Raw genomic sequence first — 57671 nt, 5'->3', positions numbered from 1 at the left:
TGCGTTTGACTAAAACGTGACTAAATCAAGAGAATATCCCGCCTCAAAACCCTTGCTTTTAAGTCGTCTTGTTTATTTTAATTCCCAGTTTCTCCGGTTCTTGAGCGACCATCCCCCGAAACCTCCGCAGTTCATCCCAAGCCCTGGTGCTGATGTCGAGTGTCTTGCTGTGCTGATTGGCGTGGTAGTGAGTATTTTTGTAGCCAATATATCGGGCGATCGCGCTTAATATAACCTCTCGCTCATCGGCTGAGTTGCCGTGTAACAAGCTATCTCCAGCGTCTAAGCGCCGAGCGTAATCCATGATTTGTGCTTCAAGTGCGATCGGGATTCTGACGGTTTTAGTTTTGCCGTGCTTCCAACTGCTACTTATCTCCCAAGTGGTTGTTCTGCGTCCGCCGTGTTCAGACATAAAAACCCTACATTGCCGTGTAACAAGCATATTGTAGGGTATTCATGAGTGCTTTATCGCTAAACTTCTGACTAGAGTGAATCCCCAGAGAGTTACTCACTGCGATCGCGTTCTTGCTCTTCTCCAGGAACAATATTTGTTAACTGGTTCCCGTTGACTCTAAAATCCCAGGTTTCGCCGTTAACACCTTGAGGATGAATGTAGAACAACCAACCGCCATCTCGATGTTCTGCCCTCAGTGAAAAATCAATAGCTTTACCTTGGTGAAGGTTAAAATACTGCTCTAATGTGTGTTGAGTCATATATGTTAGAGAAAATTCAGGAATTTTTAAAATACTGGGAGTCTTTACCCTCAACGTTTATAACCTATTACGATGACTTGTATGGTTATCCTTGGGGACGACTACAGTTAGCAGGGATGTTGTGTTTAGGCTTTGCGTTTTACTTTGGTCTGATTAACCTAATTTTTCAGTTACCCTGAATCCCCAGAGGGTATCACTGGTCATTGCGGATTCTAAAATTCTGGTGCTTTTGCAAGAATCCCTGAAGATCCTTAATTTCAAATTTCAACTCTTTAAAGTAGTCCTCAGCCCTCTCGGCTTTATGGTCGATTCTTTCTTTGTTACCGTTAATAGCCAAAAGGGTCGCATCCTTGTAGTTGACATAATCCTGTAAGTGGATTTCAAACCTTTTCTCAATCGTGAAAATTTTCTCACTTAAAAGTTTGGTTTGATCCAACGCCTGAGAGTGAGAGTTTAAATCTTCTCTCAAATCTCGAACCTGATTAGTAATCGAATTAAATTTAGAAACGACTTTAACGGCTGTGCCTACCAACATCACAACGCTTACAGTTATCCCTAGAAAAATACTAGTTGATTCTAAAGTGACGTTCATGCCCTGCGGCTGAGGTGCGGCAGGATTAACTGCTATTACTAGTTTCATCGGGATTATTTATTAGTGGAATCTCTGGCGAGTTTATTTGAGCGTAAATAGCCTCAGCAATAGTTGAGAAGTTTAATAATAATTCTGAAGTAGTGGTGAATTTAATCATTCCTCCCGACTCATTATTAATAGTTGTGCCTTCTAGTGTCACCCAATCAATTCGCCAAAATATTTCTAAAACAAGTGTGTTTAAATCGCCTTCTGTAATGTCGCCTTGAATGCGCCAGATTCGGGGGATTTTTTGTATTTCTATGGTTTGAATTGTCATGGCTTTTTATAGAGCGAAAACCAACTACCAGAATCAATCGTAAAAGTAGCCCCATTATTTGTAGCTGTTGTAGTACGAATATCTATTGTGTCGTTGGCTGCAAGATTAAATAGAGTTACGGAGCCATGAACGGCTAAAGTAAAAGCGCCAGAGGTGGGCTGTATTGTGGTTCTGGCTATATCTTTAAAAAAAAGAGCCGTTCTTATAAACAGAAAGTCTTAGCCTAGTTGTAGCCGTCCCATCTGTTGTGAAAGTTCCAGAAATGTAAGTTTCTAAACAGTAATCACCAGCGTATTCAGAAGGGATAACAGAATTACCAGTAGATATATTATGAATGTTTTGATTGTCTACTTCTTCTGAATTGAAAACAATTTTATTTACAGCACTAGTGCTAAGGCTTGAGGTGCTACTGGTTCTAATCGCTGATGCTTTTGGTAAATTATCAGCTACTAAATTACCGCCGACATGGAGATTTTTAGCAATACCAACGCCACCATCAAATCGAGTGCCTGTTGTTGTGTTTGTCGCTTGGGTGGTATCAGTAAATCTTTTTAATCCTCCAATCGATTCATCACCTGATAAATGTGCCATTAAATCATAAAGTTGAACAATGGCATTTTGTACAGTATTTGCGGTAATGTTAGTAGTTGGATTAAAAGTTATTTGGCTGGCATAGGTGCTAGGCGGAATAGTTAAAGGCATTTTTTAGGTCAATTCTCTTACTAGAGCATTCCCATTTGCAGCACTCCAAATACCACTAATTACACCAGTGTAATTAAATGGCATTTCAAAATATCCGCCAGCAGCAATTGGAACTGCCGCTTCTGAGGTAGTAGCAGCCGAATCAAAGTCAATATACAAAGTGGCTGTTGAGTTATTCCAAATAGTTAACCCTTTTCTATTGGAATTGGCGGCGGCGATGGTTTGACTATTTGTAGAAGCGGCAACGGTTGAAGGAGTAGAAGTGCTACTAGTTGATTCAACTACAGTAACGCTTGCTGGATTGTATAAAGCCATTATTCAACACACTCCACAAAAGAAAGCTTGCAATTATTAGCAGATATAGCTGAAACCTTGCCGACATAGAGATTGGTTTGATTAATTTCGTAGCTACCACCACGGGGTTTTAAAATGATGCCTTTACCAACAGTCCCTTTAGATTTATCACCTAATATCAAGGTGATATCGTAAAGTGAATTATTAACAAAGACCGCATATTGACGATTGCTATTCTCGTTTAAAACCTCATCTCCGACATTTTTGGTAAATGTTTTTTCCCCGTGGGTACAATTATTAAATCGGATAACCTCAACCGTATTGCTAGAGTTGTTGAGCATAATTAGTCAGTTGGATCATCAAGATTATCAATAAACAAAGCTGTATCCACCTTCACCCGCACAGTAAATTCATATTCTGGTGATTCAGGTGTGCCAGTAAGTTGCATAGAGGCGAACTGAATTGGTGCCAGGTTATCGTTGACTCTTTCTTCATTTACTTGGTCGGTCAACTCTGATAACGCTTGCATTAACTTGACAATACCCTTAACACAAGAGGTATCTAATGTTAGAGTCGAGCCTGATTCTGTAGCTAGACTCAAATTGAGTTTTACTTGATTATTCCCAACAAATTCAATTGCACCATTGGGCAATTTTTCAGCCAATGCTGAATAGCTTAATGAAGTCATAGATTATCGATTTTGAATTCAATTGTTTCTAATTTGGCTCTCACAGCCTGAATTAATTCTTCTGTAGAGTCGGTTTCTGTTCCTACGTACTCCCAAACGCCAAGGGTGAGTTCTTCAATCCAGGGTAGTGCCTCAAATCGTAGGCGGAATGTATCTGAAATTTTGGGGAATTGAACAAGCTCAATGGCGTTGAGCTTGATCATCCTGCGGCTGTAGTCTACCTCAGTGCTGGGAACTGCCCCTAATCCATCAAAGATGATCGCGTCGTTGATTTGGATGCCGTCAATTTGCTGGTAAAAGTATCCTGCTCTCACCCAGCTTGGTTTGGCTTTGCTGGAGGTTGCTCCAACCAGGAATAGATGTTTATCCGTCAGGTAGGGCAGTTCAATCGGGTCAATAATTGGCGCTTTGATTCGGCGGTTATTTAAATTGCCCGTGTGCTTTTGGTAATAAGTGAGTTCCCAAGCTCCGACGGCTTTTAAATCAACTTGTAATACCATCCCCTAGACCCCAATCGTCGGCTAGGTCGAACACGTCATAGCCTTGTTCATTCAGAAAATCTAGGAAGGTATCAGCTTGAATTTCACCTTTTAAAAACGAACTTAGTCCACTTAGTACGAACCAGCATCAGGTCAATTTCCTCTTGTAAATCAACCTCTGTCTGTCCTGGATACCAAAGAACTGGAGTAGACAAGTTAGGCATTATACTCCACTAGCTGCGTAGGGATAATCTTCTGGTTCAAACCAGATCCGACCATATCCACCACCAACAGATCCTTTTTTGGCGGCAATTATGCTAGTTACCTTGGTTTTCAAGTTTGTAGGAGTATCCGCCGTGATTGGTGCGGTGAAATTGTATTGAGTACCACCACCTCTAGTACCTGCACCGTAACGAACATAAGGACGATTACTGCCTTGAGCGCGAATGACTGCGGGAGAAGAGTCAGCGATCATTGCATGAATCGTGGCTGGCTTAAATCCTCTCGGCGCTGAGGGGTCTGTATCGGATTCGGCTAGACCTAATGCTGCGAGGTCTCCGAAGAAATTAAGCCCCTTTTGTGATGCTTGAATTGTAAATGCTGCATCAGCTTCAGCTAATGGTGAAAGAACAGCATACTTAACAGCTACCTTGGGTTGTCTGCGCGTAGCTGCACCATCTTCTCTCAAAGGTGGATTATATGCTTCACGCGCCTTGGCGTATTGCAATTTGTTTCTCTAGTTCTTTGGCGCTTTTACGTCTGCCCATATCAGTGTTTGGTTATGACTTGTATTTATCTACACTCCAGTCATAGCAGGGTTTGCGGGTCATGATTTCCAGGCGGATAACATTTGGTTGTCTGTTAAATTTTTGGCACAATTTCCAAAATCTACACTTACGTCCGTTCAATAACGCTTCTCAGGCGAGTGCCGGAAACAGAAACTAAATTTACAGGGTTTTGTTGTCCCCAAATTAGTAATTGTGCAAAGCGAAATTTTACGTCTGCTGTTCGCCTGCGAACAAATTTTTTGACAGTACGCCCATAAACTCGATGTGTACCGGGAGTTGATGAATAACTCGGTCGTTGTCAATGTATTGCAGATAATCACGGTCAAACGGGTGATTTTGAATAGAAAGTACAGCTTTGATGATTCGTTCCCCTTCAGCTTTACTTGTTACTAATAATTTCAATTCGTAACCGCGTTCTTTATCTGTGTAGGTACATTTGAATTTGCCTTTATTCCAAGTAAAAGGCGGAGTAGCAAAAACAGTTTTGATTTCTCTAGCTAATCTTTCGGCATCACTTCTAGTAATGGTTTCGCTAGATTCGTTCATCAATCTAAAAGTAATTTCGCCTTCTGATTGTGGCGTACCATCCCATGTGTAGAGAAATTATAAGGTTCTAAAAAATAAAGTTTTATTTGCGGTTTAAAAGTACGGTCAAATTGAAATTCTTGCCAAGGAATACCATAGACCGGGCGCTGTAATGATTGAGCATGACCGCAAGTAATTTCAAACAACCACATTCGCATTAAAGTCATTGTTGCGGTGTCGTCGTCCTTCATGATGCAGGTATGTTTTAATCTACGTTTTGGTGTAGAAACATCCTCGTCTGGTTGATTTTTGAAGTAGGCTCGAACAGATTTATTGTGTTCAAGCCTGACTAAATCTTGCAAGTTCTCCCATTCGCTAAAACCTTCGGGTAAGGGCATTATTCGTCTGCCTCCTTGTCCTCATCTGTTATTGCTAATCCTGTAGCACTGACTAGTTTAGAAATATCAAATGCAGCCTTAACCTGTGTCGCTTCTGGTGACTCAGTTCCTTGCTTACTGCCGCTTTCCTCTCCTAAAGCTTTTGTGAATTGTTCTTTTTGTTCGCCAATTTGGTTAATGTTTTCTTGAACGCTTAACACTTCACTGGCGACTGTATCAACTTGACTGACCACATTTTCAACATTCTCTAAGGTAGTAAAGAATTTATTTTGAAAGTTGGGAGTAGGGTTCATCCATCGATAAGCACGTTCTCCAACTTCCCCCCATTTTCTGAGAGCATTCCCTATAGATGCTACCCAACTACCAACTACTTCTAATGCGCTTAATATTGAATAACCAATTGATTGAACGGCATTTAAAATATTAGCAGCAGCTTGATAAATCCTATTCCACTTCTTCCACTCAGCTTTCATGCCTTGCCAAGTTTCAACGCCTATGAGTGCTTTGGCTAATTCATCAATAGCACCACCAAATACTGCATTAACGTCTATTGGATTGCCTTCTGCATCTTTTATTCCTATTGCTGCTAATACATTGGAGATTGCACTGAATAAAGTCTGTGCCAAGTTATTAGACAACATATAGGCATTATGTAGAGTCTGCCACCAAATCAAAATGTTTAAGATTCTGTCAAGTTTCAACCAATCGGCAACTTTATTAAGTTTGTCCCAGACTCTTGATAATAATCCGCCAAGTCCGCCATTGGGTAACTGTGGGCCAAGTTTGGCATTCATGACATCTAGCTTGGAATTTAAAGCAGCGATACCAGCTAAATCCAACCCGTTTAATAAAGCATTAAGTTGGTCTAATTTATTGTTATTTTGGTCAAGCTTGTTGTTGTTCTGATTTGCTTTATCTTCAATTCGATTTAATGGTTTCCCTAAACAAGATGTTGGCTGTGTTAATTCACAAACTGCGGCTTGTGTTTCTTCTTTACTCAATCCACCAGTACTAGGCGTAGTTGGTGTTTTGGGCTTGGTGGGGTCTTGGTTTTTTGGTGCAGGGCTATTTTTATCTGGTGTTGGGTTGGCTTTACCAATTGCTGGAATGAAAGGTATTGAAAAGGATGCAGTGCCTGTACTCCCCAGAGGCACCGGCTGTACATTGCCCTGCCCTTGTCCGGTTGGTGCTGATTGCCAGCCGGGGATACTGTTTGGTGAAGAACCTGGGGCATTGTTGGGAGTTGTTGCCGGAAGTTCGCCGCCTAAGTTTCCTGGTGATTGGGTGGGGTTGGGGTTCTGCCCTGGTGCTAGTCCGCCATGTGGCATCCAGCCAACTGCGTCACCTCTTGGTGTGCCACCTGGTGCTGTGCCTGGTGCGGCATAGTTTGATGGGCCGGGATTTGTGCCAGCACCAGGGTAAGCGCGGGGTGGGGCGTAGTCGCCATCGTTGGGAATTGTATAAGGTCTGTTTTCCGGTGGCGGTGCTGGTGTGAATGAGGGGATATTTCCGCCGATGTCTGGTTGCCCGTCTAGTCTTTCTACGTAGACGTTTGCTTAAGGTTAGGATTTCGCTGCTTCCCAACGGCCCATCAAAAACGTAGTAAATACCAGGGGTTGGAGTTTCAAATTCGGTTGTGCCGTGACAGCCAATTTGGACGTAAGGTAAGCCATTCATCCTGACTAATTCAACCGATTCTACTGGCCCTAATACACTAGAAGTTCTGTTTTGGGTGTAAATATCACCTGGTATTGCACTGTAATGAACAATGTAAGGAACTGCTGATTGACCACCTGTAAATGGCGGCGGTGCTTGGAATGGCTGCGGGGCTACTGTCGCTGGAGGTGGGAAGGCGTGATTCCAAATTTGATCTGCGATCGCGCCACCAACGTAACCACCAATCATCCCACCAACAAACATTCCGACTGGCCCGAAGGCTGCACCAATAGCAGTCCCAGCAGCTGCACCTGCGAAGTTACCCACGGCACCAAAGGCAGCTTGACCAGCTGGCTGTCCACTAGCTAATCTCATTCCCAAATCTATTCCCGCACCAATGGCAGGGCCGGCAAACCGTCCGCTTCCGGCTGGCGTTGGATTACCTGGGGGTTTACTTCTGGGCGGTGCTATTGGTGGTACAGGTTCTGCAAAGGTTACTGGTGCTGGTGTAATTGTGGGTTCAAATGCAGACGAACCGCGTGTGCCAGCACTTGAATTTGGTGTCGGTGGTGGTTTGGCGCTGGATGGTCTCGGTGTTTGGGTTGGCGATTTTGTTGTGGGTGTGGGCTGTTCCCATGCTGGGTTACGATTTGTAATTCTGGGTTCAGAGGGTTCGGCGGTTGGGGGACGTTGCCTCAATAAGTCTCGTTGAGCTTGTTCCCGCTTGAATATCTCGGCTTCTCTGGCTTCCTGTGCGGCTTTTTTGCTGGCGAAAGTATTCGCGCATTGCCGCTTGTTCTTCCAGAATTAAATTTTTTCTCGCCAATGGTGTAAGCAGGTGTTGAACCCTCTGGTTTTGGCTTGAGTTGTAAAGGGATGTCTAGGGGAACTGAAGATTTTTGGACGGGCGCTGATGCCGTCGTACAAGTCAGCATTCGCCCAGTCAAGAGAGCGATAAGGGACGGCAACATCACTCATGAATTAGTTACCAGTAAAAATTGTAGGAATTGCTGTGTTACTTAGTTCTTGTGCGTAAGTCCAAAGCTTTGAACCTCCAGCGAGATAATCTGGAGACATCTGAATAGAATGTCTGATTAATGCTCTGTATTTGTTGTCAGCTTGTACGTAAAAAATTCCGGCTTGGCTTACTCGTTCTGTATACCCTACACCCTCAATTGCGGTTAAAGAGGGGTTGACATTGGCGAGAGCTAAACCACACCAAACAGCTAATTTTTCTAAAGTGTCGATTTGGCTAGGAATTTGAGTGGCAATGTTAATAACTGACATAAAACTATCTCACCAATTTTGAGAGTTAATAAATCAGTTTTATTCAGTAACTAAAACTGTGTAAATCTTCCAGTTTTATGTAAAACACGCATATCTTCACGCAGGCTAAACCTTGCTGTACCTACGTTTCAGAACAAGTACAGCAATGGACACGATAATTTATACCGGATTAACCCTCCAGAGGTGTAAAACCGGAAGTTGCAACCATAAACAGAGTGACAATCACCCGTATCTGCACTGATTGTTAAGATTGTGTGAATTTTTAGTATTAGCCATTATCTTGATAGCGCGATCGCCCATTGAAGTTGTATCCAGTAGGGCGATCGCATTCTCTACAACTCTGGCTTCTTAAGTTGTTTGGACTTGGCATACATGAACAGCCCCGAACTAGACTCAAGTTGCCAGCCCTTCTGTTGGTCACGCCCAACAATTACACAAATCTCACCAGCGTAATCAACCAGATGTCCAATATTTAATGTCCAGTTTTCATCAGGCAGTAGGTAAAGTTCGGTGTACTTGGCGGGTGCAGTTCGCCCAGTTTTCAAGCTTTTAACTGTGGCTTTGCGTGATCTGTTGTTGATTTCAGCTATCTCAACTTTCTGATTGAACGGTAGCCACCACCAAACCTGACCAACTCCAATATTTTTTCTTAGCTGGCGGGGGAGTTTCAACCGCGCGATCGCCAGTTGACTCATTAGCTGGTTGTGTCGGTTTGATATTGTGATCAAAAAAATCTTGAGTTTTTGTCAAAATCGCACTTTGACATGGATCACATGGATCAGCTAGGTGGGGAGAGGGTTCTAGCTGATCCATGTCTGATTTTGGACATGGATCAAGATGGATCTCCGGGATCAACATTTGCTCTGTATTATTTGGAACTTGTGGAAAACTTGATCCCTTAGATCCATGTCGATCCATGTCATGACAAAGACATGGATCAACTTGAGTGTCTTGTATAGACTGGCTTTCAGAGGTTGATCCATGTGATCCATCAAAAATCGCGTTTTGAGAAAAATCACAATTTTTATTTTCAGATTGTTCAATAGCCCAACCACGTCGCCAAACGCCATCAATCTTGGCTCGACTATGACCCCAACCCAGACGGCGCATAATATTAGAGATTCGTCTTGATTCGGCTCCGGTGCGATGAGCCACTTCAATATCCAGTAGACGGTAAAGACTTTCGGTTGATACGAATTTTAAATTGTTAGCAGTGATATGCGTTTCGATAACTTCCGACCACGGGTCAATATTGTGATAATCGCGGTTGAGTATCTCCCGCCGGGATTCTTCTTCATCAGTTAGCTTCCACTCAAAACCAGATTTGTACAGTGCATTGGCCGCAGCCCAGATTTTATCCTTGTCCCGCATTACTCGAACCACGTCGATTCGTTTCTTCACTGGCACAACCCAAAACCGTCTGTCACCTGTTGGGTCATTGAGAATCTCTTGCTCATTTGTAGTGCCAACAAATATGCAGGAACGCGGATAAGTTATGGGTACTCTGTCATAAGGCGCTCGAAAAACATCTTCTAATGCAGTAATGAAATTTTTGAGGGTTGCTACGTCCTTTTTCTTGTAAACGGTTTCAAATTCTGCCCACTCCAAACACCAGTAAAGGTGCATTTTCTGTCTTTCATCCTTGTCGCTGGCATCACCTAACTGGTCGCTGTACCAATCATCCCCAAACAGAACTCTGAAGAAGGTTGACTTATATAATCCCTGCTTTTGAGATGCCAACATAAAAACAGAGTCAACCTTCTCCCCTGGCTTCCTGGCACGGGCGACAGCTGCAACCAAAAACTTGATGAAATAAGTTGTGTGCATGGGGTCGGTAGTGCCAAAGTATTCCCCAGCCAGATTGTTTAAAAATGATGGGTTGATGTCTGGAAATTTTGCTTCTACTTCATCCAGGTAATCAACAACGGGAGAATAAGCGTTGGCTTTCGATATGGTGCGAACAATTGAGAGAACATCTGAAGTAGACATATCAACATCGAATTCGAGAGCCGCCGCTAATCGCACATCATCAGCAGGGAGTTCTGAGCCGTGTAGCTCAACTCTTTTCTTTAAGGTGTTGTAGCGCAGATTTTCACCCCATCGGTCATTAATTATCTGAAAGTTTCGGGCTACTTTGGATTTCCGCTTGTAAGGCTCATCCTCTGATTCCAGAGAATCAATGTGTTCCTTCCATTCCTCAAAGGTAAGCGCATCTTTAATCAACTGTTTGAAAGCTTCTTCACCATGCAAGGCGATGTAATCATCCATACCTTTAGCTTCACCTTCAGGCAACATGATCACCATGACCTTGCTACCTTTGGCGGCTAATTCTTTAGCCATACCCAATAGTGAATTCTGTACTTGTTTCTTTTTAAGTACGTTCGTTATCAAAGGCTAAATAGAATGTTCTTCCTAGTACAGCCAAAAAGTTCTAAAAGTGGATGTAATCTTCCTTTTTTTCGGCAAGTTGATACACCAGGAATACTGATGGTAGGAATACCAATTGATAACCCTGATGCTGCTTTTTTAGCACCCTCTGTAATGAGTACGTATTTAAGAATGTCATCAATTATTGATTTCCAATACCCAGCTAAACCATTGTTTAAAAACAGTGGTGCTGTATCAAAATCTTTTGCACCAAAATACTTTTGTGGTTTACCGTCTTTACCTAAAGGTGGGTTATCTGGTTTAACTTGAACGCCTTGTAGTGTCGGTTCATCTGTCAGGGGGTCTACACCAGCTACACACCATGCTGGTACTAAATCTTCTGAATGCTTCCAGCGTCTTTTATTGTTTCTATTTAGTATTTTGTCGATTTCGCTAGAATCTTCAATTGTGCGAAAGTTGAGATTTATTATTTCATCGGAAATAGCACTTGATTTCCATTCATCCCAGTGTCGCGATGCACATGAGTTGACACTCTGAAGAGTAGATGCAATCATTGTTCTACCCTCCGATTGATGCTATAATTGTTAGTAATTCAGAGCAATTAATTACTCTGAAAGAGAAACTAAACAAGTTTCTATTCATATTTAGATTCCTTTTTTTGTTGATTCTCCAGTCGCCAAACTGGAGTTTTTTTTTTGGACAAGGAAATTAACTAAAACAACACGCTATCAACGTCTAAATAGCTGATAGTTTCTCCTCTGGAATTAACCTCCTCAATGAATGATTTGATGATGGGATAGGGGAATCTCAGCATTAGGCGGGGATAGCAGAAGGACAAGCAAATTACGAATGCGGCGGTGGGGCATCCCCATGAGGCTGTTGATATTTTGATTGGCGGGTCAATTAGGCGAAGTTCACAGGCGTAGAACAGTTTTGAGTGCATGGCGGCGTATTGCCAGAGGCGCAGGAATAGCAGTAGTTTTTCATAACGGTTTAATTCTTTGCGGACATCGCAGTTAATTGGTTCGTTCATGGTTGGTTGGGTCTTTGGGATTGTTCCATCCAGGTGGCGATCGCACTCAAGACTCTGATTTTGTCAATTTCGGTGAGGTCGCTGATATTGTCGTAGTCTCTCAATTGAAGGCGGGTTTTACCTTCCAGCTTTTCGACTGTTTCGTAAAGTGGCTCATTGGGGAATTTGAGAGACTCGATTATTGCCGTGGATAAATCCAGGAGGAAGGGGCGGCACAGTTCTAGTAGGTGGTCTTTGTTTTGTGTCATGGTCATGTTCAAAAAAAAAATGGCGGCTGACTTTGGATGTGTCAGCCGCCGCTAAACTTCTTCGAGTTAGGGTCAACGCCGATCACGCTCCAAGTCGTAAATTACTTTTTCGAGATACCAGTGATATGTTTTACCAGGATGTATCTGTTGCTGCTGGCTCACTAGATTTGAAGCAGCAGTACTGTCTCCCTGCAACATCGCCAAAAGTCTTGAATAAGTTTCGTAATCTCTGAGTTCATCTATGCCGTGTTCCACGTTGTAAATAACTTTCGCCAGATACCAGTTGTCATGCCTGCCTGGGAAGAATTGGCGTTGTTGCCACAATAATTGTTTGGCTGTTGAGACATCGCCTTGTAGCAGTTGTAAAAGTTGAGCTTGTAGTTGGCGATTTCTCGGATTGGTGAGATAGGTATGAGAATATCTGGCTTGTTTCTCAGTAGAGGGCTTAGGTTTTTGGTGCTTATATTTTGTGAGTAATCAATACATATAAATACCAGTAACATAACAATTGTTTTGATAAACCAGTAAGCTAGAATTTCCATAAAATGAGTTGGTGATGCAACTCTTTCCAGCATCTACGGGTATCCCCATTGCGAGCATCAGGGGATATCCGTATTTGTTTTTAAAGCTACTTGAGTGATTCATAAGCACACCTAGAATAATTTGATTACTTTGCTCGCGCCTCTACAAGTGATTGCCTTTCATGGAGTGGGAATTATTAGGGAAGGCGGATCTAAGCTGCGAACTTGATCCGCCGTGTAGCTAACAAACGAGGAAAATTTAATGAGTAAAAAATATCGACTTGGCTACCCTGAAGACAGGGCAGGCTTGAGCGATGACGATGTTGTGTCTGCTCCTGGGGGTTTATGTTTTGGCATGTCAGACATGGTTAAGATGAACTCGCTGATGACGGCTATCATTAGTTGGACTACGGCTGGCAGATTTCCTCCCCCTGAACACAAATGGTTTACGGAAGAAGGTTTTAGGTGCGAAGTCTTGAGAGCGAGTGGCGGAGGGTGGATGAAAGGCAGATTCAGATTTCGGTTAGAGTTTATCCCTGACGAACCAGCACTACCCCCGCAGAAAGACCCAAACTCACCCACTTGATGATTTACGGACAAATTTAGACATATAACCATGCTCATAATTTGATTACTTGGCGATCGCACCAACGCAACCGCCACAAATAAAGCCGTCTACCCGCGAAATCGGTTAGACGGCTTTATTCTTCCTCTGAAAAAGATTCACTTACTTCTGATAGAACCGCTTGCAGATTTTGCATTTCTTCTGCAAGTTTTTTGCTCTCTTGTAGGCTGAACTCTAGTTGTCTCTGCTGAGATTCGATAAGGATTAAACAAGCTTTATGTAGTTCATTCAGCCTACGCCGGATTCCCCCAGGAGTTGTTTGTCCTCCAGGAGTAGTCCATGTTCTAGTTTTATCTGTCCCCTCGCTATTTGAATAAAAAAATTGTGTTCGGGTCAGTCCCAGTTGAGAGGCTTTCTCTCTCAGCAACTCCCAATCGTCCGCCGACATCCTCAGAGTGGCATTTACTGTTTTGTTGACCGTTGACTGGTTGTGGTTTTCTCCCATTTGGTATCGCCATATAGTTGACCCCTTAATTATTGCACGTGTAACAGAACGGTAGATGCACGTGCGTTACAAGAAAGCTGCTTGACTCTTGTCTTTGCACGTGCAATAAATAATAGCATAGTCCATCACGTTCAGAGGATTGCAACACTCAAAACAAACCAGTAGAGATAGCAGCCTACCGCCAATGAGGCACAGAAAGACCTGCCCGCGCTGAGTGAAACCTTTTTTTTGTACCCGATACCCAAACCCCAAACCATCGCAGAGATAGCGGCCTGCAAGCACTGAGCCAACGAAAGACCTGCTAGGGGTGAACAGTCAACAGTCAACTAGCACTAGCAAATGGAAGACAGACAAATTTACGAACTTGTTAACACCGAAACAGAAGAGGTTGAAGCAGAGCAGTGGATGAGTATTTCTGATGCAAAGAGTCGCAATGACGAGCTAAGGGGGAAAACAACGAACCTTACCGATGGGTAAGGCAAGAACCGAGCGAATAGCAAAGACCTGCTAGGGGTAAACAGTGAACAGTCAACAGTCAACAGTTAACAGCATGAGCAAACCAACTCTCGTCCACATTCAAGAATCTGAATTTGAAATCGTTCTCAACGTAGACAGCATCAACTATGTCGGAAAAATGGGGACAAACGTATTCATTCACTTCAACGGCGAATGCGACAAATTAGCGTTACGGGGAAGTGCAGGAGAAGCAGTTTGGAAGCTGATACGCGGCTCCAGCGTAACCATTTACCAAGCACCACAAGACAACAAAAACGCCGAAACCCTTACAGCAAAGGATTCCGGCGGACAACCTAACAACCTTTTTGGACTTGATAAGTAAATCTCAACCACTAGTATTCCCAAACAATTAACCAACAATGAGCGAACAAGACACCATTAACAAACCTTCAACAAACGGTAAAACCTCCCACATTGCACCGAGAAAAGGTAAACAAAGGCAGTGGAAGGATTTAACAGTTGACCCACTATCAGAGGGGTTTGATAGTCATATCGCCGAATATGTCGTTGGTAAAGCTCCAGTGACATGGGTAACTTTAGAAGCGGGACAATTATTCAGCCGTACCAAATCGGGTAAGAATCTTTACGTCAAGCTTAATGATGGTCGTGCTGTCAGCTTAGATACCCGTCAGCCAATCGAATTTAAACCGTCCATTCGCCAAACTACCCAGGTTTGTTGGTAACAAGCTTTAACTCAATCACAGCATCAAAAGGAGATTTTTAAGGGGCAACCGCATCTACCCTAAAGTGCGATCGCCCCAACTTCAGATGTCAAAACAAACATCCACCTGGAGAAATTATGGACTACTTACACAACGAAATCAACCGCGTCGGCTTCCCAGAAGGACAATTGTTAGGCAATGGTGCATCAGCCGAAGAATGCGCCGAAATTTCAGCAGCCTATCACCAAGGCAAACCAATGCCAGCGAGTGATAACCCCGTTATCAACCGGATAACAGAACGCTTAGTGAAAACCAGTGGTTACGGGCAGAACCAAGGAAGTGAACAGCATGGAAGCCAGCAGTCTGTCTCCTGAGTTCTACGAGATGCAAGCCGCACTTGCCGCCAACGAACTCGACTTTGAACTTCACCTCTCAGCCTGTGAAGCCGAAGCCAAAAGTGTAATCAACGGGAGTTTGAGCCAATGCCACAAGCAGAAACTCAACCACAGCAATCAACCAACTCAGTTATAACCTCAACGAAATTCTCGACGCATTCAGCTAACACCCAGCCCCTACTTTGGGGCTTTCCTCCATGAACAGTGAAAAACCAAGGTCTTATTTAAATGAAGCAATGCTGGCGCTGATGATCATGTTTTTGATGATTCCCTTTGCTGCACTAACCTTAAAAGCTGCTGTTGAAATAGTTAGGAGTGACCAATGTCCGATGACCAACAAAAAATAGTAGTTGAAATTCCCTCAGAGCGTGGTTACTCCCCAGTCCCCATTCCCCACTCTCAACCCAACAAACTGGAGGAATTTAAGCGGGGGTGGATAAACGCTGTTGCACTGCCCGACAACTTGAGTGATTTAATTTTTGATATCACCACATCAATTACCATCCCCGCCTTAATTAGCAGCTGCTGGTCAGTACTGCCACTACCAGGATTTATCAGAGTTGGTGGATTACTAGCTTTAGCAGTATCAGCTCTGGTGCTATGGCAGATGCTGTCCTTTGCAGAGATTCGGGGAATTTTGGTATTTCGGCTGATACTAGTCGCTGTTGGGGTAGTAGTGGGATTATGAGCGAACTGCACCCATCACAAGTACATTCGTACCTACAGCTTTACCAGCGTTCCAATTGGACATCATGGTGTGGTTTAATAACATCGATGCTAATTCTGTGTGCAGCGATCGACGCACAAAGACAGTCAAAGCCCTGGCTGATTGGTTGTGCGTCAGCTGCTTTAACTGTGGGCAGAAACCAACGCCAAACAGCCAAACAGTTGCAGCAGGCACTAGGAGATTTTGACCAAGCATCACGAGCTAATTTTCTGGGTTGGGTACGGACTAAAACTCAACCCACTGCACAGTTAGCGGTGACAATTGCCAATGATGCCGACTGGACACCTGCCAACCTGATTACAGATCCAGTGGAATACATCCAGAAAAAACAAAAACACGTTGCCTTAGTCGGGGGTACTGGTGATGGCAAGTCAACTTTCACCCAGTACCTGTCCTCCAAAATCGGTGGCAGGGTCGTAGTTTATGATTCTGATGCCAAACCGGATGATTGGAGTTGGCTAGATCAAAAAGATGTCATTGGGCGGAAGGGGAATTTTAAAGCCATTGATACCGCAATGGGCAACGACTTAACCACCTTAGAAGAATTAGTAGAGTTGCGTGGTGATGGGGGAGATAACGCGATTATTGGGCGCGATCGCTTTCTCATTGCTGAGGAATTTCCGCTGTTAGTAGATGAATGCGACAATGCAGCCCGATGGTTTAAGAAACACCTCAAGCGGGGACGGCGTTATAAGCAGTTCGTTTTGGCGATCGCCCAGAATGACACCGCCGAAAACTATGGCTTGCAAGGGGACAAGGAAACCTTGTACAGCTGCTGCTGTCTGGTGCGTTTGGGACAGTTCGCCCGTGACTATGCCCGAACAGTTCTCAAAAATCCACAACTTGAGCAGTGGTTGAAAGCTGGTGGTAAAAAGCGGTTCATGGTCGATGATGTCCCTTGCGAACTGGATTTGGAGCAACTGGAGTATGGGCAGTGGTGCAGTGGCGCAAATCTCCGGCGGGAGTGTTGATGAGGTGCAATCACTAATGTCTTCCCTCAATGAATATGAGCAAATTATTGTGAATTGGGGACAAACCAATCCAGGAGTAGTTTTAAAAGCGCGAATACTTCAGCAAGCCAGCCCCCCTTTTAAAAAGATGCCGCCAGATGACATCAGAATTTTGTTTGCATCCCTAGCAGATCGGCTCATCGGTGAAGTGGTTGGTGATGGTGACAGGTTGGGCTGGAGGTGGTCACAGTAATGTCTACACCTTGTCTACAGTTCGTCAACACTTTATCTACACCGCATTTCAACCAATTTACTGTGCAATTCACCAATACTGCGACTATGCCAGTACCCAGCCCAACAGTTCATTAGGTGTAGGTCAAAAATTCGTCTACAGCCTCTACAATTTTTCAGCCCCGAAAAATCGGCTGTAGACGCTGAAATCCCCACCAGAAAAGCACTGTAGCGATTGTAGACAAAATTTCGGGGATGCCAAAAAGTGCGAAATGATCGCGTTTTTGATGCTACAGAATCGCGATCGCACTGGTGAAAGTTTTACGCCCACAGTTTAGCCCAAACAAATTAAGTAGAGATGAGTGAATGCCCAATTGGTTTAATTTGTGAAAACTTCGAGGAGGGCTGTCGCTACTACTGCGAATCATTAGCCCGTCCGTGGCCGCTGCCATTTTTTTGATTGGTATTTCATCAATCCCAAATGGAGAAAAGAATGCGGTTTTGTAGTGCAATTGCCCGGCTATCAAGAAGCAGAGAATGAATGGGAGGAGACATTTGTAGACCGCCACAACGATTGGGTTAACAGCATCAGAGACGAGCTTTTGGCTTGCGGGGTGGTGGAGAGCTATCGCTCTGCCTTACAAAGCACACCCTGATGGGGGACTAGAAGTAACTCAAGAATTGCTGCTTGACAATACAGTGACATTTTCTACCCCTTGGATTTCTAAAGGGGTTATTTACGCACCTCCACACTGGGAAGCATTCATTCCACCCGTGCCAGTAGATGGCTGGCCTCATGATAGTTGTTGGACTGAGTACATCGAAGCTGATGGATTTTACACAGATTGGGTCATCTATTGGCCTAGTGATTTTGAGGTTACCAGGGACTACGACTATGAATAATAGCAACGATGAGTTTCCTGACATAACTTTTTGGTATCGAAGCTGTTTATGTTCCACGCGAAAAAATTTTATTTGGAACTTTTAAAGACCCTCGTATTCAGCATTTTAAATAAATCCACCTTGTTTCCACCCGAAATGATGTGAAGAAAAATCGACAGTTTACAAGGTTACTATGATTGGTTCGATTTATTAATTGGTGATTTCAATAGATGCGAGTGCGAGGAGTGTTTGAAATCAAGTAATGAGCGCCTGGAAGCAATCAACGAATTAATTGCAGACTTTGATGAAGATAGAATTCCGTATTGGATTTTGCCATAATCATGGACATTGATAAACGAATCAGGGAAGCTAACGGACGGCTGAGAGCCAACAATTATGGTATTACCATTGAACAGCTAGGGGGACAGATTCATCTACGGGCAACACTTCCACCCAAACCAAACTCTGGTAAAACTGGCTGGCATCAACAAAGAATAAGCATTGCCCCTGCCAATGCAGATGGAGTTAAAATCGCCGAAAAAGAAGCCAAAATACTAAGAGTTCGACTAGCTACTAGAACATTTGATTGGGCTGATCACACAGCCTTTTCCGTTGGTGCAAATCAAAACATTGGTCAATTAATTGAAGACTTTAAAAAAGATTATTTTCAACGCCGTTCCGAAAATTTCAAATCACAATCAACATGGAAGATTGAATATGCCTCAGTTTTCAAAATACTAGATTCCAGCAGTCAGCTAACGGCTGAAATGTTGAAACAGGTCATCTTATCAACTCAACCGGACACAAGAACCCGTAAAAGATTCTGTCAAACCCTGGGGGCATTAGCTAAATTTGCCGGAATCGATTTTGACCCCAGCCCGTACGCAGGTAATTACAGCCCCAAAAGCAGACAACCGAGAGATTTACCAAATGACGAATTAATAGTTGAGTGGTATTACAAAATTCAGGACGTTAGGTGGCAATGGGTTTATGGCATTTTGGCGACTTATGGGTTGAGGAATCATGAGGTGTTCTTCCTTGACCTAAAGGCGTTGAGAGCCGGAAATCAGGTGTTAAGTGTACTTCAAGGTAAAACTGGTTATCGAAACATTTGGCCTTTTCACCCAGAATGGTTTGACCAGTTCGGATTGCAGAATGTCAAAATTCCTAACATCAACTGCGATCGCGCCAACTCAGACATCGGCGCAACCGTCAGCCAGAGACTGAGACGAAACGACGGCATTCCCTTTAAGGTCTATGATTTGCGCCATTGCTGGGCAGTCAGAACGCTTGAGTATGGCATTGATATTTCTCTGGCAGCGCAACAGATGGGGCATAGCCTAGCTGTACACAGCAACCTTTACCACACCTGGATACAGGCGAAGCACCACCAACGGGCGTTTGAGTTGGCCTTGAGTAAAACCGATAGACCAAAGCCACCAAAAATATAAGTTCATGATTGTTTACAAAAAAATAACCAGCAAGACCCTTGCTGGCTTTTTGTGCTATAAAAGTATACCAATCCTGTCTCTTAATCTATTGGTTGCGGGTTCAAATCCCTCGTCACCCACTGCTTTGAGAATTTTTACATTACAAAAATAGTAAAAAACAGGTAATAGGTGACAGAGTAAAAAGTTCTTTGTTATCTAACACCAAATTGATATAAAGAACCATATAATTAGCCTGCAAAGGCAGCCTTTGTTTGTATAGACCCAGACTTTCAAGGGCTAGATGCTGACGCATTAGGCGTAAAAGTTTTTGTTCACCTAAACCAATTCAAAATCTCAAATACTAAATTGTATTAGACGTTTCTTTGACAGATTGAATCCATGATGCAGAGAAAATTAGGCAAGGATTGATATTGTAAACATAGGTAAGATAATTTAGTGACAATTTCATTGAAATCCTAAATTAAAAAATCAAAATTATTGGTGAGAAATTGGTGATATATGGGAACAATAATATTTAAACGTCTTTAGGGTTTGGTGGTATGTTAGCAGTTTCTGGATATCAATTTAGTGAAGTACTCTACGATGGCTTGAGAACACTGGTTTATCGTGGATATCGAGAAATTGATCACAAACCTGTAGTAATTAAACTGCTGAAAAACCCTTATCCAAGTTTTAATGAACTAGTGCAGTTTCGCAATCAATACACGATCGCTAAAAATTTACATAAACCTGGAATTATTGAAACCTATAGCCTGGAACCTTATCAAAATGGCTATGCGATTGTGATGGAAGATATGGGGGGAATTGCGCTCAAGGATTATTTGACTGCGAGAAAACGGCAATCTCCTGAGTTTTTGCAAGAGTTTTTAGAAATAGCGATCGCTCTGTGCATTATATTAGATACACTCTATCGTGATGGCATCATCCATAAAGATATTAAACCCAGCAATATTGTCATTAATCCCAATACCAAACAAGTAAAAATCATTGATTTTAGTATTGCATCTTTATTACCTAAAGAAACTCAAACGCTGATTAATCCTCATGTATTAGAAGGCACATTGGCGTACATTTCTCCAGAACAAACTGGGAGGATGAATCGTTTAATTGATTACCGGACTGATTTTTATTCCTTGGGTGTCACTTTCTATGAATTATTGACTGGAGAATTACCTTTTAAATCAAACGATGTTATAGAATTGTTGCATTGTCATATTGCCAAAATTCCCCCAGAATTAGTTAACATTGCAGAAATTCCCCAGGTAGTTTCCGAGATTGTCATGAAACTGATGGCGAAAAATGCCGAAGACCGATATCAAAGTGCATTGGGAATCAAATATGATTTAGAAAATTGCTTAACTCAACTCCAAGCAACGGGTAGGATTGAAAGTTTTAAAATTGCCCAAAGGGATGTGTGCGATCGCTTTATCATTCCGGAAAAACTGTATGGACGTGAACTAGAAGTTGAAATTCTGTTAACAGCATTTGATCGCGTTGCTAATGGTGCAACAGAAATTATGCTAGTGGCAGGTTTTTCAGGAATTGGTAAAACTGCGGTTGTGAATGAAGTTCATAAACCAATTGTCAAACAACGCGGCTATTGTATTAAAGGTAAATTTGACCAATTTAACCGGAATATTCCTTTTTCAGCGTTTGTCCAGGCTTTTCGGGATTTAATGGGACAATTACTCACCGAAAGCGATAAGAAAATTCAACAATGGCAGCATACAATTACTGAGGAATTAGGAGAAAATGCCCAGGTAATTATTGAAGTCATCCCGGAATTAGAACTAATTATTGGTAAACAGCCACCTGCACCAGAATTATCAGGTAGTGCAGCCCAAAATAGATTTAATTTGCTCTTCCAAAAATTTATTAAACTATTCACCGCCTCAGAACATCCATTGGTAATATTTTTGGATGATTTACAATGGATTGATTCTGCCTCATTAAAACTGATGCAATCGTTAATGAGTGAGGCACATCCTGAATATCTACTTCTGATTGGGGCTTATCGAGATAATGAAGTTTCGGTGGCACATCATTTAATCTTAGCGTTAGATGAAATTGCTAAAAATGGCACTAAAATTAATAAATTCACCCTCAAACCCCTGGATAAATTAGAATTAAATCAGTTAGTAGCTGATACCTTAGTTTGTTCCGAAACTTTAGCCTTACCTATTTCACAATTAATTTATCAAAAAACTCAAGGAAATCCATTTTTTACAACACAATTCCTCAAAGCATTACACCAAGATAAGCTCATTTATTTTAATTATGAGCAAGGATATTGGGAATGTGACATAGCAGCCATTAATCAGCGATCGCTCACTAATAATGTTGTTGAATTTATGGCACTACAACTCCAAAAATTGCCAGAAACAACACAAGATATTTTAAAATTAGCTGCTTGCATCGGCAACCAATTTGATTTAGCAACCTTAGCGATTGTTTCGCAACAATCACAACCAGAAACCGCAACATCTTTGTGGAGTGCTTTAAAAGCAGGTTTAATTTTGCCCCAAAGTGATGTTTACAAGTTTTTCATCAGTTCAGATCATCAAAATATTAATCAAAATACTTCTGAAATTATCACCTATAAATTTTTACACGATCGCATTCAACAAGCAGCCTATTCATTAATACCTGAAGAACACAAACAACGTACCCATTTGCATATCGGGCAATTGTTGTTAAACAATACTCCTCAAAATCAACGAGAAGAGAAAATTTTTGCCATTGTTAATCAACTGAACTGGGGAATTAAATTACTGGCGACAGCCGAACAGCGAGATGAACTCGCACATTTAAATCTCAATGCAGCCCAGAAAGCCAAAGCATCAACAGCATATAGCGCAGCTTGGGAATACTGTACATTTAGCCTACAACTTTTACCCGAAAACAGTTGGCAATATCAATATGAATTTACTTTAAAAATATATGAAACAGCCATAGAAGCTGCTTATCTCAGTGGTAATTTTCCAGAAATGGAAAGGTTAGCAGAAGTTTTATTGCAACAAGCCAAGACAATTCTTGACACAATCACAGTTTATGAAGTTAAAACTCAAGCCTTAATGGCCCAGAATCAAGCCTTAGTAGCGATAAAAATGGTACTGAAAGTTCTACAATTATTAGATGTAGAATTTCCCGAAAATCCAACACCTAGTGATATTGGTGTGGCATTACAAGAGACACAATTATCTTATCAAAATCAAGAAATCGAGTCATTAATTAATTTACCATTAATGACTGATCCAGTACAATTAGCGATTTTACGCCTGATATCGAGCATTTTACCGGCAGCTTTTCTCACATCTCCTATTCTTTATGTTTTACTAACATTTAAAGAAGTAAAAATCTCAGTAGAATCTGGCAATCATGCCATTTCTACCCATAGTTATGGCTGTTATGCAGCAATTCTGTCTGGTGGAATGGGAGATACAGAAACTGGTTATAAATTTGGTCAACTTGCTTTAGATTTATTATACAAACTGAATGCTAAAGAACTACAATGTAAAGTTCATTCTCTCTTTTATGGATTTATTAAACATTGGCAAGATGCTCTGGTTACAACTTTAAAACCTCTGCGAGAAGCTTATACTGTTGGACTAGAAACTGGAGATTTTCAGTTTGCCGGATATGCCGTAGTTTTATCTTGTAAATTTGCATATTTTACCGGGCTAAACAAGGAATTATCAGAACTACAACAAGAAGGATTAGCTTTTCATGATTCTCTGCATCAAGTCAAGCAAACCACCTCTCTATATTATTTGCAAATGTTGCAACAGGCACTACATGCTTGCCAAATTGGTAGGAGTTCATCACCATACTTACAAGGAGAGTTTTTTGATGAACAAATTATTTTACCCCAGTATATAGAATCAAATGATCGCTTGGGTTTATTCTATCTCCATTTTCATAAATTATTTTTAAATTATTTATTTGAAGACTACCACCAAGCAATTATTGATGCTGCTGCAACAGAACAATATCTAGATGGGGCTGTTGGGTTCCCTTATATTCCTCTCTTTTATTTTTATGATTCTCTGGCACACATAGCGGTGTACAAACAAAAGCCACATCTGGAATTAGATGAGTTACTCAAAAAAAATAGCTGAAAATCAGCAAAAGATGAAAAATTGGGCTAATAAAGCACCGATGAATTATCTACATAAATTTGAATTAGTGGCGGCTGAATGTCATCAGTTACTTAATAATCACTGGGAAGCAATAGAAAGTTATGATCGGGCAATTGTGGGAGCTAAAAACAATGGCTATATCCGCGAAGCTGCACTGGCAAATGAACTTTTAGCTAGATTTTATCTGAAGTTGAATAAAGAAAATGCTGCCCAAGGATATATGCAAGCAGCATACTACGGCTATGCACGCTGGGGAGCAAAAGCTAAAACAAATGACTTAGAAAAACGCTATTCGCAACTCCTCAAACCCATTCAACAACAGCAAAGACTCAACTTCAATCCATTAGAAACTATTGCCACCATTGCTCAAACATCTACTAGTAACAGTACTAATATTACTGATGCTATAGATTTTGCATCTGTCCTCAAAGCTGCTCAAACTATTTCTGGCACAATTGAATTAGATGAACTTGTCGCCAGCTTAACTGAAATTATTTTAGAAAATTCTGGTGCGAAAAAAGCAGTACTAATTCTCCCGGCAGAAAATGGTATTTGGCAAGTCAAAGCAATTACTAAAATTAATCATCAAGCAAGTTCTCCAGGGAAAACAGAAACTAAAATTAACCCTCAATCAATAGAGACTTGCCCCGATATTCCGTCCACGTTGATTAATTATGTCAAAAATACTCAAAAGACAATTGTTATTGATAATTGTAAAACAGATATTCCTGGCATAATTGGGGAATACATGCAAACAGTCAAGCCCGCTAGTGTATTAAGTAAGCCAATTATTTATCATGGGCATTTAGTTGGTATTGTCTATTTAGAAAATAAACTGACAAGTGGTGTATTTCATAGCGAACGCCTGGAAGTTGTCCAAATGTTATCAGCCCAAGCGGCGATTTCTTTAGAAAATGCCCGTCTGTATCGAGAATCCCAAGAAAAAGCCCAACAACTACAACAAACTCTCCAGCAGCAACAAACTTTATTTGAGGTGGTAACGCAGATTCGACAATCTTTAAATTTAGAGGCAATTTTCCGCGCCGTTACCCAAAATATCCGCCAAATTCTCCATACTGATCGAGTGGGAATTTATCAGTTTCACCTAGAGACGAATTATGAATATGGTGAATTTATCGCCGAGGATGTTTTACCCTCATTTACTTCGGCTTTAGCGGTAAAAGTTCAAGATCATTGTTTTGGAGAACAATTTGCTACCTTATATAAACAAGGGCGCTATTGTGCCATTGATGATATCAACACAGATGCAGTACTGGATTGTCATCGAGAAATTTTAGTGCAGTTCCAAGTTAAAGCATCGTTGGTAGTACCAATTATGCAAGATGATGAACTTTGGGGTTTACTCTGCATTCATCAATGCGATCGCCCACGTAATTGGCAACCTTTTGAAATTCAATTTGCCCAACAAGTTGGCGTACAAATGGGAGTTGCCCTCAAGCAAGCAGATTTATTAATTGAAACGCAAAAGCAAGCCACCGAACTCGAACAAACCCTCCAACATCTCCAGCATACTCAACTGCAATTAGTCCAACATGAAAAAATGTCTGCCTTGGGTAATTTAGTTTCTGGAATAGCACATGAAATGAATAATCCTTTAGGGTTTATTTCTGCTAGTTTAGAACAAACTAAACCGATGTTGGCAGATATTATTCAACATTTAAACATGTACCAAGAAAGTTCAAATACTCCCAATCCAAGTATCATTAAACATGCCAAAGAAATAGATTTAGATTACACACTAAAAGACATCCCACAGATGATTTCTGCTATGATTTTGGCTTGCGATCGCTTAAAAAACATCAGCACCAGTTTACGTACTTTCTCCCGTGCCGATAAAGATTGCAAAGTCTTATGCAATATTCATGAAGGTATCGACAGTACAATTTTAATTCTCAAACATCGTCTCAAAGCTAATAACCAACGTCCTGCCATTGTTGTGATTACTGATTATGGCGACTTGCCCAATATTGAATGCTTCCCTGGGCAGTTAAACCAAGTATTTATGAATATTTTGGCAAATGCGATTGATGCTTTAGATGAATCAAATGTTGGGCGGAAGTTTGCAGAAATTGAATCCAACCCCAATCAAATTAAAATTAAAACTTCTGTGGTGGAGCAGCAAGTAATCATCTCAATTGCTGACAATGCTCAGGGAATGACAGAAGAAGTCAGGCAAAAAATATTTGATCATTTATTTACTACCAAAGCAGTTGGTAAAGGTACAGGATTAGGATTAGCGATCGCCCGTCAAATTGTGGAAGAAACTCACAATGGCAAATTAATTTGTAACTCTGTGCTAGGTGAAGGTACAGAATTTATCTTGCAACTTCCTGTATAAAGTTTCCTCTACTTGTACAGAAGCATAATTGATTACCCGGAAATAATCTGAGAAATTCGCATAAATTCTCAGATCAACTGTGATATTTCTACATACTGTATGTGGTTATTTCCCAGGGTAAATTGATGAATATTATCTCTAAAACTAACAAAAATAATCGTCAGCGTTCGCGAAAATTGTTGACACTCACTGGTATAACAGCCCTTGTACTGACAGGCGGATTAGCAATTCAAAGTGCGAATGCCCAATGGTATCAATGGTCTCGTTTAACTGGTATTGTTTACACTCAAAGCAACATTCCAACTCCCAATGCTAACTCTATTCTTGGTTTTCGACGTGATGCTTTGGGTATGCTCACACCATTATCTACACCGTTTTTTCCAACTGGCGGTGCAGGTTTTCCTAATGCTTCCATTGTGGGAAGAGGCCCTTTTTTCATTACAGCCTTTGCTTCTGATCAAGAAGTGATTGTTAACCCTGAAAAAACGCGGCTGTTTGCGGTGAATTCAGGATCAAATACTATTGCTGTTTTTGATATCCATCAAGATGGTAGTCTTTCTCCTGTAGAAGGATCACCATTTCCTAGCGGTGGAGTTCAGCCAGTTAGTCTTGGTCTAGCTGGCGATATTTTAACTGTAGTTAATCAAAACTTATTACCGCAAATTCCTAGCCAGGAAGCCAGCGATTCTTTACCGAACTATACTACCTTCCGCGTCACTCCCAAGGGCAGACTGATTCCTATTCCAAATTCTACAGCTTCTGTTCCCAGAGGTTCTCTACCAACTCAAGCACTCATTTCTCCTAACAAACGTTTGCTTTTTGGTATGGACGGAGGGACTGGTTTATTGCGCTCTTATCAAATTCTTCCTAATGGTCGTCTGCAACAAAGCCCAAGCTCACCACAACAACTACCTCCAGCCGCATTTCCGCCCAATCCTATAGGTCTAACACTGGGGCTTCAAGTTCATCCCCGTCGACCAATTTTGTATGTAGGTTTTACACTCAGCAATCAATTGGGAGTCTACTCTTACGAGCCTGATGGAGATTTACACCTCCTGAGAACCGTACCTAATTCGGGTAGAGCAATTTGCTGGCTGGTAACTAATCGTGCTGGAACTCGTCTTTACACCACAAATCCTGGTGATAATAGTGTGACTGTCTATGATATCGGAAGAGACCCCAGCACACCAGTAGAAATTCAGAGGGTTGTACTCAGGGGTGAGATGGGTACTGGTACCGCTCAACTAGCTTTAGATTCTACAGAATCATTTCTGCACGTTGTTTCTCAACCAGCTATCAGCGTTGCGAATAACCGAATATCTGTGCTGAGAGTCAACCGATATGACGGAACTGTCACTGAAGTACCTTCTTCACCCCAATTAATACCCTCAGTAAATAATAGCTTTCCACAAGGAATTGTGGCTAATTAAAGTTAGGTTTTGTCTTGAGTAAAAACCCAAGGTTTGATGAGAAAGGCAGAAAGCAGGAGTAATAAACTTTTTAACCTGGAGTTTGAATTCTTACTTTTTGTATTTTCTGATAACACTTATATGGGCGTAAGCTCTACCTTCCCACGGGGTAAGACTGAACAGTTTTATCCCAGTTTTTGTATAACTTCTATTTTTAATTAATTTATCAGCGTAGTTTTAAGATATCAACTTCTTTGGTTAAAAATATTCTGATAGTTAAAGTAATAGAAAACTAATAATTTTAAATTTTTCTTCCTAAATATAGATTGACAATAAATAGAAGTTTAATTAAACATCTATTAAATTAACTTCAATTCTGAAATTAAAAGTCATTAATTTCATCATCAATTAATGACTTTAGTCACATACGAATGAAAAATTATTAGTGACTTTAGTCATATAAAAAAACAGTCCGTTTTAGCTGATAATAAAATGCAAACTTTAAATCTTCTGCTTATATAGTCACTATAAAGATAGTATAAGATTAGACAATTTAAAGTCCGAGCATCTAAGTGCTGGGACTTAGATAACTAGCTTGGTAGCCATTTTGGACAACGGACACAGTTATGAAACTTGATACATCAAACCCTGTAGATTCATCAGCTCTACCTTTAGAACAGAAACAGCGAAAAAAGTATAATTGGTTACTGTGGTTACTCATGCTCGGTCTGTTGGGTGGAATTGGCTATGGAGTTTATTATCGAGTGGCGGTAGTGCCGCGCCAAGAAGCTAGGCAAAAGATATTAACACAATCAGTAGAGAGACGAAATTTAGCGATCGCAGTTTCGGCTAATGGTACAGTCAAACCGGAACGCTCCATTAACGTTAGTCCGAAAAATTCGGGTGTACTCAAAACCTTGCTGGTTAAAGAAGGTGATTCGGTCAAAAAAGGACAAATTCTCGCTTATATGGATGATTCCAACCTGCGGGGTAGTTTAGTACAAGCCCAAGGACAGTTAGCCCAAGCCGAGGCCAATCTGCAAAAAGCCCAAGCCGGGAATCGTCCTCAAGATATCGCCCAAGCCCAAGCCCAACTCGACGAAGCCGAAGCAAATCTGCAAAAAGTCGAAGCCGGGAACCGTCCCCAAGATATTGCCCAAGCCCAAGCAAGGTTAAGAAGCGCCCAAGCCAGCTTAGTTCAAGCCGAGGATGATTTAAAGCGTAATCAACAGCTATATAACTCTGGGGCTATTTCCCTGCAAACAGTGATTCAAAAACGGTCAGCCCGTGACAGCGCCCAAGCCCAAGTTAATGAAGCGCAACAAGCATTAGCCTTACAACAAGCTGGTTCACGTTCAGAAGATATTCAACAAGCTAGGGCGACCGTGAAACAGCGACAAGAAGCTTTGGCATTACTAAAAGCCGGAAACCGCCCAGAAGATATTGACGTTGCTCGCGCTCAAGTTATTTCCGCTCGTGGTTCACTGCAAAACATTCAAGCGGATATCAACGACACTATTCTTCGCGCACCTTTTGATGGTGTGGTAACGCAAAAATTCGCTGATCCTGGCGCTTTCGTAACTCCCACAACTTCAGGTAGTTCTGTTTCTTCCGCCACTTCTTCTTCGATTTTGGCTTTAGCCTCGGTGAATCAAGTTGTCGCCAATTTATCAGAATCAAACATTGCCAAAATTCGCCTTGGTCAACCAGTGACAATTAAAGCTGATGCTTACCCAGGAAAGGTTTTTGAGGGGAAAGTCAGTCAAATTGCGGCGCAAGCAACCGTCGAGCAGAACGTGACTAGTTTTCAGGTGAAAGCCTCTCTCTCTGACCCAGAAAACCTACTCCGGTCAGGGATGAATGTCGATGCAGAATTTCAAGTTGGTGAGCTAGAAAATGCTTTAGTCGTCCCCACCGCCTCAGTTGTGCGCCGAGAAAGAGCCACAGGCGTGTATGTTTTAGGAGCGAATGATCAACCTGTATTCACCCGCATTGAAACTGGCGTGACTGTGAATAACTTTACAGAAGTGAAGTCTGGATTAACAGGTGATGAAAAAGTCTTGCTAAGTTTCCCGCCCGGTTCAAGACCCCAGTCAACGCCACGGGGAGGAGTATTTCCTGGTGTTGGTGGTGGCGGCGGCCGTTCTTCTGGTGGCGGTGGTCGTTCTCCTCGGTAATGTTGAAGGAGGGATAGGGGGGACAAGGGGGACAAAGGAGACAAGGGAGAGATATTTGTGAATTATTGAGGATTGCTAAATAAGCTTGTGGAAAAAAACAAAACTATGTGAAGAAAAGTTCGTTAAACTAAAACCCTCTTTCCTCCTGCCTCCTGCCTTTCCCAAACTACAAATATTTACGCCATTCTAAGTTAATATGCTTCAGAGTTTATCTAAAATTCCCAAAATTCAAAAAAGACCTAGTAAGTCTACAGTGCCGTTGACTGAAATCATATCAATGGCTGTAGAAACGCTGTGGAGTAATAAATTACGCACAGGGTTGACGATGCTAGGGGTGGTTATTGGTATTGCGTCTGTGATTGCGATTACTTCTGTTGGTCAAGGGGTGCAGAAAAGTGTTGAGAACCAAATTCAAGCACTAGGAACAGATGTATTGCAAGTTTTAGCGGGTGCAGCCAGGAGTGGAAATATCCGTCAAGGTGTGGGTTCTACCAGTACTTTAACTTGGGAAGATGCCAAAGCGATCGCTCAACAAGCACCATCAGCCGATTTGGTTTCAGCATATCTGCAAAGAAATGCTCAAGTAGTATATGGTGGCGAAAATACTTCCACCACAATCTACGGTACAGACTTAAATTATCCCGATGCACGCAATACTCATCCCCAAGAAGGGCGATTTTTCACCCAAGAAGAACTCGATTCTAGTAAGCAAGTGGCAGTGATTGGGCCGACAGTCAAAAGGACATTATTTGGCAATAGTACTCAAGTCATTGGTGAACAAATTCGGATTCAGGGAGAAACTTATGAAGTCATTGGCATTATGGAACCGAAAGGCGCTCAAGGGCCGATGGATAGAGATGACCAAATTTTTATTCCCTTAACTAGTATGTCGGGAAGATTAGTCGGAAATAATGCTTTAACTGGTGTTTCGGTAAATGGTATTTTAATCAAATCTAGTAATCAAGATAAGTTAGAAGCGGCGCAATTTCAAGTTACTAATATTTTGCGCTTGCGTCACGAAATCTATCCCCCCCAACCTGATGATTTTCGGATTACGAATCAAGCTGATATTGTTAGTACCTTTACTAATGTTGTCGGTTTATTTACGATTATGGTAGTAGCGATCGCCGGGATTTCTCTGGTAGTCGGTGGCATTGGTATTGCCAATATTATGCTAGTTTCTGTAGTAGAACGAACCAGAGAAATTGGCATTCGTAAAGCAGTCGGAGCAACTAATTCAGCGATTCTCAATCAATTTTTAGCTGAGGCGATCGTGATTTCTATTGTCGGTGGTGGTATTGGTATGGGCAGTGGTATTTTAATTGCCTTTGGCGCATCAAGTATTTTTAAATTTCCCTTTGTAATTTCTGTGGCATCAGTAATTGTGGGTTTTGGACTTTCGTTATTTGTTGGTTTAGTTGCTGGTGTAATTCCCGCTCGTAATGCTGCGAAATTAGACCCGATTACAGCTTTACGAAGTGATTAAATTCATTTTTTAAAATGAAAACTTCTACCGTGTCCGCTTTGTCTCCCTTGTCTTTTCTATTCATATATTAAATAAAATTACTCCATAACTAAGATTTTCACTCAGCACTCATTACTCAGCACTCAAAAATATGACTACAATGATTTGGATGGAATCTATCACAAAAACATACAAACTCGGAGAAATGAGTGTTCCGATTCTCAAAGGTATTCACTTATCAATTGAAGAGGGGGAATATGTTGCAATTATGGGTGCTTCAGGTTCGGGTAAATCGACACTCATGAACATTCTGGGATGTTTAGATAGACCTACCAATGGTAACTATATTTTTGAAGGCAGAAACTTAACTACTTTTGATGACGATGAATTAGCTTATATCCGCAATCAAAGGATAGGTTTTGTGTTTCAACAATTTAATTTATTGGCAAGAGCAACAGCACTAGAAAATGTAATGTTACCGATGGTTTATGCTAATTTACCCAAACGCAAACGTCGGGAAAGAGCTTTAGCAGCTTTAACAAGAGTAGGATTAGCTGAACGCATTCTCAACCGTCCGAGTCAACTTTCTGGAGGACAACAACAGCGAGTAGCGATCGCGCGTGCTTTAGTTAATCGACCAGCATTAGTTTTAGCAGATGAACCAACAGGTGCGTTAGATACAGAAACTTCTTATGAAGTTATGAATTTGCTCACAGAACTGAATGAGCAAGGTATCACAATTGTGATTGTGACCCATGAACCAGATATTGCGGCGCAAACGAAAAGAACTATTCGCGTCCAAGATGGTTTAATTGTTGGTTGAGTTGGGTAATTACAGCATAATTAACCGCAGATGTACGCGGATATCATTCACTCAGGTGATAGTCAGACAAAATTAAGTAATTTAAACTTATTAACTACTCCCCACTCCCTACTCCCTATTTTCAGTAACCCTTATGCTATCTTCTGTGCATTCTACCTGGATTTTTGTAGCGATCGCTCTGTTAATTTCTGCTGTACCAAAAAGCATCAACGCTCAAACTCCACCGCAGACAACACCACAAATTCCCACCACAAATTTAAATCCTAGTGCTAATCCGCTACAATTTCCCACTAAACCAGAAGAGGTGCAGATTCAAAAAACTGTACCTTTGAGTTTGTCACAGGCTTTAGAATTAGCCAGACGCAATAATCGTACTTTACAAGTCACAATTTTAGAGTTAGAACGCAGTCGTGCGGCACTGAGAGAATCTCAAGCGAGTTTGTTTCCTAGTCTTGATATTAATGGGAGTGTGACAAATAGTGGTAATGGCTTTAGTAGTAATGATTCTCAACCTAGTACTTCGTTTAACGGTACAGCACAACTGAATTATGACCTCTACACATCCGGTAATCGTCAAGCGGTTATCAAAGAAGCCGAAGAACAGTTACGCATAGATGAGTTAGATGTTGAAAACCAATCTAGAGAAATTGAACTAAATGTCAAAACTCAATATTACAATTTGCAGCAAGCTGATGAACAAGTCCGAATTAATCAATCTGCGGTAGCCAATGCTCAAGCCAGTTTACAAGATGCTCAAGCCAGAGAAAGAGCGGGTGTAGGGACAAGATTTGATGTACTACAAGCTCAGGTAAACTTGGCTAATGCTCAACAAGATTTAACTAATTCCCTATCAGACCAGCAAATTGCCCGTCGTCAGTTTGGGACATTGCTCAGTTTACCCCAGTTAGTAGATATTACAGCAGCAGATACAGTGGCATTAGCAGGTCTTTGGCAACCAACCTTAGAACAAACTATTATTGAAGCTTTTCAAAATCGCCCAGAATTGCGCCAACAAGTAGCCCAAAGAAACATTTACGAACAACAGCGACGACAGGCACTAGCGCAGGTAAGACCGCAAGTTAGTTTAGTAACAAGTTATAACTTACTCGATCGCTTTAATGATACTGCCAGCGTCACTGATGGTTATTCTATTGGACTGCAAGCCAGTACAAATTTATTTGATGGTGGAGCAGCTAGAGCTAGAGCGGCGCAAGCTAGAGCTAATATAGCGATCGCCGAAACTCAATTTGCCAATCAGCGTGACCAAATTCGCTTTAATGTTGAACAATACTACGCTCAACTACGTTCTAATTTAGATAATGTGCAGACTTCTAGTGTGGGTTTAGAACAAGCTAGAGAAGCACTAAACATCGCCAGAATTAGATATCAAGCTGGTGTTGGTACACAAACAGAAGTCATCGAAGCGGAAAATGACTTAACCAGAGCCGAAGGTAATCGAGTCACCGCAATTTTAGATTACAACCGGGCTTTAGCTAATCTCCAACGGACTGTGAGTGCAAGAACCTTGCCTTAGTGGTGCAGCAAGACTAAAGTAGTGCATAAACATAACTCTTGTGGGCTTCTAATACCATTTCACTAAAATTCTGATACAGATCCAAACCCAGAAACCCTTGTCAAGTCAGGATTTATCAATTGCGTTAGCGTAGCGGTAGCGAGCCTGCGATAGCGAAGCGTTAGCGAGGAACGAGCGTCGCGTCATTGCGAATTGTGAATTGGTATAACCTATCCGCTAAAGGTCAGCTTTTCATACCAAGCAAAATGTTGGAAAAAGCCATCAAACTAGATTACCGTCAACCGAATGCAGCAGATTCACTTCTGCCCCAACCTTCGGTGTTATCAAGCGCAGGTTGGCGGAATTTACACCTGGAGGTTTTTCAACAGCCTAAATTTGAAATTGCTGAACATCAACACACAACCCATGTGATTGCTTATGCGCCGACTTCTGCCAATTTACCTTTATGCTCCACCGGAGAACGGTGGTTAGACGGTAAGCTTTACCATGAAACACGCAAACAGGGAGATTGTGCAATCATTCCTGCTCAAATTTCCCACCGTTGTAACTGGAATACCTCAGTTGAGTTTATAGTTTTGGCAATTGAGCCTATTCTACTAAAGCAGATTGGTCAAGATTTAGTAGCAGCAGATCACATCGAACTTATCCCCCAGTGTATGAGTCAGTCTGATGCTTTAATTCAAGGCATTTTTATCACTTTAAGGCAGGAAGTAGAATTGAGTAAATTTGGTGGTGATTTGCTGATTGATAGTCTGCAAACAACATTAGCAATTCATCTATTACGCAACTACTGTGTTACCAAGCCTAAGCTCTCTAGTTATTCACAAGGTTTATCTCAATCCGCCTTACGACAAGTAACACAGTATATTCATGAGCATCTTCATCAGGATTTGAAATTAATTGAATTAAGCACCATCACCCAACTCAGCCCTTATTATTTTCTTCGGCTTTTTAAACAATCTATGGGAATTACACCCCACCAATATATTTTGCAATGTCGTCTTGAACAAGCCAAGTATTTATTACAAAGCAGCGAAATGAGTATTGCAGAGATTGCAGCCCGAACGGGTTTTTCTGACCAGAGCCATTTGACGAGGTGTTTCAAACGCAGGTTTGGTGTCACACCCAAACAACTACTGCAAGATTAACCACAAGATTTTACTAAAATCTCGCAACTTTTTTCTATAAGTCTGAATTGCTGGCTTCTTAAGCTATCAGTAGACTCTAGTGAAAAAAGAAGATGAGAATTGCAAAAACTGAGGTGCTAATTTCTACACTATCTGGGCAAATGCCTGCTGTGTTAATCACACCAACTCAACCCGGACGTAAACCCGCTATTTTGCTGCTGATGGAGGCATTTGGAGTCACCCCACACATTCAAGATGTCGCTGTCCGAATTGCCAATCAAGGGTATGAGGTATTAGTACCAGATTTATATTACCGTGAGTTGCCCAATAACAAATTTAGTTATGAACAAGTAGAGCAGGCGATGGTTATGATGGGGCGGTTAGATTTTGGCCAGTCAATGGAAAATGACATTCTAGCTGCATTAATGTATTTGAAGTCTCTCCCAAATGTTGATGCAAATCGAATTGGAGTCACTGGATTTTGTTTGGGAGGTGGATTGACTTTTTTTACCGCTTGCAAGTTATCACACCAAATTACAGTGGCGGCTCCTTTTTACGGTATGGTTTTAGATGAATGGATTGAAGCAGTGCAAGATATTACTATACCTGTGTATTTATTTTTTGGTGGTAGAGATTTTTTTATTTCAAGTGATCGCATCCAGCAAATCAACACTCGATTTCAAGAATTGGGCAAAGAGTACATCTTAAAGGTTTATCCCTACGCAGGGCATGGTTTCTTCTGTGACGAACGCTCAGACTATCATCAACCCGCAGCCGAAGATGCTTGGTGTGAATTAATGAAATTCTTTGCGAAATATCTACACCCAGATAGCTGATATCTTAAATATCAACTGAGCAGTATTAAATATAAAATCATCTTCCTTGAGAGAGATTGTGATGCAGAAAAATTAGGCTTGAATAGAAATAACCGTATATGTATACGGCTGATATATATACGGGCAGAGCCTTATCTTATGAAGCGGAATAGCGCAGGTAAATTTGTGAGTAATTGTGATGGTGAAACTAAACAGCGATTTAGTGTGACGCTAACCGCCACTGCATGGCAATTATTAGATGAACATGCAAAAAAGCAAGGAACTTCGCGCTCGGAAGTGATTGAACAGTTTGCTCGTAGTTTTATTCAGCCGGAACAACCAACTCTACACATCACAAATGAAAACCATCCCGGCAGATTTGAGGCTTTAGTAAAGACTCACTGTCAACAAGCCGAAAAAACACTCTATCAAAGTGAAGAGCGACTGAGAATTGCTCAACAAGCTGCTAATGCTGGTGTGTGGGACTGGGAAATTACAACTAATCAAGTTACTTGGTCGGCAGAATATTATCAACTTTATGGTCTTGATCCTACCTTGACACCAGCTTCTTATGAAAACTGGATTTTATCGATCATTGAACCAGACCGCGATCGCACTGATCAAGCAGCCCGTCAAGCCCTAGAAAACCGCACTGACCTAAATGTAGAATTTCGCATTTTTCATCCCAACAAAGGAGAACGATGGCTAACCGCCATTGGCAAAACTTTTTACGATGACAATCATCAGCCTATTCGGATGACGGGAATTGCTTTGGATATTACAGAACGCAAATTCTCGGAAGCAGCCTTGTTGGACAGTGAAGAACGCTATCGATATTTGGCTGAATCTATCCCCCAATTAGTTTGGACAGCCGATGCAACCGGAGTACTGATTGATGTCAATCAACGTTGGTGTAATTTTACTGGGTTTACACTGGCACAAGCAAACACCGAAGGCTGGCAAGCAGTGGTTCATCCTGATGATGCACCTAGACTAACTCAAAATTGGGTAATGGCTCAACAAAATGGCAGTTACTATCAAGCAGAAGGCAGAATGCGTCGGGCCGATGGGACATATCGATGGCATTTACATCAAGCAATACCGTTAAAGAATGACCAAGGTCAGGTAATTAAATGGTTTGGAACAGCTACAGATATTGAAGACCAAAAACAACTAGAACAACAACGTATTCTGCTGCTGCAACAAGAACAAGCCGCGAGAGAACAAGCAGAAACCGCCAACCGCATTAAAGATGAATTTTTGGCTGTCCTATCTCATGAATTACGTACACCCCTCAATCCGATTCTTGGTTGGTCACGGTTACTACAATCCCAACAGTTAGACTCAGCAAAAACCACCGAAGCCCTTAAAACAATTGAACGTAATGCCAAACTCCAAGCCCAATTAATTGAAGATTTATTAGATATCTCTCAAATTTTACAAGGCAAACTTAGTCTGAGTGTAGCTTCTGTAGATTTGATCACAGTAATTAAAGGTGCAATCGAAACAGTTAAACTAGCAGCCCAAGCAAAGTCAATTACTATACGGACAATTCTGGCATCAAATGTGGGACAAGTAGCTGGAGATTTTAACCGTTTACAACAAATTGTGTGGAATCTGCTATCTAATGCCCTCAAGTTTACCCCGTCAGGCGGTCAGGTAGAAATTCGTCTAGAACGCTTAGAATCATTTGCTCAAATTACGGTCAATGATAATGGCAAAGGTATTTCTCCCGAATTTTTACCTTATGTCTTTGATTACTTTCGTCAAGCTGATAGTGCGACAACCAGAAAGTTTGGCGGTTTAGGTTTAGGACTAGCAATTGTGCATTATTTAGTTGAGTTACATGGTGGCACAGTTCAGGCTCAGAGTTTCGGAGAAGGACTGGGCGCAACTTTTACGCTGAAACTACCACTCATCCCTACTTACCAGCAATTACATCAACCCAGTCAGCAACCAGAGTCAGCCTCAAGCTTAAATGACATCAAGCTTTTAGTCGTCGATGATGATGCTGATAACTGTGAATTTGTGGCTTTTGTTCTGGAACAGGAAGGTGCAGAAGTTGCAATGGCGAATTCTGCCACAGAAGCCTTGCAAACCTTGAAGTATTTCCAACCAGATATCTTGTTAAGTGATATTGGAATGCCCCAAGTCGATGGTTATATGTTAATCAAGCAAGTGCGAAGTTTACCGCCAGACCAGGGGGGAAATATTAAAGCGATCGCTCTTTCTGCTTATGCTGGAGAACTCAACGCTCAACAAGCCATTCAAGCTGGCTTCCATCGCCATATCTCTAAACCTGTCGAACCAGAACAGTTAATCAGCACAATTCTTGAATTACAAGCATTTTAAGTGATATTTGTCAATATACTGGACGCGTCAAGCGATATTACTATATAGTAATATTATGAATAAATATGTTACTGAGGTTTAGGCATAATGTTATTCCGCCAACTATTTGACGTAGAGACTAGTACATATACTTATTTAATTGCTGATTTAGGCACAAAAACGGCGATTTTGGTTGATCCGGTGTTAGAACAAGTGGAGCGCGATCGCCAATTGCTGCAAGAATTAGGACTAACTCTCAAATATTGTTTAGAAACCCACATCCACGCCGATCATATTACTGGCACAGCGAAACTGCGGGAAATAACAGGTTGTTTGGGAATTGTGCCAGAGAATGCCCAAGCCGGATGTGCAGACAGATTTATGAAAGATGGCGAAGTTATAGAATTAGGCAGCGTCAAAGTAGAAGCCATCGCTACCCTCGGTCATACAGATAGCCATAATGCCTATTTAGTGAACGGTACTCACCTACTCACCGGAGACTCGCTGTTTATTCGTGGTTGTGGAAGAACAGACTTTCAGAGTGGCAACGCCGGAATGATGTACGATGCTGTCACTCAAAAATTATTCACATTACCCGACGAAACACTAGTCTATCCTGGTCATGATTATCGCGGCCATACAGTTTCCACCATTGGCGAAGAAAAACAATGTAACCCTCGGTTTGCAGGAGGTAACCGCGAAGAATTTATCCAATTAATGGCAAACCTGAATTTACCCAACCCGAAAAAAATCATGGAAGCCGTACCCGCCAATCAACGCTGCGGTAATGTTGCTGCGTAATCGTAATTAAGGGAAATAGAGGTAGAGGTTAGGGACTAGAGGCTAGAGAAGATTTATAGAATCTCTGCATCCTTTTCTTTGCGCCTCTGCTTGAGACAAAAAATTTTCAGATTTCACCATATCTCTGCGTTTAAAAATATTCCTCAAAGGTAAACAGTAATGACCACTTCTCATACACGCAAATTACAAACCATTGACGCTCAAACTCTCCAACAGTTACTCAAGCAACAAACTGTCACCTTAATAGATGTGCGTGAACCATCTGAATATGCTGGCGAACATATTCCAGATGCAACACTAATTTCTCTGTCCAAATTTGATCCGCGTAAAGTGCCACAAACCCAAGACACCAAAGTAGTTCTCTACTGTCGTTCTGGGAATCGTTCAACAATGGCGGCGCAAAAACTATTTGATGCTGGATTTACACAAGTCACCCATCTTAACGGCGGGATGACAGCTTGGAAAGCCGCAGGTTATCCCACCAAAATTAACCAAAATGCCCCAATTAGCTTGATGCGGCAAGTGCAAATTGTTGCAGGTTCGTTGGTGGTGACAGGCACATTGCTGGGTGCTTTTGTTTCTCCTGGGTTCTTGATTCTCAGTGGCTTTGTCGGAGCCGGATTGATGTTTGCGGGAATTACAGATACATGTGCGTTAGGAATGCTACTAGCAAAACTGCCTTATAATCAACGGAGCAGTGTATGACCTGGATAATTGGACATTTCCTAGCTGCTTGTATTGGGTTGAGTTTAGGTTTGATTGGTGGCGGTGGTTCGGTGTTGGCGTTGCCAGTTTTGGTTTATGTTATGGGTATCCCAACAAAATCTGCGATCGCTATGACTTTGGCGATCATCGGGACTGTGAGTTTGTTGGGTATCATTCCTCACTGGCGAGCCAAAAACATTCAGTTGAAAACAGCATTAATTTTTGGTTCCGCCACTATGCTGGGAGCATTTATCGGAGCAAAAGTAGCCTTGCTACCCTTTGTCACCGAAACTTTCCAAATGCTGCTGTTTGCCATCATGATGTTATTTGCAGCAGTATTCATGATTCGTCGTAGTTCTCAAAAAACCGCCCCAGATGATCAGTTAGCTTTGTATCCTCCACCAGTCTGTAAGTATTGCTGGTTGTGGTTAATGACTGAAGGATTAGGTGTCGGGATACTCACTGGCTTGATTGGTGTTGGTGGTGGATTTGCAATTGTTCCGGCTTTAGTGCTTTTGGGAAAAGTACCGATGAAAAAAGCAATTGGTACATCACTCTTGATTATTGTGTTTAATTCAATTGCTGGCTTTTTGAGCTATTGGGGACATATTTCTTTTAATTGGCAGTTGATGTTATCCTTCATTGTGGCTGCTAGTGCCGGGACAATTGTTGGCGCATATTTAGCAGAATTTGTTCCTGCTCATAGACTGCAAAAAAGCTTTGGCTATTTTTTACTAGCAGTTGCAGCTTTAGTACTGTTCCAAAATCGCCATTCTTTTCAATCCAGCAAAGTATCAGAATACACGCCGAACCTTCGCGATCAACTTTATATTTCTGCGAACAAGAATCATAATACCAATACTATATAGTAATATAGTAGATAGATATATTTAGACATGAGTATGTTAGAAAATTCACCTGCTGCCCTTGGGCCAATTGCAGATTATTTTAAAGTACTTTCCGAAACTAGCAGGCTCCAAGTTTTGTGCAGTTTAAAATCAGGTAGCAAAAATGTCTCAGAAATTATTGAAGCTACCGGACTGGGACAAGCCAATGTGTCTAAACATTTAAAAATTTTGGCACAAGCAGGTATTGTTCACCGCCAACCTCAAGGAGTCAGTATTTACTATGAGATTGTTGACCCTTTAATTTTTGAAATCTGCGAACTGGTGTGCGATCGCCTCTCAATTCGTTTAGAACAACAAACGGCGCAGTTAAAACAACTAGAAGCCTTACGTAGCCGTTGATAGCAAGCACTTTTCCATAACATTGATAAAGCGCAGTTTGGTTGCTAAACTGCGTTTATTTTTTACTTGACTATATTACTAACAAGTTATATAGTAAATAATTAACAAGCGAGCCTTGTTAATTTTGCACCATTTCATTTACATCCATAGAACAATGACAACGCTTATAAATCAGCGCGGTAGCGCCAACTTATGGGAAAAATTTGCTAACTGGATTACCAGTACTGAAAATCGAATGTATGTTGGTTGGTTTGGAGTCATTTTGATTCCTACAGCCTTAACTGCTGCGATCGTTTTTATCCTTGCATTTATCGCCGCACCACCAGTTGATGTCGATGGTATCCGAGAACCTGTATCTGGTTCACTGTTGTATGGCAATAACATTATTACTGCTACTGTAGTTCCCACTTCAGCCGCTATTGGCTTGCACTTATACCCCATTTGGGAAGCGGCTTCTCTAGATGAATGGCTGTATAACGGCGGCCCTTATCAGATGATTGTGCTGCACTTCTTACTAGCTATCTATGCTTATATGGGTAGGCAGTGGGAATTGAGTTACCGCTTAGGAATGCGCCCTTGGATTCCTGTAGCTTTTTCGGCTCCCGTAGCAGCTGCAACCGCCGTATTGTTGATTTATCCCATTGGACAAGGTAGTTTTTCTGATGGGATGATGCTGGGAATTTCTGGAACATTCAACTTTATGATTGTGTTTTCACCAGAACACAACATTCTGATGCACCCATTTCACATGATTGGCGTTGCAGGCGTATTTGGTGGCGCGTTATTCTCTGCAATGCACGGTTCTTTAGTAACTTCCACATTGGTGCGGGAAACATCTGAAGCCGAATCAGCCAACATTGGTTATAAATTTGGTCAAGAAGGCGAAACCTACAATATCGTAGCTGCACACGGTTACTTTGGGCGGTTAATCTTCCAATACGCCAGCTTTAATAATTCCCGTTCCTTACACTTCTTTTTAGCTGCTTGGCCAGTAATTGGCATTTGGTTTGCGGCTTTAGGTATCAGCACAATGTCATTTAACTTGAATGGTTTTAACTTTAATAACTCGATTTTGGATCACCAAGGACGCACAATTAACACTTGGGCAGACCTCCTGAATAGAGCCAACCTGGGTATTGAAGTTATGCACGAGCGCAATGCTCACAATTTCCCTCTAGACTTAGCATCTGGTGAGCCTCAACCAATTGCACTTGCCGCACCTGTAATTGCTAGTTAGTTATCAGTTTTGCTTGGTGAGTCATATTATCTTTGCACCCTTAGAAAGAGGGTGTTTTTTTGTTAGTTTTTTTCTAAAAAAGAACACAGCGTTAAAAAAAGTTTAATTCCTCGTGCTAGAAGCGCCGCAAATAAAGGAATGAAGGCAAGACCAATTAATTCACCTTTAATTAGCCAAGATAGTCGCTGTAATTTTGGTAATTCAATATGAGGTGGTTTGTTATCGCGCAGGTTTTTAATCCAAGATAAAAACGAAAAGGTGGGGTAAAGAGACAACAAACTCACTAAAATAAAGATGCCAACCTTGATATAAAACACGGAACTGTTGAGATAATAATCAGCTCCTTTACCAAAATAAATAACTCTCAATATTCCTGTAATAACGATTGTAATGGCAGATAAACCATAAATGGCATCTGCCATAACTACTGTCCAAGCTTCTGCTAGATTAATATCTTTTTTCAACATTTGGTTTTCAATTACCAATGCTCCAAATGCAAGCATAAAGCTGAGATAATGTAAATATGCTGTAATTGCACTTTCCCACATTGTTTTTCCTTGAAAAATATATATGTACAAATATGGCAAATAATTCTCATAGAATGGCTATAAGAAGCTGCACTCTATAAATTCTGTAGAGACTTTTATATAAAGTCTCTACAACAACAATAAATTGCATCTTCATTCAGAAATGTATCAAATGCCATCTATAGCAGTCCTAAATCATTTGTGAACAACAAGATCCCCGACTTCTCAAAGAAGTCGGGGATCTGAGCCACTAAGCTGATAAAACTTAAGTGTGATTCAAAGCGTGAATATTTATATTTTGCACCTGTGCTAGATGTTCAAAATGGAGTATTAAACATGGTTCACGTCGTCGTAATCGGTGCAGGGATTGGTGGTTTACCAACAGCTTATGAACTAAGGCATTTATTACCAAAATGCGATCGCATTACGTTGATTTCCGACAACCCCAAATTTACCTTTATTCCCTCCCTACCTTGGGTAGCCTTAGATTTAACCCCCTTAGAAAATGTGCAACTAGATATAGAAAATTTGCTTAGGGGGCGGGGAATTGCATGGCTAGAAGGAAAAGTTACAAATCTTGACCCCCATAACCAAACCCTGAATATTGCGGGAAAAACCATCGATTATGACTACGCCGTGATTGCTACAGGCGCATCCTTAGCACTGGATAGTGTACCAGGATTAGGCCCAGAAAAAGGTTATACCCAATCTGTATGTAATCCCCATCACGCCTTATTAGCACGACAGGAATGGCGAAAATTTATTGAGAATCCGGGGTCTTTGGTAGTTGGTGCAGTACCAGGAGCAAGCTGTTTTGGCCCTTTATATGAGTTTGCTTTACTAGCAGATTATGTTTTGCGGCGAAAAGGTTTGCGTCACAAAGTACCAATTACTGTAGTTACACCAGAACCCTATGCGGGTCATTTGGGCATTGGAGGAATGACAAATTCTGCTGAGTATGTGACTCAAATACTACAGCAACAAAATATTGAATGTCTGGAAAATGAGGCTATTGTCGAGATTAGTCCACAAAGGATTACCTTAGCAGATGGTCGGATTTTACCTTTTCAATACTCAATGCTCATTCCACCTTTCCACGGCGCAACATTTTTACAATCAACACCAGGATTAACTGACAACAAAGGATTTATACCCACTTTACCAACCTACCAACATCCAAAATTTCCTTCAATTTATAGTTTGGGTGTGGTGGTGCAGTTAACTCCACCAGAAAAGACACCCATACCAATTGGTGTACCTAAAACTGGACAAATGACCGAAGCAATGGGAATGGCTGTGGCGCATAACATTGCGAGAGAATTGGGAGTAATTCAAGCCTCTCCAGTTACAGCAACCCTAGAAGCAATTTGTATGGCAGATTTTGGCGATCGCGGCATAGTTTTTGTATCTGCACCAGTATTACCAGATTCTGTAACTGGAAAACGCCGGATTGCTGTAGCGAAACGGGGTCATTGGGTAAGTTGGCTGAAATTGGCGTTTGAGAAATTTTTCTTAACTAAAATGCGTTTGGGGATGTCTGTACCTTGGTTTGAGCGTTGGGGTTTGCGAATTTTAGGTTTATCTTTAGTAGAACCGCTTGTAGATTCGCACAGGTTGAGTTTAGAAGATATTGCCCATAAGCCAAACACATTATCTGTCAATGATAGGTTTCTCTAGATACAATGCACTTAGCTTTCTTATTGAGGAACTTCTCATAGATGTGTCCAGTAAGTGTTCGGACTAGTAACTCTACGCGCAACCTAGAAACTGGTGTAGCAAAACTGTGGCTGTTGTTAGTGGGAGTCAATCAATATCAAGATGAGCGCATACCTTGTTTACGTTACTCCGCGCAAGATTGCCAAGGTTTAAGCACAGCTTTAAGTGCAGCAACGGCAGGATTTCCACAAAAAGAATTGCGAGTTTATTGTGATTATAGTGAGCATTTACCTTTATTAGAAAATGTCCGCAATAGTTTAAAAGAAATTGCAGCGGCGGCTCAAGCTATAGATACAGTGTTAGTTTATTTTTCTGGTCATGGAATGTTAGAACCATCTCAGAAAAAAGTGGTTTTGTGTTTGCAAGATACTCAACAAGATAATTTAATTGATACTGGCTTGCAATTACAAGAATTATTGCAAATATTAGAAAATAGTGCCGCCCAACAACAGTTAGTTTGGTTGGATGCTTGTCATAGTGGTGATTTGACCTTTGTGGGCGCAAGGGGCGAAAAAAATCCTTTACTGGATTCTACACAAGAATTAGTAGAAATTCTCCGCCAACGAGCTGCCAAAAGAAAGGGATTTTATGCTTTATTGTCTTGCGATCGCGGTCAACAATCTTGGGAATTTCCTCAATTAGGTCACGGGGTTTTTACTTACTATTTAATTCGCGGATTGCGCGGAGAAGCTGCCGATTCTCAAGGAATTATTGAAGCCGATGGATTATACCGCTATGTTTATCATCAAACACTGGCATATATAGATAAAGCTAATCAACAATTACGAGTCATTAATCAACTCAAAAAAGGTAGAGGCGAAAATCAAATTCATTCCGAATATACCTTACAAACACCAAAGCGAATTGTTGAAGGTGTAGGTGAGGTAATTTTAGGACTAAAACCAAATCACAAAGGTGCCACACGTCATCCCCGTCAAGGTTTAATTATTGATGGATTTTCTCAGATTAAAAATGCTTCTGCTTTCATCAAGATACTCAATAATTCTGGTAATTTTGAAGTTAATTATTGGAACGGGCGTGGCAATAGTATAAATTCAGATGTCCGCAAAGCCATCCAAAAATGCTTACTTTCAGAATCTTTTTCGGAATCACCCAAAGAATATCAAATCCAAGAAACTGCCACGATATTTTTATATTTACGCGGACAAATTCAAGAAACATCCACAGGTGAAGCCGTATTGGTATTAGCTGATGATATCGTGATTCATCGTGCTTGGTTACGCAAACAGTTACGCCTGTGTAAGTCACAACAAATTATTATTTTAGATTGTCCTTTTCCCAATAGTAATATTCGTGATTGGGTAGAAGAATTACAACTAGGCACAGATGCGGGACAATGTTTAATAGCTAGTACAGCACCAGATAATTCAAGTGAAATTTTTGCTAATACTTTATTAGACATCTTCAATCAAGATAAGCAATCTTCTGGACTCACAGCCGCTAGTTTAATTACCCAATTACAAATCAATTTGGCATCTAGTGAAGTTAAATTATACTTTTGGTTATCTGGTTCCCAAGGAATTATTGAAGTTTTTCCAGAGAAGCATTCATTTGTAACTGAATGTTCTACTCAACCAACAGAAGATGATGATTTAAGTTCATCTGTAGGGATAGATTACTCGCAATTACGAGATTTATTACAAGCTGGTAGATGGTTAGAAGCGGATGCCGAAACTACAAATATAATATTAAAAATCGCCCAAAGAGAAGAACAACGCCACCTTGATTTGCAGAGTTTAGAAAATTTACCTTGTGTTGATTTACTGACTATCGATCGCCTGTGGGTAAAATACAGTCACGGAAACTTCGGTTTCAGTGTCCAGCAACGCATTTACCAAAGCATTGCTAGTTCTGCATCAGACCCAGTGTTATCTTTAATGCTGGGTAGTGCCAAAGTTGCAGCGTCGGAAACTTGCATTGATTTTGCTAACCGAGTTGGCTGGCGGTTAAAAGATGCTTGGCTGAGTTATGACAACCTCACTTGGGCTGAAGATGCACCGATGGGACATTTACCGTTTTTTGGCTTTTTTGAGTCGGTTTGGCGCGTCAAAGTCTTAGGTGTTTGGGAATGGCATAGTGCGATCGCTACAGCTAATTGGTGGCAATTATGCGTTAACCTGTTCTTACGCCTAGAAGTTTGTCAAACAACGAAAAGATAAACCTCGTTTCTAACTATGTAATTAGAAAAATATTTTTGCCTCCTGCCTCCTGTTATAAATAATCATCCCTAAGATAGTTTTTAAAGTCTGATTTTTCCTTAAATATTTACTGAGGAATATATTTAACATTAATCAAAATCTAAAATTCAAAAGTTAAACAATCTTAGGTGTAAATTTATGAAGTTATTAGCACAAGAATTACCACAACCAAGAGCAATTCAAGAAACTCCGCCACCAGGGACAAACCAAGACCCACTGATAGCTAGGAATTTACAGAAAAGTCAATATGTGGGCATTCTGGGACTAGCGATCGCTCTCGTTGCGGCTGTGGGATTTTTTAGCCGTAGAGTGGAATACGCTATTATGTTTGCCATTGCTTTGAGTGCAGTATTGATTGCTTTCTTTTTATTTATTTGATTGGTCAATAGTACAGCGTCAAAATTTATACTCTTCGATGTATCTCGATAAAATCAATCTGTAAAAATTATAATTTCTATGGATAGCCCAGTTTATCAAACTATTATTATCGGTGGTGGTTTTACAGGATTATTTACTGCCTTAAATTTAGCACACGAACATTATCCGCGTTCTGTAATTTTAATCGATAGCAATGAGCGATTTTGCTTTAAGCCATTGCTGTATGAATATTTTGACGGCGAGATGGATTCTATTCAAGTAGTACCGCGTTTTTCGGAATTACTTAAAGGCAGCGGTGTAATTTTTGTTCAAGATACAGTACAGGCAATAGATTTGCATCAACGAGAAGTCAAATTAGTTTCGGGTAACTCTTACAATTACAGTAACTTAGTATTAGCTTTGGGGAGTGTAACTGGCTATCATCAAGTTGCAGGTGCTAAAGAAAACGCCTTTCCATTTTGGACACAAACAGATGCGATCGCACTTGATAAACATCTACGTGATTGTTTACAAACAGCAATTCAAACAAAAGATGTAGAACAACGCCGCAAACTATTAACAGTAGTTGTAGTTGGTGGTGGTGCATCTGGTGTGGAAATGGCCGCAACTTTAGCTGACTTTCTCCCACATTGGTATCAAGCTTTAGGTGGTAATTCTCAAGAAATTCGGGTGATTCTGCTCAATCATGGTCACAAAATCTTGGATGGAGATATTAACGATCCCTTGCGTCCATTTGCCGAAAAAGAATTACAAAAACGTAGCACAGCTATAGAAATTATTACACAGGCAGAAGCTACTGCTGTTCACCCACATACACTTGAATATAAAACTAATAATGAAATTAAAACATTAGAAACACATACTACAGTTTGGACTGCTGGTACTTCTCTTCATCCCTTAATTCAAGATTTACCCATCCCCAAAGAACATCGTGATGTTCATCACCGTCCCTTAGTTACTCCCACAATGCAATTGCTCGATTTTCCAGAAGTTTTTGCAGGTGGTGATTGTGCAGCAGTTGTTGATAGTTCACTACCACCTACAGCACAAGTCGCTTATCAACAAGGTGCAAATATTGCTCATAATTTGAAAGCACTCGCTTTAGGAGAAGACCCCAAACCAGCTAGAGTGAATATCCGAGGCACTCTATTAAAGTTAGGAATTAATGACGCTGCTGCAAATTTATTCAATGTTTTTGAAGTTACAGGTGAACCCGCACATTTAATCCGTCAAGGTACTTATTTAACACTATTACCAACCCCAATTCATGACTTTAAAGCGACGACAGAATGGCTAGATGAAGAAATATTTCATCACCATTTAGACACTCATGATATCGGTAAAAAAGTTGTACAGGCTGTGGAATTAGTTGGTGCTGGGGTAGTTAGTGTTTTAGCAGCGCGAAAATTACTGCGAATGTTGGGAGATGAAAGTAAAAAAGACAAAAATATTTAAGGGTATAGGTGAGTCACAACTCTTGCACCCATACATTTAGCCTGTGTTCGGCTTTGCTGTTGCCCATAGGCTACGCAGGCTTTGTTTGTATAGCCCCAGACTTCCAGTCTGAGGGCATAATCTTATTGAGAATATTTTTGAATAGATATTGATCATTTGTCCAAAAGGTACTAAAGTGATTGAGAAATTGAGAAATACTCTCAATTAGTTTGGCGAATTAACGCACAATCAAACTCTAATGTTCTCTTTTGTTAAAAAAAAACCACTGTTCCTGATTCAGTGGCAAAAAATATCACGCAAATTCTTACCTGTTCTACTCAGTCTTGTTTTTACTTTAGTAGTCAGTAGTCAAAGTATTAGTTCTGTCACCAAAACCACAGAAATTCTCTGGGATACTTACGGCGTACCGCATATTTATGGGAATAATCCTCAAAATGCTTTCCAAGCTTTTGGATGGGCGCAGATGCAAAGTCACGGAAATTTACTATTGCGTCTCTACGGACAAGCGCGAGGAAAAGCAGCCGAATACTGGGGACAAGATTATCTCGAATCAGATCAATGGGTTCTGACAATGGGTGTACCCAAACGTGCCGATGCTTGGTACACAGCCCAAAGTCCGGCTTTTCGTAATTATCTCCAGGCTTTTGCCAACGGCATTAATAACTATGCTAAAAAGTATCCCGATTTAATTGACAATGAAGTCAAAGTAGTGCTGCCAATCACGCCACAAGATGTACTCGCCCATCTACAGCGAGTTATGTTGTTTACATTTGTCGTCGATCCCGGACAGGTAGCTAATATACATCGTACACAGCCTGCCCCAGGTTCTAATGGTTGGGCGATCGCACCGAAACGTTCAGCCAGTGGTAAAGCAATGCTATTAGCCAACCCCCACCTGCCTTGGGGCGATTTATTTTTATGGTACGAAGCCCAAATTACTGCCCCTGGAATTGATGCCTATGGGGCAACATTGGTCGGTATTCCTGTTTTAGCGATCGCCTTCAACGATAATTTAGGTTGGACTCATACCGTTAACACCCATGATGGTTGGGATGCTTACGAACTAAAATTACAACAAGATGGTTATCTTTTCGATAACAAAGTTCGCCCTTTTGAAACAACAAACTTTCCCTTAAAAATCAAGCAAAAAGATGACTCTTTCAAAGAGCAAATTTTCACAGTCAAAAGTTCTATTCACGGCCCTGTGGTCAGTGCCAAAGAAGGAAAAGCCCTCGCGTTGCGTGTCGTTGGTCAAAACAGTCCAGGCATTTTAGAACAGTGGTGGAATATGGCAAGTGCCAAAAATTTCACCCAATTTCAGAAAGCATTACAACGCTTGCAAATACCCATGTTTACTGTTATGTATGCCGACCGTGAAGGTCATATTATGCACCTATTCAACGGTCTGGTTCCTGTACGTCAACAGGGAGACTTTGCATACTGGCAAAACATCATTCCTGGTGATACCTCAAAAACTCTCTGGACAAAAACGCACCCATATCGAGATTTACCCAGAGTCATAGATCCGCCTAGTGGATGGTTGCAAAATGCCAATGACCCGCCTTGGACTACAACTTTTCCCGTCGCCATCAAAGCCGAAAATTATCCACCTTATATGGCACCACGATGGCCGATGGATTTCCGAGCCCAAAGTTCTGCCAAAATGTTAGCAGAGGATGACAGTATTTCCCTTGAGGAAATGATTACTTACAAACATTCGACGCGAATGGAACTAGCAGAAAGAATCCTCGATGATTTGATTCCTGCTGCCCAAAAACAAGAAAATCCACTAGCACGTCGCGCTGCGGAAGTACTATCAAAATGGGATCGTCAGGCGAACGCCAACAGCCGAGGTGCTGTACTATTTAACGCTTGGGTGGATAATCTCGATTTGAGTACATTATTTAGTACTCCTTGGAATGAAAAATCTCCCCTCACCACGCCAGATGGTTTGGCTAATTCAGAAAGTGCAATCAAAGCCTTAGTAGATGCAGCGACCAAAATAGAACAGAACTATGGAACTCTAGATATCCCTTGGGGTGAGGTTTTTAGATTGCGGTCTGGCAATTTAGACTTACCTGCTAATGGTGGCGATGGCGGAAAAGGCATCTTCCGCACAGTCTATTTTGCCCCAACAGATAATGGACGCTTTCAAGCTGTTAATGGTGATTCTTTTGTTGCAGCTGTGGAGTTTTCCCAGCCAGTGAAAGCAAAGACTCTCACTAGTTATGGTAATGCTACACAACCAAATTCACCTCATATTGGCGATCAACTACCATTATTTGCTCGTCAGGAATTACGCCCTGTTTGGCGCACTCGCAAAGAAATTACAGCCCACTTAGAAGCGCGTACAATCTTCTGATATTAAGACTTATCATCAAGACCGCAGGGTGCGGAGGGGAAAGATTCTGTCCCCTCCGCACCCTGCTACGTCTACACCGAAATGTTCGGTTGGTGAACTAGTAGGGGTGTAAGGGTTTTGGATACTTATACCCTTACACCCACTCTCCACAGACCATCTCCATACACATCAGTCCTATCCATCTTACATTTTTACAAAAATTTTTCTAGTTCTACTGACAAAATATCTCAATAAATCTGATAATATATGCTCAAAGCTTATTGATATCTACATTCAATAAGCTTGGCAATTGTATAGCTCACATCAAATAAAGAGTGGGTATCCCAGTTAAAAAGAGATTTTGGTTTGTAGTTTGAGTATCAGAATTTAGGACAGAACTTACGCACAAATCTAGTCAATCTTGTTGCGTAAGTTCTGATTTTGACAATTTATATACATACTTGATGATTGAATGTCATAAATCTTTGAGGTTGGAAAGTTTCTATGTATGATGATATTGATGTTGTCTGGATTAGTTCTAGTCCTGTATTACAGCGGTTCGATAAACCTTTATTACAATACATATCGCAATATGTAAATGTGGCTCAGTGGGAATATCATTCTGGCAAAGATGAAGGTAATTCTATAGATGAGGCTGTAGATTTATTAGATGAGTTTTTATCAGAATGTGCTTACCCAATAAATTTAGCAGGTCATGGTGCGGGTGGTGCGATCGCTCTGACTTATGCACGACGATACCCCGAAAAAGTGCGATCGCTTGTTCTTTTAGCCGTCGCCTCTCAACCTGCAAATACTTGGCATATCCACTATTATCTGCAACGGCAATTATTTCCTATCAGTCGTGAACAGATATTAGCAACTACTGTTCGTAATCTATTTGGTGAACAACCACATACTACTACAAAAAAATTAATAGCTGTATTAAAGCGAGATTTAGATCAAACACCTTTAAATCACTCTCTATTTAAGTTAACTGATTTACCTAAAGGTGGTGTTTCTATGCCAATGATGATCTGTGGAAGTCAGAATGATCCGATTGTTGATTCCCCTACATTAGAAAAATGGTTAAAAATGTTTAAACCAGAAGATGATTTTTGGGAGTATTCCCAAGGATATCATTTTTTTCATTACTTCTATCCCCAGCCAGTTGGTGAAGCTATATTGCGATTTTGGCAACCATATCATTCACCAATATTAGCTACAAATCAACTATTTTCTAGCACTTTGAAAAATTAACCACAAATACTGTTCAATTTGGTATCAGCACTTTCTTATCTGCCTTGTCTACCTTGTCTCGTTTATCCATATATCAAATAAGACAAGGTAACCAATTTTTAATCATTATGTTGAGCCATTATAACCCTTATTCAGCAGCAGCTTTTTCTTCATAGTCGGGTAGAATCTTTTCCAAATTGCGGAGCAATGACACACTAAATCCAGCTAACCCTACCAAAAACATACACACCGCGCAAATCACGTATAGCATCGCCAGTCCCCCCGCCGTACCAGCCCCGAATATTCCTCCGAAAATATCCGCTATGCTACTTTCCTGAGTAAAAGCAGGGATAAACACTTTATCTGCCAGGGGGCCAGCAACCAAAACGGCAACGGCTGAAGCTAATTGTAAAAGCAAAGAGCGTGCAGCAAAAACCCTTCCTTGCACATTAGGAGCTACTTTAGATAACCAGATTGCGTTATCGGCGCTACCACCGGCTGTAAAACTTAAAGAACATAGAAATTGTGGAGGAATCCATACCCACAAAGTTCGACCTAAACCAAAGACTATTTTTGTTAAACCAACACCCATCATTCCCAGTAAAATACCTCTAATTTTATCTTTGAAACCTCCCCACTTATTCACAATTAATGCTCCCAACACACCCCCAAATCCTGCGGCTGTAATTAAGTTACCCAACACGACAGTATCATCGCCTGTGCGTGCAAGAATCATTGGTATGTAAAGTGAACCTCCTAGGTCATGGGCAAAGAAAAATAATAGGTTAATGACTAATAGTAATAGGAGACTTTTGTGGGCAGTCAGGTAACGCACACCATACCCTAAATTTTGCCAAAAATCTTCTGGTTTTTCTGCTGTTTGGCTAGGTTGGAGAATAGGTATAAACAAAATACTGGAAATGGCGACAATAAAAGTGGAAATATCAATTAGCCAAATACCAAATAAACCAATTACTTTATAAAAATATCCCGCTAAAGCAGGCGCAATAATAATTGCACTGTGATGAGATAAAAACTCAAGACTGCTGGCGCGAGTATAGTGTTGTTTAGGTATCATTAATGATACTGATGCAGAGTAAGCCAGATATTGAAATTGGCTAAAAGTCCCTACAAAAGCTGCTGCTACATAAAGATGCCAAATTTGTAAGGAATTATTGATATATAAAAATAGCAGGGTAATGGTTGCGAGAACAGCAACAGTATCACCAAACATCATTAATAATTTCCGGTTATAACGGTCTACAATGACACCGCTAATAGGGGTAATAATAATGCTAGGAAGTAAACCAAAAAAGCCTACGAGGGCGAGAGTAGTTGCTTGTCCGGTGGTTTCCCATGCCCAAATTTCTAAAGCAATGCCGGTCATTTGGCTACCAATCCCAGAAACTAGTTGACCTAGCCAAATGATGAGAAAGTTCCGCAAACTGGTGTTAGTTGGTTGTTCTGACATTAAATTTGACATTCTAATTATGGAGTTGCGGGGAAATAGAAAATGAGTTTTTGAGTAAAAATTGAGGACTCATAAATAAGTGTTTAACATCGTGAATCAATCAAGATTATGCTAGATATAAATTTTGATATACCAGTCTGATATGTGAATAACTGAGACAAGGTGGACAAGGGAGAGAGATGTTGATCAGTTATTGCAGATTACTATAGTTTTATAGTGCTGTTTTTATAGATAGACTTTTTATCTTACTATGATTTAAAGTCGATTTATTGTTATTGGTAAACTTAAATCAGAGGCTTTGAAGTATGCGGTTATATTTGCGAGTAAGAGTGATGGGGATGAGTGGATAAAAAAGTGATCTCCAGGAAATACTTCTAGTTGGAAGGAATTTTTGGTAAGCGATCGCCAAGCTTCTAGTTCCTGAATACTCACTTCTTGGTCTTCTAATCCACCAAAGGCAGTAATTGGACATTCTAGCAGTGTTTCTTGGGGCTGTTGGGTAAAAAGATAAGTTTCGGAAAGTGTAAAATCTGCCCGTAATATAGGGGTTAGTAGCTGCATTAATTCGTCATTTTCTAAGACTGAAGCAGGTGTACCATTCAAATGACGCAGCTTTTGTTTAAATTCATGTTCTGGTAGGGCGTGGATTGGTGGTTTTGATAGTGGGATTTGGGGAGCGCGACTAGCAGAAACAAATAGGTGCGATGGTTGTTTGTCATACTCTTGACGAAGATGACAAGCTAGTGCTGCACTTATCAATGCACCCATACTATGACCGAAAAAAGCAAATGGTTTGTCTAAATATGGTAGTAAGATAGGTGCGATCGCCTTTACCAAAGTTTCCATTTGCGTAAATGCAGGTAATTTCATTTGCTTTCCTCTTCCCGGAAGTTCTATAGGGCAAACTTCGACATTTTGAGGTAAGCTTGCATACCATGTGCGAAAAATTAACGAGCTACCACCAGCATAAGGAAAGCAAAATAATCTTAATTGAGCTTGAGGATTAGGTTTAGGACAAGTAATGTAAGAGTTGAATATTTGTCTATTGGTCATAATCCTCATTCTCAATCGTAATTTTTGCAGGGTGGTTGATGGTTGTTTATTCACATCTTGTATTTAGCAGACATATAGCCCTTAGACTGAAGTCTGGGGCTATACAAACTAAACTCGCCTACGCGGTTTCATCAGCAACGCCTAATGAGATACAAGCAAGAATAATTAACCGCCGATGGACGCAGACTAACGCCGATGAAAACAGATAAATTTGCTTCTTTAGCAAACTAGGAAAGCCTATAAACCCTTTAATTAACAGCAGCAACTGGCATTTTATCTGTTATTACTTCATCAAAATCAGTACTTGTGGATACTTCTTTCCAAGCGTCCAACCCTTCTTTAATAAATTGCAATGCACCATCAATGGTTTCTACTGCATCGCTTCCCAAAGCTAATCTGAGTGGTGGGACATCGCTATCAACTGCTTTAATCATTGCTAGAGCAGCTTTTTTGGGATCACCAATTAATTTAGTTTTCTGCTCTTTGACATCTTTTATCCATTGGCTCATGTCTTTAATAATTGGTTGATATTCGGGGATTTTTGTTTCAACTAAGACATGAGATTTGTTGAAAAAGTCTGTGCTGAATGCGCCAGGTTCAACCATTGTGACTTTGATTCCCAAGTGGGCAACTTCATTCGCTAAACACCCAGAAATTCCTTCTAAAGCTAACTTGCTGCTGATATAAATTCCCCCGCCTGCACCAGCCATAAAACAAGCTGCTGATGAGATATTGAGAATATGTCCACTACGCTGCTGACGCATATAAGGTATGACGACTCGCAGCATATCTATAACACCAAAAAAATTGGTCTCAAATTGCCGTCTGATGGCTTCATCACTAACTTCTTCCAGGATGCCGGCAACTTCACACCCAGCGTTGTTGACGAGTATATCAATTCTGCCAAAGTGAGCGATCGCATTTTTGACAGATTCTCTGACTTGTTCGGGTTTTGTAACATCAAGTTGCAATGCTAATGTCTGTTCTGGAAAACTTGCGGCTAAATCTTCTAGCTTCTGTGGATTCCGTGCTGTTAGCACCACTATTTCACCATTTTCCAGTACTGTTTCTGCCAAGGCTCGACCAAAACCACTTGAACAACCAGTAATAAACCATACTCTTGTTTGTTTTACCATCGCTATTCTCCTTTTTTAAAAATTGTTGCTAGAAGTAGCTTGCATTTTTTGTCTGAGACTAAGAGGCCTCATATCAGTCCAAACTTCTTTGATGTAATCTAAACATTCTTGTTTCAGTCCACTTTTACCAACATCCTGCCAACCGAGGGGATTTTCCCGTTCTAATGGCCAAATAGAATATTGTTCTTCATGATTAACTACAACTTTGTAGATTGTTGTGTCTTCTTTTTCATTTTGATACATAATTTACCTCACATTATCCTTGCAGAACTTTATTATCAGTAACTCCGAAATACTCAGAATTATGAGATTGCCAAAGTTTTGAAATCTTTAGAAACAATTATTAGCTAAAGAGCCGAAAAATTAGATTTCTTTTGTAATTTGAGATTGTGATTCATTTACTCCAGCCTAACCAAGTGGCTAACGCGATACTGCTTGACTGGTTCTAATTCCATGACTGTTGCTGAGTTACATGCAGTCATCACCTCACCGCAAGTATCTATTCTGGCTTGATAGCTACCTTTTATTTGCGTGTGAGGATCTATAAAATCAATTTGAACTTCTGCCCAGTCAGGCTGACATTCTTCCGCAACTTTTTCCATTGCTAGTACTTTTCCTGCTTTTAAATAATTCAGCCAATTCCAACCAGACTGCATCCAAATTTCGCGCTCGGCAATTTGCTCAAGTTGCTTTAATCCTGCCCATCCTCGGTAATATTGACGCAAACCCAGAACTGAATCATTTTGTTCCACCAGTAAATCTAATACAGATGGCTCCAAATGTCCCCAGAAAGACCCTTGTGGTAAATCAATAAGTGTTGGCGCAAACTGATGACCACCAAAATGAGATGATTGCCATACTCTTAAATTACTGTTGGTAATTGAAGCATATTCTTTGCGTAGTTGCCGATATAAAGGATTACCAAATCTTCCACAAGCTAAGTCTACTTGAGCATGGGTACAAATCATTAACTCACGAATATGATTTGTTTGTTGTTGATATTTTTGAAAATCAGATAAATTATTGGGTTTTTGAAGTAACTGCTGAAATATTGCTGTCACTAAAGCGGCAGCTTGATTTTCAGGAACAATAAATTCCTGTTTTTCAAATTTAGAAAACAAATGTGCAGGACGATAGTAGTAAAGTATACGAGTTAAACCAGGTTCAGAATACTCGCGGTCAGGGGCGATTAATACTGGTTTCAACTGAATTTTATATTTAAAAACTAACTCCTGATATGCACTAATTAATGATTTGATAGTGGGATTTTGTTGATAAATTTCTTGCGGCCAAGGTTGGGGAGCTTCCATAATTATCCAATGGTCGCAAGTTATGGCTGTACCAATGGGATCTTCTTTATTGGCTTTAGAAACTACAGAACAAAAACGGCAATCTATTGTGTTGTTAATCATAGTTAAAGCTCTTAAAGTAGACTTGATCATGAAAATATTGATATGGTAGCAGTCTTTTGTATAGTGCAAAGAGTCTTAATGACCAAGGATATTTAGTGGGGAAATACTGTCTTTTAGGTTTTTTCGCTTCTAAAGCTTCTAAAATTACCTCGGTTACAATCTCCAGGGGTGAGCCGATTTCCCGATTATTCTTGATAACATTGTCTATATGAATTTTATGGTTTTTGCCATACAAAGCTTGATGCTCTGGTGAAATATTAGCCAAGGTTTTCTGATAATTTAGTGCTTGTTTATCCGCTTGTTCTGGGGTTATTAAGGCATCGGCTGGCAATATCGAAAGAACTTCAACACCGCTAGATTTTAACTCCATTCTTAAACAATCTGTAAGTGACTCCAAGGCGGCTTTTGTTGCTGATAAAATTCCAAAATATGGTACAGCAACTCTGCCACAAACACCACTAATATTGATGATTCTGCCCTTAGCTTTGCGTAGCATTGGTAAAAATGCTTGAGTCACGGCGATTTGACCAATCACATTGACTTCAAAGTTTAATCTAATATCTTCGATGGTTGTACACTCAATGGCTCCATTAGCAGCGACAACAGCATTATTAATTAAAGCAAATAATCCTTGTTCACCAACTGCTAATGAAACAAAGTCTAAAGCAGATTTAATTTGTTCTGGTTTGGTGATGTCCAGAATAATTGGTATTAAATCACCAGACGCAGCTTGTTTGAGTGACTCAGCATCTTTTTCGCTACGGACTCCAGCAAAAACTTGATATCCTTTTTTGTCTAGAAAAAGTGCAGTTGCTCGACCAAGACCTGTTGATGTTCCTGTGATGACAACTGCGCCTTTATTAGTTTGATTCATCTTTAATTACTCCAAGATAAGATAGGTTTTTGGCATCAAAAACACGGTATAAATAATAAGTATGATAAAACGAACCGCCAAGGACGCAAAGTGCGCGAAGAAGAAGAGATAAGATTTTAGGAGAGTTATTAGGTGATTTTTATTAAATGATTTACCAATATATTTCTCCCT

65 protein-coding genes are annotated in these 57671 nt (G+C 40.9%); 35 read left to right on the top strand and 30 right to left on the bottom strand.

What is annotated here, in order from left to right; translation table 11 throughout:
• Positions 1-58: 58 nt before the first annotated feature.
• From ACX27_RS14840 to ACX27_RS32875, 22 genes are all read right to left on the bottom strand, one after another.
• On the bottom strand, positions 59-412 hold the full coding sequence (locus tag ACX27_RS14840; protein WP_062291146.1) for a hypothetical protein: 354 nt from the start codon (positions 410-412) through the stop codon (positions 59-61).
• 92 nt (positions 413-504) lie between these two features.
• Positions 505-714, bottom strand: a complete 210-nt coding sequence (locus ACX27_RS14835) for a hypothetical protein (protein WP_062291149.1) — start codon at positions 712-714, stop codon at positions 505-507.
• A 193-nt stretch (positions 715-907) separates the two neighbouring features.
• Positions 908-1354 (bottom strand): hypothetical protein, encoded by a 447-nt coding sequence (locus ACX27_RS14830; RefSeq protein ID WP_062291152.1) that lies wholly within the window; start codon positions 1352-1354, stop codon positions 908-910.
• Positions 1332-1622 carry a hypothetical protein gene (locus ACX27_RS14825; protein ID WP_062291155.1) on the bottom strand — a complete coding sequence of 97 codons (291 nt, stop codon included), beginning with the start codon at positions 1620-1622 and terminating at the stop codon, positions 1332-1334. Before ACX27_RS14825 ends, ACX27_RS14830 begins: the two co-directional genes overlap by 23 nt.
• Before the next feature lie 183 nt (positions 1623-1805).
• Entirely contained in the window at positions 1806-2324 is a 519-nt protein-coding gene (locus tag ACX27_RS14820) for a hypothetical protein (RefSeq protein ID WP_062293817.1), read from the bottom strand.
• Positions 2325-2327: 3 nt separating this feature from the next.
• Entirely contained in the window at positions 2328-2639 is a 312-nt protein-coding gene (locus tag ACX27_RS14815) for a hypothetical protein (protein WP_062291215.1), read from the bottom strand.
• Positions 2639-2959, bottom strand: a complete 321-nt coding sequence (locus tag ACX27_RS14810) for a hypothetical protein (protein WP_062293814.1) — start codon at positions 2957-2959, stop codon at positions 2639-2641. Before ACX27_RS14810 ends, ACX27_RS14815 begins: the two co-directional genes overlap by 1 nt.
• Before the next feature lie 2 nt (positions 2960-2961).
• On the bottom strand, positions 2962-3306 hold the full coding sequence (locus tag ACX27_RS14805; RefSeq protein WP_062293811.1) for a hypothetical protein: 345 nt from the start codon (positions 3304-3306) through the stop codon (positions 2962-2964).
• Positions 3303-3806 (bottom strand): hypothetical protein, encoded by a 504-nt coding sequence (locus tag ACX27_RS14800; RefSeq protein WP_062293809.1) that lies wholly within the window; start codon positions 3804-3806, stop codon positions 3303-3305. Before ACX27_RS14800 ends, ACX27_RS14805 begins: the two co-directional genes overlap by 4 nt.
• Before the next feature lie 202 nt (positions 3807-4008).
• Complete coding sequence (locus tag ACX27_RS14795) at positions 4009-4512, bottom strand: hypothetical protein (protein ID WP_062293806.1); 504 nt, start codon at positions 4510-4512, stop codon at positions 4009-4011.
• 268 nt (positions 4513-4780) lie between these two features.
• Entirely contained in the window at positions 4781-5119 is a 339-nt protein-coding gene (locus ACX27_RS33880) for a hypothetical protein (protein WP_235526643.1), read from the bottom strand.
• On the bottom strand, positions 5119-5496 hold the full coding sequence (locus ACX27_RS33875; RefSeq protein ID WP_235526642.1) for a hypothetical protein: 378 nt from the start codon (positions 5494-5496) through the stop codon (positions 5119-5121). Before ACX27_RS33875 ends, ACX27_RS33880 begins: the two co-directional genes overlap by 1 nt.
• Complete coding sequence (locus ACX27_RS14785) at positions 5496-6824, bottom strand: hypothetical protein (protein WP_062293803.1); 1329 nt, start codon at positions 6822-6824, stop codon at positions 5496-5498. The genes ACX27_RS33875 and ACX27_RS14785 overlap by 1 nt, the downstream gene beginning before the upstream one ends.
• Before the next feature lie 13 nt (positions 6825-6837).
• A complete protein-coding gene (locus tag ACX27_RS14780; protein WP_235526641.1) occupies positions 6838-7851 on the bottom strand; it encodes a hypothetical protein in 1014 nt (337 codons plus the stop codon).
• Positions 7852-7959: 108 nt separating this feature from the next.
• Entirely contained in the window at positions 7960-8130 is a 171-nt protein-coding gene (locus ACX27_RS32420; RefSeq protein ID WP_158507385.1) for a hypothetical protein, read from the bottom strand.
• A gap of 3 nt (positions 8131-8133) precedes the next feature.
• Entirely contained in the window at positions 8134-8439 is a 306-nt protein-coding gene (locus tag ACX27_RS14770; RefSeq protein ID WP_062291179.1) for a hypothetical protein, read from the bottom strand.
• Between the two features lie 332 nt (positions 8440-8771).
• The gene (locus ACX27_RS32415; RefSeq protein WP_062293794.1) at positions 8772-8984 is read right to left on the bottom strand and encodes a hypothetical protein; all 213 of its coding nucleotides are present in this window, start codon (positions 8982-8984) and stop codon (positions 8772-8774) included.
• A gap of 46 nt (positions 8985-9030) precedes the next feature.
• Positions 9031-10830 (bottom strand): virulence-associated E family protein, encoded by a 1800-nt coding sequence (locus ACX27_RS14760; RefSeq protein WP_062293791.1) that lies wholly within the window; start codon positions 10828-10830, stop codon positions 9031-9033.
• The gene (locus ACX27_RS14755; RefSeq protein WP_062293788.1) at positions 10827-11381 is read right to left on the bottom strand and encodes a DUF3854 domain-containing protein; all 555 of its coding nucleotides are present in this window, start codon (positions 11379-11381) and stop codon (positions 10827-10829) included. Before ACX27_RS14755 ends, ACX27_RS14760 begins: the two co-directional genes overlap by 4 nt.
• Before the next feature lie 158 nt (positions 11382-11539).
• Positions 11540-11860 (bottom strand): hypothetical protein, encoded by a 321-nt coding sequence (locus ACX27_RS31735; protein WP_144427428.1) that lies wholly within the window; start codon positions 11858-11860, stop codon positions 11540-11542.
• The gene (locus ACX27_RS14750) at positions 11857-12108 is read right to left on the bottom strand and encodes a hypothetical protein (protein ID WP_062291185.1); all 252 of its coding nucleotides are present in this window, start codon (positions 12106-12108) and stop codon (positions 11857-11859) included. Before ACX27_RS14750 ends, ACX27_RS31735 begins: the two co-directional genes overlap by 4 nt.
• Positions 12109-12180: 72 nt before the next feature.
• Entirely contained in the window at positions 12181-12363 is a 183-nt protein-coding gene (locus tag ACX27_RS32875; RefSeq protein WP_200929948.1) for a hypothetical protein, read from the bottom strand.
• A 528-nt stretch (positions 12364-12891) separates the two neighbouring features.
• On the opposite strand from ACX27_RS32875, the gene ACX27_RS14740 reads away from it, so the two are divergent.
• Positions 12892-13215, top strand: a complete 324-nt coding sequence (locus tag ACX27_RS14740) for a KGK domain-containing protein (protein WP_062293783.1) — start codon at positions 12892-12894, stop codon at positions 13213-13215.
• Between the two features lie 115 nt (positions 13216-13330).
• On the opposite strand, the gene ACX27_RS14735 is transcribed toward ACX27_RS14740, so the two are convergent.
• On the bottom strand, positions 13331-13699 hold the full coding sequence (locus ACX27_RS14735; protein WP_062291193.1) for a hypothetical protein: 369 nt from the start codon (positions 13697-13699) through the stop codon (positions 13331-13333).
• Positions 13700-14038: 339 nt separating this feature from the next.
• Here ACX27_RS14735 and ACX27_RS32410 point away from each other — a divergent pair, with 339 nt between their 5' ends.
• The 28 genes from ACX27_RS32410 to psbA all read left to right on the top strand — a co-directional run bounded on the left by ACX27_RS32410 (position 14039) and on the right by psbA (position 41682).
• Positions 14039-14176, top strand: a complete 138-nt coding sequence (locus ACX27_RS32410) for a hypothetical protein (protein ID WP_158507384.1) — start codon at positions 14039-14041, stop codon at positions 14174-14176.
• Between the two features lie 43 nt (positions 14177-14219).
• Complete coding sequence (locus ACX27_RS14730) at positions 14220-14537, top strand: hypothetical protein (RefSeq protein ID WP_144427465.1); 318 nt, start codon at positions 14220-14222, stop codon at positions 14535-14537.
• A 37-nt stretch (positions 14538-14574) separates the two neighbouring features.
• Complete coding sequence (locus ACX27_RS14725; RefSeq protein ID WP_235526568.1) at positions 14575-14898, top strand: hypothetical protein; 324 nt, start codon at positions 14575-14577, stop codon at positions 14896-14898.
• A gap of 116 nt (positions 14899-15014) precedes the next feature.
• Positions 15015-15251 carry a hypothetical protein gene (locus tag ACX27_RS14720; protein WP_062291199.1) on the top strand — a complete coding sequence of 79 codons (237 nt, stop codon included), beginning with the start codon at positions 15015-15017 and terminating at the stop codon, positions 15249-15251.
• Positions 15226-15408 (top strand): hypothetical protein, encoded by a 183-nt coding sequence (locus ACX27_RS31730; protein WP_144427464.1) that lies wholly within the window; start codon positions 15226-15228, stop codon positions 15406-15408. Before ACX27_RS14720 ends, ACX27_RS31730 begins: the two co-directional genes overlap by 26 nt.
• A gap of 61 nt (positions 15409-15469) precedes the next feature.
• Positions 15470-15619, top strand: a complete 150-nt coding sequence (locus ACX27_RS32405; protein WP_158507361.1) for a hypothetical protein — start codon at positions 15470-15472, stop codon at positions 15617-15619.
• A complete protein-coding gene (locus ACX27_RS14715; RefSeq protein WP_062291206.1) occupies positions 15595-15960 on the top strand; it encodes a hypothetical protein in 366 nt (121 codons plus the stop codon). Before ACX27_RS32405 ends, ACX27_RS14715 begins: the two co-directional genes overlap by 25 nt.
• Positions 15957-16970, top strand: coding sequence for a type IV secretory system conjugative DNA transfer family protein (locus ACX27_RS14710; RefSeq protein ID WP_144427463.1), 1014 nt, complete (start codon positions 15957-15959; stop codon positions 16968-16970). The genes ACX27_RS14715 and ACX27_RS14710 overlap by 4 nt, the downstream gene beginning before the upstream one ends.
• On the top strand, positions 16927-17202 hold the full coding sequence (locus ACX27_RS14705) for a hypothetical protein (RefSeq protein WP_144427462.1): 276 nt from the start codon (positions 16927-16929) through the stop codon (positions 17200-17202). Before ACX27_RS14710 ends, ACX27_RS14705 begins: the two co-directional genes overlap by 44 nt.
• A complete protein-coding gene (locus tag ACX27_RS31725) occupies positions 17168-17380 on the top strand; it encodes a hypothetical protein (RefSeq protein WP_144427461.1) in 213 nt (70 codons plus the stop codon). Before ACX27_RS14705 ends, ACX27_RS31725 begins: the two co-directional genes overlap by 35 nt.
• Positions 17381-17686: 306 nt before the next feature.
• Positions 17687-17836, top strand: a complete 150-nt coding sequence (locus ACX27_RS32400; RefSeq protein WP_158507383.1) for a hypothetical protein — start codon at positions 17687-17689, stop codon at positions 17834-17836.
• 43 nt (positions 17837-17879) lie between these two features.
• A complete protein-coding gene (locus ACX27_RS14700; protein WP_062293771.1) occupies positions 17880-18083 on the top strand; it encodes a hypothetical protein in 204 nt (67 codons plus the stop codon).
• A gap of 320 nt (positions 18084-18403) precedes the next feature.
• On the top strand, positions 18404-19513 hold the full coding sequence (locus ACX27_RS14695; protein ID WP_062298240.1) for a site-specific integrase: 1110 nt from the start codon (positions 18404-18406) through the stop codon (positions 19511-19513).
• Between the two features lie 539 nt (positions 19514-20052).
• Positions 20053-23631: an ATP-binding protein gene (locus ACX27_RS33870; RefSeq protein WP_235526640.1), complete on the top strand. Its 3579-nt coding sequence runs from the start codon at positions 20053-20055 to the stop codon at positions 23629-23631.
• Entirely contained in the window at positions 23606-26011 is a 2406-nt protein-coding gene (locus tag ACX27_RS35985; protein ID WP_335337822.1) for a GAF domain-containing sensor histidine kinase, read from the top strand. The genes ACX27_RS33870 and ACX27_RS35985 overlap by 26 nt, the downstream gene beginning before the upstream one ends.
• A 125-nt stretch (positions 26012-26136) precedes the next feature.
• Entirely contained in the window at positions 26137-27441 is a 1305-nt protein-coding gene (locus ACX27_RS14685; RefSeq protein WP_083468906.1) for a lactonase family protein, read from the top strand.
• A 605-nt stretch (positions 27442-28046) separates the two neighbouring features.
• Positions 28047-29597: an efflux RND transporter periplasmic adaptor subunit gene (locus tag ACX27_RS14680; RefSeq protein WP_062293765.1), complete on the top strand. Its 1551-nt coding sequence runs from the start codon at positions 28047-28049 to the stop codon at positions 29595-29597.
• A 196-nt stretch (positions 29598-29793) separates the two neighbouring features.
• Complete coding sequence (locus ACX27_RS14675; RefSeq protein ID WP_062293761.1) at positions 29794-31083, top strand: ABC transporter permease; 1290 nt, start codon at positions 29794-29796, stop codon at positions 31081-31083.
• Between the two features lie 130 nt (positions 31084-31213).
• The gene (locus ACX27_RS14670; protein ID WP_062293758.1) at positions 31214-31885 is read left to right on the top strand and encodes an ABC transporter ATP-binding protein; all 672 of its coding nucleotides are present in this window, start codon (positions 31214-31216) and stop codon (positions 31883-31885) included.
• 133 nt (positions 31886-32018) lie between these two features.
• Positions 32019-33419: a TolC family protein gene (locus tag ACX27_RS14665; protein ID WP_062293755.1), complete on the top strand. Its 1401-nt coding sequence runs from the start codon at positions 32019-32021 to the stop codon at positions 33417-33419.
• Positions 33420-33664: 245 nt separating this feature from the next.
• A complete protein-coding gene (locus tag ACX27_RS14660) occupies positions 33665-34567 on the top strand; it encodes a helix-turn-helix domain-containing protein (protein WP_062293752.1) in 903 nt (300 codons plus the stop codon).
• A 92-nt stretch (positions 34568-34659) separates the two neighbouring features.
• Positions 34660-35382: a dienelactone hydrolase family protein gene (locus ACX27_RS14655; RefSeq protein ID WP_062293749.1), complete on the top strand. Its 723-nt coding sequence runs from the start codon at positions 34660-34662 to the stop codon at positions 35380-35382.
• Positions 35383-35520: 138 nt separating this feature from the next.
• Positions 35521-37713, top strand: a complete 2193-nt coding sequence (locus ACX27_RS14650) for a PAS domain-containing protein (protein WP_062293747.1) — start codon at positions 35521-35523, stop codon at positions 37711-37713.
• Between the two features lie 87 nt (positions 37714-37800).
• Positions 37801-38493, top strand: a complete 693-nt coding sequence (locus tag ACX27_RS14645) for an MBL fold metallo-hydrolase (RefSeq protein ID WP_062293745.1) — start codon at positions 37801-37803, stop codon at positions 38491-38493.
• Positions 38494-38652: 159 nt separating this feature from the next.
• Positions 38653-39198 (top strand): rhodanese-like domain-containing protein, encoded by a 546-nt coding sequence (locus ACX27_RS14640; RefSeq protein WP_062293743.1) that lies wholly within the window; start codon positions 38653-38655, stop codon positions 39196-39198.
• Positions 39195-40067, top strand: a complete 873-nt coding sequence (locus ACX27_RS14635; protein ID WP_062293741.1) for a sulfite exporter TauE/SafE family protein — start codon at positions 39195-39197, stop codon at positions 40065-40067. The genes ACX27_RS14640 and ACX27_RS14635 overlap by 4 nt, the downstream gene beginning before the upstream one ends.
• A 33-nt stretch (positions 40068-40100) precedes the next feature.
• Positions 40101-40445, top strand: a complete 345-nt coding sequence (locus ACX27_RS14630) for an ArsR/SmtB family transcription factor (protein WP_062293739.1) — start codon at positions 40101-40103, stop codon at positions 40443-40445.
• A gap of 154 nt (positions 40446-40599) precedes the next feature.
• Complete coding sequence (gene psbA, locus ACX27_RS14625) at positions 40600-41682, top strand: photosystem II q(b) protein (RefSeq protein ID WP_062293737.1); 1083 nt, start codon at positions 40600-40602, stop codon at positions 41680-41682.
• Between the two features lie 62 nt (positions 41683-41744).
• Here psbA and ACX27_RS14620 read toward each other — a convergent pair whose 3' ends face one another.
• Positions 41745-42230 carry a DUF2214 family protein gene (locus ACX27_RS14620; RefSeq protein WP_062293734.1) on the bottom strand — a complete coding sequence of 162 codons (486 nt, stop codon included), beginning with the start codon at positions 42228-42230 and terminating at the stop codon, positions 41745-41747.
• A 315-nt stretch (positions 42231-42545) separates the two neighbouring features.
• Here ACX27_RS14620 and ACX27_RS14615 point away from each other — a divergent pair, with 315 nt between their 5' ends.
• The 6 genes from ACX27_RS14615 (at position 42546) to ACX27_RS14590 (ending at position 51575) form a co-directional block, all read left to right on the top strand.
• Positions 42546-43886, top strand: a complete 1341-nt coding sequence (locus ACX27_RS14615) for an NAD(P)/FAD-dependent oxidoreductase (RefSeq protein WP_062298346.1) — start codon at positions 42546-42548, stop codon at positions 43884-43886.
• A 41-nt stretch (positions 43887-43927) separates the two neighbouring features.
• The gene (locus tag ACX27_RS14610) at positions 43928-46105 is read left to right on the top strand and encodes a GUN4 domain-containing protein (protein WP_062293731.1); all 2178 of its coding nucleotides are present in this window, start codon (positions 43928-43930) and stop codon (positions 46103-46105) included.
• Positions 46106-46282: 177 nt separating this feature from the next.
• On the top strand, positions 46283-46522 hold the full coding sequence (locus tag ACX27_RS14605) for a hypothetical protein (protein ID WP_062293728.1): 240 nt from the start codon (positions 46283-46285) through the stop codon (positions 46520-46522).
• Between the two features lie 78 nt (positions 46523-46600).
• Positions 46601-47977, top strand: a complete 1377-nt coding sequence (locus tag ACX27_RS14600) for an NAD(P)/FAD-dependent oxidoreductase (protein WP_062293725.1) — start codon at positions 46601-46603, stop codon at positions 47975-47977.
• Positions 47978-48215: 238 nt separating this feature from the next.
• Complete coding sequence (locus ACX27_RS14595) at positions 48216-50339, top strand: acylase (protein WP_062293722.1); 2124 nt, start codon at positions 48216-48218, stop codon at positions 50337-50339.
• A gap of 483 nt (positions 50340-50822) precedes the next feature.
• A complete protein-coding gene (locus ACX27_RS14590; RefSeq protein WP_062293718.1) occupies positions 50823-51575 on the top strand; it encodes an alpha/beta fold hydrolase in 753 nt (250 codons plus the stop codon).
• A 127-nt stretch (positions 51576-51702) separates the two neighbouring features.
• Here the strand turns inward: ACX27_RS14590 and ACX27_RS14585 are convergent, their stop codons facing one another.
• The 6 genes from ACX27_RS14585 to ACX27_RS14560 all read right to left on the bottom strand — a co-directional run bounded on the left by ACX27_RS14585 (position 51703) and on the right by ACX27_RS14560 (position 57500).
• Positions 51703-53025 (bottom strand): MFS transporter, encoded by a 1323-nt coding sequence (locus ACX27_RS14585; protein ID WP_062293715.1) that lies wholly within the window; start codon positions 53023-53025, stop codon positions 51703-51705.
• Positions 53026-53280: 255 nt separating this feature from the next.
• Entirely contained in the window at positions 53281-54078 is a 798-nt protein-coding gene (locus ACX27_RS14580; RefSeq protein WP_062293713.1) for a thioesterase II family protein, read from the bottom strand.
• A gap of 248 nt (positions 54079-54326) precedes the next feature.
• A complete protein-coding gene (locus tag ACX27_RS14575) occupies positions 54327-55214 on the bottom strand; it encodes an oxidoreductase (RefSeq protein ID WP_062293710.1) in 888 nt (295 codons plus the stop codon).
• 15 nt (positions 55215-55229) lie between these two features.
• Complete coding sequence (locus ACX27_RS14570; protein WP_062293708.1) at positions 55230-55457, bottom strand: MbtH family protein; 228 nt, start codon at positions 55455-55457, stop codon at positions 55230-55232.
• 155 nt (positions 55458-55612) lie between these two features.
• On the bottom strand, positions 55613-56626 hold the full coding sequence (locus tag ACX27_RS14565) for a sucrase ferredoxin (RefSeq protein WP_062293704.1): 1014 nt from the start codon (positions 56624-56626) through the stop codon (positions 55613-55615).
• On the bottom strand, positions 56619-57500 hold the full coding sequence (locus tag ACX27_RS14560; protein ID WP_062293702.1) for an SDR family NAD(P)-dependent oxidoreductase: 882 nt from the start codon (positions 57498-57500) through the stop codon (positions 56619-56621). Before ACX27_RS14560 ends, ACX27_RS14565 begins: the two co-directional genes overlap by 8 nt.
• Positions 57501-57671 lie beyond the last annotated feature (171 nt).

This window comes from Nostoc piscinale CENA21 (genome assembly GCF_001298445.1).
Lineage (GTDB): Bacteria > Cyanobacteriota > Cyanobacteriia > Cyanobacteriales > Nostocaceae > Nostoc_B > Nostoc_B piscinale_A.
This window is presented reverse-complemented; position numbering and strand designations above follow the sequence as displayed.

What these genes read in the sequence shown, in the direction of transcription:
- ACX27_RS14840 (WP_062291146.1), bottom strand. Translation starts at nt 412, where the DNA reads ATGTCTGAACACGGCGGACGCAGAACAACCACTTGGGAGATAAGTAGC.
- ACX27_RS14835 (WP_062291149.1), bottom strand. Translation starts at nt 714, where the DNA reads ATGACTCAACACACATTAGAGCAGTATTTTAACCTTCACCAAGGTAAA.
- ACX27_RS14830 (WP_062291152.1), bottom strand. Translation starts at nt 1,354, where the DNA reads ATGAAACTAGTAATAGCAGTTAATCCTGCCGCACCTCAGCCGCAGGGC.
- ACX27_RS14825 (WP_062291155.1), bottom strand. Translation starts at nt 1,622, where the DNA reads ATGACAATTCAAACCATAGAAATACAAAAAATCCCCCGAATCTGGCGC.
- ACX27_RS14820 (WP_062293817.1), bottom strand. Translation starts at nt 2,324, where the DNA reads ATGCCTTTAACTATTCCGCCTAGCACCTATGCCAGCCAAATAACTTTT.
- ACX27_RS14815 (WP_062291215.1), bottom strand. Translation starts at nt 2,639, where the DNA reads ATGGCTTTATACAATCCAGCAAGCGTTACTGTAGTTGAATCAACTAGT.
- ACX27_RS14810 (WP_062293814.1), bottom strand. Translation starts at nt 2,959, where the DNA reads ATGCTCAACAACTCTAGCAATACGGTTGAGGTTATCCGATTTAATAAT.
- ACX27_RS14805 (WP_062293811.1), bottom strand. Translation starts at nt 3,306, where the DNA reads ATGACTTCATTAAGCTATTCAGCATTGGCTGAAAAATTGCCCAATGGT.
- ACX27_RS14800 (WP_062293809.1), bottom strand. Translation starts at nt 3,806, where the DNA reads ATGGTATTACAAGTTGATTTAAAAGCCGTCGGAGCTTGGGAACTCACT.
- ACX27_RS33880 (WP_235526643.1), bottom strand. Translation starts at nt 5,119, where the DNA reads ATGAACGAATCTAGCGAAACCATTACTAGAAGTGATGCCGAAAGATTA.
- ACX27_RS33875 (WP_235526642.1), bottom strand. Translation starts at nt 5,496, where the DNA reads ATGCCCTTACCCGAAGGTTTTAGCGAATGGGAGAACTTGCAAGATTTA.
- ACX27_RS14785 (WP_062293803.1), bottom strand. Translation starts at nt 6,824, where the DNA reads ATGCCACATGGCGGACTAGCACCAGGGCAGAACCCCAACCCCACCCAA.
- ACX27_RS32420 (WP_158507385.1), bottom strand. Translation starts at nt 8,130, where the DNA reads ATGAGTGATGTTGCCGTCCCTTATCGCTCTCTTGACTGGGCGAATGCT.
- ACX27_RS14770 (WP_062291179.1), bottom strand. Translation starts at nt 8,439, where the DNA reads ATGTCAGTTATTAACATTGCCACTCAAATTCCTAGCCAAATCGACACT.
- ACX27_RS14755 (WP_062293788.1), bottom strand. Translation starts at nt 11,381, where the DNA reads ATGATTGCATCTACTCTTCAGAGTGTCAACTCATGTGCATCGCGACAC.
- ACX27_RS31735 (WP_144427428.1), bottom strand. Translation starts at nt 11,860, where the DNA reads ATGAACGAACCAATTAACTGCGATGTCCGCAAAGAATTAAACCGTTAT.
- ACX27_RS14750 (WP_062291185.1), bottom strand. Translation starts at nt 12,108, where the DNA reads ATGACACAAAACAAAGACCACCTACTAGAACTGTGCCGCCCCTTCCTC.
- ACX27_RS14740 (WP_062293783.1), top strand. Translation starts at nt 12,892, where the DNA reads ATGAGTAAAAAATATCGACTTGGCTACCCTGAAGACAGGGCAGGCTTG.
- ACX27_RS14735 (WP_062291193.1), bottom strand. Translation starts at nt 13,699, where the DNA reads ATGGGAGAAAACCACAACCAGTCAACGGTCAACAAAACAGTAAATGCC.
- ACX27_RS32410 (WP_158507384.1), top strand. Translation starts at nt 14,039, where the DNA reads ATGGAAGACAGACAAATTTACGAACTTGTTAACACCGAAACAGAAGAG.
- ACX27_RS14725 (WP_235526568.1), top strand. Translation starts at nt 14,575, where the DNA reads ATGAGCGAACAAGACACCATTAACAAACCTTCAACAAACGGTAAAACC.
- ACX27_RS14720 (WP_062291199.1), top strand. Translation starts at nt 15,015, where the DNA reads ATGGACTACTTACACAACGAAATCAACCGCGTCGGCTTCCCAGAAGGA.
- ACX27_RS31730 (WP_144427464.1), top strand. Translation starts at nt 15,226, where the DNA reads ATGGAAGCCAGCAGTCTGTCTCCTGAGTTCTACGAGATGCAAGCCGCA.
- ACX27_RS32405 (WP_158507361.1), top strand. Translation starts at nt 15,470, where the DNA reads ATGAACAGTGAAAAACCAAGGTCTTATTTAAATGAAGCAATGCTGGCG.
- ACX27_RS14715 (WP_062291206.1), top strand. Translation starts at nt 15,595, where the DNA reads ATGTCCGATGACCAACAAAAAATAGTAGTTGAAATTCCCTCAGAGCGT.
- ACX27_RS14710 (WP_144427463.1), top strand. Translation starts at nt 15,957, where the DNA reads ATGAGCGAACTGCACCCATCACAAGTACATTCGTACCTACAGCTTTAC.
- ACX27_RS14705 (WP_144427462.1), top strand. Translation starts at nt 16,927, where the DNA reads ATGGGCAGTGGTGCAGTGGCGCAAATCTCCGGCGGGAGTGTTGATGAG.
- ACX27_RS31725 (WP_144427461.1), top strand. Translation starts at nt 17,168, where the DNA reads ATGGTGACAGGTTGGGCTGGAGGTGGTCACAGTAATGTCTACACCTTG.
- ACX27_RS14695 (WP_062298240.1), top strand. Translation starts at nt 18,404, where the DNA reads ATGGACATTGATAAACGAATCAGGGAAGCTAACGGACGGCTGAGAGCC.
- ACX27_RS33870 (WP_235526640.1), top strand. Translation starts at nt 20,053, where the DNA reads ATGTTAGCAGTTTCTGGATATCAATTTAGTGAAGTACTCTACGATGGC.
- ACX27_RS35985 (WP_335337822.1), top strand. Translation starts at nt 23,606, where the DNA reads ATGAGTTACTCAAAAAAAATAGCTGAAAATCAGCAAAAGATGAAAAAT.
- ACX27_RS14685 (WP_083468906.1), top strand. Translation starts at nt 26,137, where the DNA reads ATGAATATTATCTCTAAAACTAACAAAAATAATCGTCAGCGTTCGCGA.
- ACX27_RS14680 (WP_062293765.1), top strand. Translation starts at nt 28,047, where the DNA reads ATGAAACTTGATACATCAAACCCTGTAGATTCATCAGCTCTACCTTTA.
- ACX27_RS14675 (WP_062293761.1), top strand. Translation starts at nt 29,794, where the DNA reads ATGCTTCAGAGTTTATCTAAAATTCCCAAAATTCAAAAAAGACCTAGT.
- ACX27_RS14670 (WP_062293758.1), top strand. Translation starts at nt 31,214, where the DNA reads ATGACTACAATGATTTGGATGGAATCTATCACAAAAACATACAAACTC.
- ACX27_RS14665 (WP_062293755.1), top strand. Translation starts at nt 32,019, where the DNA reads ATGCTATCTTCTGTGCATTCTACCTGGATTTTTGTAGCGATCGCTCTG.
- ACX27_RS14660 (WP_062293752.1), top strand. Translation starts at nt 33,665, where the DNA reads ATGTTGGAAAAAGCCATCAAACTAGATTACCGTCAACCGAATGCAGCA.
- ACX27_RS14655 (WP_062293749.1), top strand. Translation starts at nt 34,660, where the DNA reads ATGAGAATTGCAAAAACTGAGGTGCTAATTTCTACACTATCTGGGCAA.
- ACX27_RS14650 (WP_062293747.1), top strand. Translation starts at nt 35,521, where the DNA reads ATGAAGCGGAATAGCGCAGGTAAATTTGTGAGTAATTGTGATGGTGAA.
- ACX27_RS14645 (WP_062293745.1), top strand. Translation starts at nt 37,801, where the DNA reads ATGTTATTCCGCCAACTATTTGACGTAGAGACTAGTACATATACTTAT.
- ACX27_RS14640 (WP_062293743.1), top strand. Translation starts at nt 38,653, where the DNA reads ATGACCACTTCTCATACACGCAAATTACAAACCATTGACGCTCAAACT.
- ACX27_RS14635 (WP_062293741.1), top strand. Translation starts at nt 39,195, where the DNA reads ATGACCTGGATAATTGGACATTTCCTAGCTGCTTGTATTGGGTTGAGT.
- ACX27_RS14630 (WP_062293739.1), top strand. Translation starts at nt 40,101, where the DNA reads ATGTTAGAAAATTCACCTGCTGCCCTTGGGCCAATTGCAGATTATTTT.
- psbA (WP_062293737.1), top strand. Translation starts at nt 40,600, where the DNA reads ATGACAACGCTTATAAATCAGCGCGGTAGCGCCAACTTATGGGAAAAA.
- ACX27_RS14620 (WP_062293734.1), bottom strand. Translation starts at nt 42,230, where the DNA reads ATGTGGGAAAGTGCAATTACAGCATATTTACATTATCTCAGCTTTATG.
- ACX27_RS14615 (WP_062298346.1), top strand. Translation starts at nt 42,546, where the DNA reads ATGGTTCACGTCGTCGTAATCGGTGCAGGGATTGGTGGTTTACCAACA.
- ACX27_RS14610 (WP_062293731.1), top strand. Translation starts at nt 43,928, where the DNA reads ATGTGTCCAGTAAGTGTTCGGACTAGTAACTCTACGCGCAACCTAGAA.
- ACX27_RS14605 (WP_062293728.1), top strand. Translation starts at nt 46,283, where the DNA reads ATGAAGTTATTAGCACAAGAATTACCACAACCAAGAGCAATTCAAGAA.
- ACX27_RS14600 (WP_062293725.1), top strand. Translation starts at nt 46,601, where the DNA reads ATGGATAGCCCAGTTTATCAAACTATTATTATCGGTGGTGGTTTTACA.
- ACX27_RS14595 (WP_062293722.1), top strand. Translation starts at nt 48,216, where the DNA reads ATGTTCTCTTTTGTTAAAAAAAAACCACTGTTCCTGATTCAGTGGCAA.
- ACX27_RS14590 (WP_062293718.1), top strand. Translation starts at nt 50,823, where the DNA reads ATGTATGATGATATTGATGTTGTCTGGATTAGTTCTAGTCCTGTATTA.
- ACX27_RS14585 (WP_062293715.1), bottom strand. Translation starts at nt 53,025, where the DNA reads ATGTCAGAACAACCAACTAACACCAGTTTGCGGAACTTTCTCATCATT.
- ACX27_RS14580 (WP_062293713.1), bottom strand. Translation starts at nt 54,078, where the DNA reads ATGACCAATAGACAAATATTCAACTCTTACATTACTTGTCCTAAACCT.
- ACX27_RS14575 (WP_062293710.1), bottom strand. Translation starts at nt 55,214, where the DNA reads ATGGTAAAACAAACAAGAGTATGGTTTATTACTGGTTGTTCAAGTGGT.
- ACX27_RS14570 (WP_062293708.1), bottom strand. Translation starts at nt 55,457, where the DNA reads ATGTATCAAAATGAAAAAGAAGACACAACAATCTACAAAGTTGTAGTT.
- ACX27_RS14565 (WP_062293704.1), bottom strand. Translation starts at nt 56,626, where the DNA reads ATGATTAACAACACAATAGATTGCCGTTTTTGTTCTGTAGTTTCTAAA.
- ACX27_RS14560 (WP_062293702.1), bottom strand. Translation starts at nt 57,500, where the DNA reads ATGAATCAAACTAATAAAGGCGCAGTTGTCATCACAGGAACATCAACA.